Source organism: Streptomyces sp. NPDC047017 (assembly GCF_040644175.1).
GTDB lineage: Bacteria > Actinomycetota > Actinomycetes > Streptomycetales > Streptomycetaceae > Streptomyces.
In genome coordinates, this window is sequence record NZ_JBEYVW010000009.1 from 113571 (window position 1) to 171241 (window position 57671).

47 protein-coding genes (1 of these 47 only partly in view) are annotated in these 57671 nt (G+C 74.5%); 24 read left to right on the forward strand and 23 right to left on the reverse strand.

Annotated elements, in window-relative coordinates:
- Positions 1–1328, reverse strand: the 5' portion of a protein-coding gene (locus tag ABZ858_RS17275) for a ubiquinol-cytochrome c reductase cytochrome b subunit (RefSeq protein WP_361378319.1). The gene continues 316 nt to the left of window position 1, outside the view; the window shows 1328 of its 1644 coding nt (coding positions 1–1328); its start codon is at positions 1326–1328; its stop codon lies beyond the left edge, outside the window.
- 187 nt (positions 1329–1515) lie between these two features.
- Here ABZ858_RS17275 and ABZ858_RS17280 point away from each other — a divergent pair, with 187 nt between their 5' ends.
- From ABZ858_RS17280 to ABZ858_RS17295, 4 genes are all read left to right on the forward strand, one after another.
- A complete protein-coding gene (locus ABZ858_RS17280; RefSeq protein ID WP_361378321.1) occupies positions 1516–2076 on the forward strand; it encodes a hemerythrin domain-containing protein in 561 nt (186 codons plus the stop codon).
- Positions 2077–2249: 173 nt separating this feature from the next.
- Entirely contained in the window at positions 2250–2516 is a 267-nt protein-coding gene (locus tag ABZ858_RS17285) for a DUF3040 domain-containing protein (protein WP_361378324.1), read from the forward strand.
- 90 nt (positions 2517–2606) lie between these two features.
- The gene (locus ABZ858_RS17290; RefSeq protein ID WP_361378837.1) at positions 2607–3410 is read left to right on the forward strand and encodes a ribonuclease BN; all 804 of its coding nucleotides are present in this window, start codon (positions 2607–2609) and stop codon (positions 3408–3410) included.
- 154 nt (positions 3411–3564) lie between these two features.
- The gene (locus ABZ858_RS17295) at positions 3565–4494 is read left to right on the forward strand and encodes a DMT family transporter (RefSeq protein ID WP_361378327.1); all 930 of its coding nucleotides are present in this window, start codon (positions 3565–3567) and stop codon (positions 4492–4494) included.
- On the opposite strand, the gene ABZ858_RS17300 is transcribed toward ABZ858_RS17295, so the two are convergent.
- From ABZ858_RS17300 to ABZ858_RS17310, 3 genes are all read right to left on the reverse strand, one after another.
- Positions 4480–5178: a DUF3566 domain-containing protein gene (locus ABZ858_RS17300; RefSeq protein ID WP_361378330.1), complete on the reverse strand. Its 699-nt coding sequence runs from the start codon at positions 5176–5178 to the stop codon at positions 4480–4482. The genes ABZ858_RS17295 and ABZ858_RS17300 overlap by 15 nt on opposite strands.
- A 12-nt stretch (positions 5179–5190) precedes the next feature.
- The gene (locus tag ABZ858_RS17305) at positions 5191–5733 is read right to left on the reverse strand and encodes a hypothetical protein (protein ID WP_361378333.1); all 543 of its coding nucleotides are present in this window, start codon (positions 5731–5733) and stop codon (positions 5191–5193) included.
- A 154-nt stretch (positions 5734–5887) separates the two neighbouring features.
- Positions 5888–6886 (reverse strand): YihY/virulence factor BrkB family protein, encoded by a 999-nt coding sequence (locus tag ABZ858_RS17310; protein WP_361378336.1) that lies wholly within the window; start codon positions 6884–6886, stop codon positions 5888–5890.
- A gap of 589 nt (positions 6887–7475) precedes the next feature.
- On the opposite strand from ABZ858_RS17310, the gene ABZ858_RS17315 reads away from it, so the two are divergent.
- Positions 7476–8060 (forward strand): sigma-70 family RNA polymerase sigma factor, encoded by a 585-nt coding sequence (locus tag ABZ858_RS17315; protein ID WP_361378339.1) that lies wholly within the window; start codon positions 7476–7478, stop codon positions 8058–8060.
- On the forward strand, positions 8057–8806 hold the full coding sequence (locus ABZ858_RS17320) for an anti-sigma factor (RefSeq protein ID WP_361378342.1): 750 nt from the start codon (positions 8057–8059) through the stop codon (positions 8804–8806). The genes ABZ858_RS17315 and ABZ858_RS17320 overlap by 4 nt, the downstream gene beginning before the upstream one ends.
- 102 nt (positions 8807–8908) lie before the next feature.
- Here ABZ858_RS17320 and ABZ858_RS17325 read toward each other — a convergent pair whose 3' ends face one another.
- The 5 genes from ABZ858_RS17325 to ABZ858_RS17345 all read right to left on the reverse strand — a co-directional run bounded on the left by ABZ858_RS17325 (position 8909) and on the right by ABZ858_RS17345 (position 13733).
- Positions 8909–10651 (reverse strand): molybdopterin-dependent oxidoreductase, encoded by a 1743-nt coding sequence (locus tag ABZ858_RS17325; protein ID WP_361378345.1) that lies wholly within the window; start codon positions 10649–10651, stop codon positions 8909–8911.
- A gap of 91 nt (positions 10652–10742) precedes the next feature.
- Entirely contained in the window at positions 10743–10895 is a 153-nt protein-coding gene (locus ABZ858_RS17330; RefSeq protein ID WP_361378348.1) for a hypothetical protein, read from the reverse strand.
- A gap of 77 nt (positions 10896–10972) precedes the next feature.
- Complete coding sequence (locus ABZ858_RS17335; RefSeq protein WP_361378351.1) at positions 10973–11179, reverse strand: hypothetical protein; 207 nt, start codon at positions 11177–11179, stop codon at positions 10973–10975.
- Between the two features lie 49 nt (positions 11180–11228).
- On the reverse strand, positions 11229–12317 hold the full coding sequence (locus tag ABZ858_RS17340; RefSeq protein ID WP_361378354.1) for a hydrogenase expression protein HypE: 1089 nt from the start codon (positions 12315–12317) through the stop codon (positions 11229–11231).
- Positions 12318–12671: 354 nt separating this feature from the next.
- Positions 12672–13733, reverse strand: a complete 1062-nt coding sequence (locus tag ABZ858_RS17345) for a helix-turn-helix domain-containing protein (RefSeq protein ID WP_361378357.1) — start codon at positions 13731–13733, stop codon at positions 12672–12674.
- A 170-nt stretch (positions 13734–13903) separates the two neighbouring features.
- On the opposite strand from ABZ858_RS17345, the gene ABZ858_RS17350 reads away from it, so the two are divergent.
- The 5 genes from ABZ858_RS17350 (at position 13904) to ABZ858_RS17370 (ending at position 23054) form a co-directional block, all read left to right on the forward strand.
- Positions 13904–15349, forward strand: coding sequence for a glyceraldehyde-3-phosphate dehydrogenase (locus tag ABZ858_RS17350; protein WP_361378360.1), 1446 nt, complete (start codon positions 13904–13906; stop codon positions 15347–15349).
- A 142-nt stretch (positions 15350–15491) separates the two neighbouring features.
- Positions 15492–15968: a GNAT family N-acetyltransferase gene (locus tag ABZ858_RS17355; protein ID WP_361378363.1), complete on the forward strand. Its 477-nt coding sequence runs from the start codon at positions 15492–15494 to the stop codon at positions 15966–15968.
- Between the two features lie 112 nt (positions 15969–16080).
- Positions 16081–18585: a SpoIIE family protein phosphatase gene (locus ABZ858_RS17360; protein WP_361378366.1), complete on the forward strand. Its 2505-nt coding sequence runs from the start codon at positions 16081–16083 to the stop codon at positions 18583–18585.
- Positions 18586–18723: 138 nt separating this feature from the next.
- On the forward strand, positions 18724–21513 hold the full coding sequence (locus ABZ858_RS17365; RefSeq protein ID WP_361378369.1) for a SpoIIE family protein phosphatase: 2790 nt from the start codon (positions 18724–18726) through the stop codon (positions 21511–21513).
- Positions 21514–21728: 215 nt separating this feature from the next.
- Positions 21729–23054, forward strand: a complete 1326-nt coding sequence (locus ABZ858_RS17370) for a lipase family protein (RefSeq protein ID WP_361378372.1) — start codon at positions 21729–21731, stop codon at positions 23052–23054.
- A gap of 79 nt (positions 23055–23133) precedes the next feature.
- On the opposite strand, the gene ABZ858_RS17375 is transcribed toward ABZ858_RS17370, so the two are convergent.
- From ABZ858_RS17375 to ABZ858_RS17385, 3 genes are all read right to left on the reverse strand, one after another.
- Positions 23134–24978 carry an alkaline phosphatase family protein gene (locus tag ABZ858_RS17375; protein WP_361378375.1) on the reverse strand — a complete coding sequence of 615 codons (1845 nt, stop codon included), beginning with the start codon at positions 24976–24978 and terminating at the stop codon, positions 23134–23136.
- Between the two features lie 245 nt (positions 24979–25223).
- A complete protein-coding gene (efeB, locus tag ABZ858_RS17380) occupies positions 25224–26525 on the reverse strand; it encodes an iron uptake transporter deferrochelatase/peroxidase subunit (protein WP_361378378.1) in 1302 nt (433 codons plus the stop codon).
- Complete coding sequence (locus tag ABZ858_RS17385; protein WP_361378381.1) at positions 26522–27727, reverse strand: EfeM/EfeO family lipoprotein; 1206 nt, start codon at positions 27725–27727, stop codon at positions 26522–26524. Before ABZ858_RS17385 ends, efeB begins: the two co-directional genes overlap by 4 nt.
- Positions 27728–28042: 315 nt before the next feature.
- On the opposite strand from ABZ858_RS17385, the gene ABZ858_RS17390 reads away from it, so the two are divergent.
- From ABZ858_RS17390 to ABZ858_RS17430, 9 genes are all read left to right on the forward strand, one after another.
- Positions 28043–29899 (forward strand): ATP-binding protein, encoded by a 1857-nt coding sequence (locus tag ABZ858_RS17390; protein ID WP_361378384.1) that lies wholly within the window; start codon positions 28043–28045, stop codon positions 29897–29899.
- Positions 29896–30303 (forward strand): roadblock/LC7 domain-containing protein, encoded by a 408-nt coding sequence (locus tag ABZ858_RS17395; RefSeq protein WP_361378387.1) that lies wholly within the window; start codon positions 29896–29898, stop codon positions 30301–30303. Before ABZ858_RS17390 ends, ABZ858_RS17395 begins: the two co-directional genes overlap by 4 nt.
- Positions 30300–30647, forward strand: a complete 348-nt coding sequence (locus tag ABZ858_RS17400; protein WP_361378390.1) for a DUF742 domain-containing protein — start codon at positions 30300–30302, stop codon at positions 30645–30647. Before ABZ858_RS17395 ends, ABZ858_RS17400 begins: the two co-directional genes overlap by 4 nt.
- Before the next feature lie 13 nt (positions 30648–30660).
- Entirely contained in the window at positions 30661–31257 is a 597-nt protein-coding gene (locus ABZ858_RS17405; protein ID WP_361378840.1) for an ATP/GTP-binding protein, read from the forward strand.
- Positions 31254–32477, forward strand: coding sequence for a cytochrome P450 (locus tag ABZ858_RS17410; protein ID WP_361378393.1), 1224 nt, complete (start codon positions 31254–31256; stop codon positions 32475–32477). The genes ABZ858_RS17405 and ABZ858_RS17410 overlap by 4 nt, the downstream gene beginning before the upstream one ends.
- Positions 32474–33715, forward strand: a complete 1242-nt coding sequence (locus ABZ858_RS17415) for a cytochrome P450 (protein ID WP_361378396.1) — start codon at positions 32474–32476, stop codon at positions 33713–33715. Before ABZ858_RS17410 ends, ABZ858_RS17415 begins: the two co-directional genes overlap by 4 nt.
- A gap of 62 nt (positions 33716–33777) precedes the next feature.
- Entirely contained in the window at positions 33778–34821 is a 1044-nt protein-coding gene (gene mgrA / locus ABZ858_RS17420; protein WP_361378399.1) for an L-glyceraldehyde 3-phosphate reductase, read from the forward strand.
- 412 nt (positions 34822–35233) lie between these two features.
- Positions 35234–37069, forward strand: coding sequence for an FUSC family protein (locus ABZ858_RS17425; protein WP_361378402.1), 1836 nt, complete (start codon positions 35234–35236; stop codon positions 37067–37069).
- Positions 37066–37977: a LysR family transcriptional regulator gene (locus ABZ858_RS17430; protein WP_361378405.1), complete on the forward strand. Its 912-nt coding sequence runs from the start codon at positions 37066–37068 to the stop codon at positions 37975–37977. Before ABZ858_RS17425 ends, ABZ858_RS17430 begins: the two co-directional genes overlap by 4 nt.
- Here the strand turns inward: ABZ858_RS17430 and ABZ858_RS17435 are convergent.
- Entirely contained in the window at positions 37943–38848 is a 906-nt protein-coding gene (locus tag ABZ858_RS17435) for a restriction endonuclease (RefSeq protein WP_361378843.1), read from the reverse strand. The genes ABZ858_RS17430 and ABZ858_RS17435 overlap by 35 nt on opposite strands.
- Before the next feature lie 306 nt (positions 38849–39154).
- Here ABZ858_RS17435 and ABZ858_RS17440 point away from each other — a divergent pair, with 306 nt between their 5' ends.
- Positions 39155–40324, forward strand: coding sequence for a PP2C family protein-serine/threonine phosphatase (locus tag ABZ858_RS17440; protein ID WP_361378408.1), 1170 nt, complete (start codon positions 39155–39157; stop codon positions 40322–40324).
- Positions 40325–40384: 60 nt separating this feature from the next.
- On the opposite strand, the gene ABZ858_RS17445 is transcribed toward ABZ858_RS17440, so the two are convergent.
- The 3 genes from ABZ858_RS17445 to ABZ858_RS17455 form a co-directional block, all read right to left on the reverse strand.
- Entirely contained in the window at positions 40385–42022 is a 1638-nt protein-coding gene (locus ABZ858_RS17445) for an NAD(P)/FAD-dependent oxidoreductase (protein WP_361378411.1), read from the reverse strand.
- Positions 42015–42527, reverse strand: a complete 513-nt coding sequence (locus tag ABZ858_RS17450) for an SRPBCC family protein (protein WP_361378414.1) — start codon at positions 42525–42527, stop codon at positions 42015–42017. The genes ABZ858_RS17445 and ABZ858_RS17450 overlap by 8 nt, the downstream gene beginning before the upstream one ends.
- A 232-nt stretch (positions 42528–42759) precedes the next feature.
- Positions 42760–43833 carry an NAD(+)/NADH kinase gene (locus tag ABZ858_RS17455; protein WP_361378417.1) on the reverse strand — a complete coding sequence of 358 codons (1074 nt, stop codon included), beginning with the start codon at positions 43831–43833 and terminating at the stop codon, positions 42760–42762.
- A gap of 100 nt (positions 43834–43933) precedes the next feature.
- Between ABZ858_RS17455 and ABZ858_RS17460 the strand changes: the two genes are divergently transcribed.
- Both ABZ858_RS17460 and ABZ858_RS17465 read left to right on the forward strand, forming a co-directional pair.
- On the forward strand, positions 43934–44104 hold the full coding sequence (locus tag ABZ858_RS17460) for a hydrophobic protein (protein WP_361378420.1): 171 nt from the start codon (positions 43934–43936) through the stop codon (positions 44102–44104).
- Between the two features lie 232 nt (positions 44105–44336).
- Entirely contained in the window at positions 44337–45578 is a 1242-nt protein-coding gene (locus ABZ858_RS17465; protein ID WP_361378423.1) for a carbohydrate-binding protein, read from the forward strand.
- Positions 45579–45582: 4 nt separating this feature from the next.
- Here ABZ858_RS17465 and ABZ858_RS17470 read toward each other — a convergent pair whose 3' ends face one another.
- The 7 genes from ABZ858_RS17470 to ABZ858_RS17500 all read right to left on the reverse strand — a co-directional run bounded on the left by ABZ858_RS17470 (position 45583) and on the right by ABZ858_RS17500 (position 55999).
- The gene (locus ABZ858_RS17470; protein WP_361378426.1) at positions 45583–47310 is read right to left on the reverse strand and encodes a RecQ family ATP-dependent DNA helicase; all 1728 of its coding nucleotides are present in this window, start codon (positions 47308–47310) and stop codon (positions 45583–45585) included.
- 96 nt (positions 47311–47406) lie between these two features.
- Positions 47407–48150 carry a respiratory nitrate reductase subunit gamma gene (narI, locus tag ABZ858_RS17475; RefSeq protein ID WP_361378429.1) on the reverse strand — a complete coding sequence of 248 codons (744 nt, stop codon included), beginning with the start codon at positions 48148–48150 and terminating at the stop codon, positions 47407–47409.
- Positions 48147–48824 (reverse strand): nitrate reductase molybdenum cofactor assembly chaperone, encoded by a 678-nt coding sequence (narJ, locus tag ABZ858_RS17480; RefSeq protein WP_361378432.1) that lies wholly within the window; start codon positions 48822–48824, stop codon positions 48147–48149. Before narJ ends, narI begins: the two co-directional genes overlap by 4 nt.
- Positions 48821–50455, reverse strand: a complete 1635-nt coding sequence (gene narH / locus ABZ858_RS17485; RefSeq protein WP_361378435.1) for a nitrate reductase subunit beta — start codon at positions 50453–50455, stop codon at positions 48821–48823. The genes narJ and narH overlap by 4 nt, the downstream gene beginning before the upstream one ends.
- Complete coding sequence (locus ABZ858_RS17490) at positions 50452–54153, reverse strand: nitrate reductase subunit alpha (protein ID WP_361378846.1); 3702 nt, start codon at positions 54151–54153, stop codon at positions 50452–50454. Before ABZ858_RS17490 ends, narH begins: the two co-directional genes overlap by 4 nt.
- A gap of 131 nt (positions 54154–54284) precedes the next feature.
- Positions 54285–55385 carry a YihY/virulence factor BrkB family protein gene (locus tag ABZ858_RS17495; protein WP_361378438.1) on the reverse strand — a complete coding sequence of 367 codons (1101 nt, stop codon included), beginning with the start codon at positions 55383–55385 and terminating at the stop codon, positions 54285–54287.
- Positions 55386–55513: 128 nt separating this feature from the next.
- Positions 55514–55999 (reverse strand): MSMEG_6728 family protein, encoded by a 486-nt coding sequence (locus ABZ858_RS17500; RefSeq protein WP_361378441.1) that lies wholly within the window; start codon positions 55997–55999, stop codon positions 55514–55516.
- 172 nt (positions 56000–56171) lie between these two features.
- On the opposite strand from ABZ858_RS17500, the gene ABZ858_RS17505 reads away from it, so the two are divergent.
- Positions 56172–57671: a hypothetical protein gene (locus ABZ858_RS17505; protein WP_361378444.1), complete on the forward strand. Its 1500-nt coding sequence runs from the start codon at positions 56172–56174 to the stop codon at positions 57669–57671.

Sequence of the window (57671 nt, forward strand, 5' to 3'; positions counted from 1 at the left end):
AGCGCCAGGCAGACGCGCCTGGTGATCAGGTAGGCGAGGACCGGGGCCGCGCACAGGGCCACCCGGAAGATCCAGGTGAGGCCGTTGACGGAGGTCCCGAAGACGTACGCCATCACGTCGTTGCCGCCGGCCAGCAGCAGCACGGCGTAGCCGACGACCGCGCCGACCCCGAGCCCGGTGCGCACCGGCCGGTCGCGGGGCCGGTCGCACAGGTGGTGCTCCACCAGGTCGCCGGTGAGCCAGCGCTCGACGACGGGATAGGCGTAGAGCACCAGGAACAGCAGGGCCGGGAGCACCACCGCCGGGAGCAGCACGTTCCACAGGACGGTGTGTCCGGCGATGTTCCACTCCACCCCGGGCATCAGCCGCAGCGCCCCCTCCAGGAACCCGACGTACCAGTCCGGCTGGGCGTCGGTGGAGACCTGGTCGGGGAGGTAGGGGCCGAAGTTCCAGATGGGGTTGATCTCGGCGATCGCGCCCATGACGGCGAGGACGCCGAAGACGATCAGCGAGAGCCCGGCCGACCTGGCGGCGAACGAGGGGACCATGGGCTGCCCGACCACGTTGCGGTTGGTCCGGCCCGGCTCGGCCCACTGGGTGTGCTTGAGGTACACCACCAGGAACAGGTGCACCGCGAGCAGCGCGATCAGCAGGCCCGGCACGAACAGCACGTGCGCGATGTACAGCCGCCGGACGATCGCCTGGCCGGGGAAGGGGCCGCCCCAGGCGAAGAAGGCCAGGTAGGTGCCGACGACCGGGATGGACTGCACGATCGAGTCGGCGGTGCGCAGCCCGGTGCCGGACAGCAGGTCGTCGGGGAGGGAGTAGCCGCAGAACCCCTCCAGGAGCGAGAGCAGGAACAGGGTCACGCCCACGGTCCAGTTGATCTCGCGCGGCCTGCGGAAGGCGCCCGTGAAGAAGACCCGGAGCAGGTGCGCCCCGACGGCCGACACGAAGACCAGCGCGGCCCAGTGGTGTATCTGGCGCATCAGCAGCCCGCCGCGCACCGCGAAGGACAGGTCGAGGGTGGACTCGTACGCCTTGGAGACGAGCACGCCCCGCAGCGGACCGTACGTCCCGTGGTAGGGCAACTGGGCGAGGCTCGGATCGAAGAAGAGCGTGAGGAAGGACCCGGTGAGCACCAGGACGACCAGGCCGTACAGGGCGATCTCGCCGAGCAGGAACGTCCAGTGGTCGGGGAACGCCTTGCGCAGCACCTGCCCGGCCAGTTCGGAGACCGGTGCGCGCCGGTCGGCGGCGACGTACGCCCGGAACGCGGTCTGCCGGGCCCTGGCCTGCGCCCTCGCCTTGCGCCGCCGCGTCAGCACGCCCGCACCACGCTCCCTCCGCGTCGTCCCCGGCGTCCGCCGCCGGGCCGGTGGCGGACGGCCCGGGGGGCGCCCGGCTGCCGGGTGCTCCAATCTTGGGTGTGCGGCCCGGGCGTGCGGCGCAGGCGTGCCGGGCGCACCCCCATTGCCACAGTGGGCCCGCGCGCGGGCCGGGCGAGGAGCAGCGGTGGACCGTCGCGGCGGCATCGTCGAGGAGCTGACCGGGGACCACCGGCGCGTCCAGGGCCTGTTCGACCGGATCCGGTCGGCCCGCCCGGGCAGCCGGGAGCGGTCGGCCCTGGTGGAGCAGCTGAGCGGGGAACTGGTCCGGCACGCGGTCGCCACGAAGGAGTACCTGTACCCGGCGGTGCGCCGCCGGCTGCCGGACGGCGACCGCTGGGCGGAGCACGCCCTGCGCGGGCACCGCGAGACCGAGGAGCTGCTGGGGGAGCTGGCGGGCGCGGACCCGGCCGGTGCGCGGTTCACCGGGCTGCTGCTGTCGGTGATCACCCGCGCCACCGCACACATGGTCGAGGAGGAGCAGTTGCTCTTCCCCCGGCTGGAGGCGCTGTGCCCGCCGCGGACCCTGCGGGAGCTGGGGGCGAGGGTGCGGGACGCCGAGGGGTCCGCGCCCGCCCGGCCCCGGCCCGCCGCCCCGGAGACGGCACCGCTGGTCAAGGTGACCGCCCAGGTGCGGGGGCCGCTCGACCGGCTGCGGGACCTGGCCGCCCGGCGCGGCCGGCCATGACCGGGGGCGGCCGGTGCGGCCGGTGCGCCGCGGCGCGCGTCGCCGACCGCCGCGCGGGGTACTGCGGTGCTACGGACCGCACCGGCCCCGACCGGGCGGGGCTCCGGCCCTCCCGGCGTACGTACCGGGGGCCGCCGCCTGCCGCCGCAGCGCCGGATCCGAAGGAGCACCCCGTGAACTTCGAACGCGAACTCGCGCAGATCGAGAAGCAGCTGGTGACGCAGGACCCGCTCCTGGCGGAGAAGCTGGAGACGTTCGAACAGATCACCGCGCCCCACCGGCCCCGGGCCGCCCGGCCGCGGCATGTGGTCCTGCTGACCGCCGTCGTCCTCGCCCTGCTCGCCCTGGCCTCCGCACTGGCCGCCGGCACGGCCGCCGAACATCCCCGTCCCGCTCCGCCGGCCCGGCATTCGGCCGGGGTCGGGCCCGGGGCGGGGTAGGGCCAGGTGGCGGTCGGTGCGTTGCGGGTGGACGGGCGCGCGGGCAGAGTGGCGGTCGTGAGGCGCCACGTGCCGCGGGTCCGGCAGGCGGTGCTCGGCCTGGAGCACCGGATCGCCGCGACCGCCCTGGTGCGGCGCGGCCGCGAGCTGGAGCTGATGCACCGGGCGATGGGTTTCGCCACCCTCTCCCTGGTCACACTGGCGCCCCTGCTCATCGTCGTCGCCGCCGTCGATCCGCTCCGCGAGGGCGGCTTCGCGGCATGGCTGGTCGACGGCATGGGCCTGTCGGGCCGCTCCGCGCACGTCGTCACCGACATCATCAGCCCCCCGGTGCGGGTCATCAGCACCACCAGTGTCTGGGGCGGTGTCCTGGTCGCCGTGTTCGGCGTGTCCTTCGCGGGCAGCGTGCAGAACGGCTACGAGCGCGTCTGGGGGCTGCCGCCCGGCCCCTGGCACCGGGTGTGGCGGCAGGCGACCTGGCTGGCGGTGCTGACCGCGTACCTGTACCAGGAGGTGCTGAACGGCCACCAGTTCCACGGCTGGTGGCGGGTCGGGGTGTCCGCGCCCCTCGGGGTGCTCTTCTTCTGGTGGGGCGAGCACTTCCTGCTGGGCGGGCAGTTGCGCCGGCGCACCCTGCTGCCGGGCGCGCTCGCCACCATGGTGGGGCTGGGCGGCCTGCGCGTCTTCTCCGACCTCGTGTTCACTCCGCTGATCGTCGACAACGCGATCAGTTACGGCACGGTCGGTATCGTGCTGGTCGTGGAGTCCTGGCTCACCGGAGTGGGGTTCGTCGTCTACGGCGGCGCCATGTTCGGCCGCTGGTTCTGCGAGCACCACTGGCTCTCCGGATGGCGTACCCGCGTTTCCGGAACCGAGCGGAGGGATACTCCGTGACGGCCCAGCCCGTCCGAACTCCGGGGCGGCCGCGTCCGGCCCGCTCCCCCGGCGTTCCCGTCGCAGCCGAGGTCAGCCGCGTGTCCCACCTCCCCCGCGGGTTCCGCTCAGGCACCGCCGCCGGTGGGCGGCCGCCGCGTCCGGGCGGGTGCCGGTGAGCGCCCTGACCATCGTGCTCGCGCTGCTGGCGGCACTGTCCAACGCGTCGGCGTCGGTGCTCCAGCGGCGGGCCGCGACCGACGAGTCCGACAGCGGTTCCGGGGCGCGGCAGGCGCTGCGCTGGCTGGCCAGGGTGCTGCGGCGGCCGTACTGGCTCGCGGGCTCCGGGCTGCTGGCGCTGTCCACCGTGCTGCAGGCGGCGGCCCTGGCCGTGGGCAGTCTCTCGCTCGTACAGCCGCTGCTCGCCAGTGAGCTGCTGTTCACGCTCGCCGTGGGCAGTGTCGTCTTCCGCCGCCGCCCGGACCGGCGGACCTGGCTGGCGTTCGCCGCGCTGGCGCTGGGGCTGTCCCTGTTCCTCGGGGCGGCCTCGCCCTCCGAGGGCCGCTCCACCGCCGAGCCGGGCCTGTGGCTCGCGGCGGGCGCCGCGGTGGCCGCCGTGGTGATCGCGGCGCTGGCCGCGTCCCGCCTGGTACGGGGCGCTCCGCGGGCCGCTCTGCTGGGCCTGGCGTCCGCGGTGTCGTTCGCCGCGACGGCCGCGCTGCTCAAGGAGGCGATGGGGCGGCTGGAGCAGGGCGTGGGCGTCATGCTGACGCAGTGGCCGCTCTACGCCGTGCTCGGCGTCGGCGGGCTGAGCTTCCTGCTGCTGCAGAGCGCGTTCCGCGCCGGGAGCCTGACCGCGTCGCAGCCCGCGCTGACCCTGGGCGACGCCCTGACCAGCGTGGCGCTGGGCTGGGCGCTGTTCCAGGAGTACATCGGGCTGGGGGTGCGGGTGCTGCCCGAGGCGATCGGTGTCGCGCTCATCGGGGCGGGCAGCATCGGCATCGCCCGGGCCACGGCCGCCGGCGGCGACTGGGACGCCGCCCCGGACGAGCGCGACGGGCCCGGCGGCCCCGGCGCCCAGCGTCCCGCCTCACAGCGGTCCTGAACCCGCGCTCCCGGGCAGCCCCTTGGGCGGGGTCTCCTCGGCCAGGGTCACCTCGACGCCGCCCGCGCAGCGCGCCACCACGTTGTAGAGGAAGGCGCACAGGGTCGCGAACGCGGGCGCCAGCACGACCGTGACGGTCGCGGCGGGCGGCACCCAGCCGGGCGGCGGCCAGGGCCCGCGCCCCAGCAGGACCAGCAGCAGCCACAGGGGTTGCAGGGTGACGGCCAGGCAGAGCAGGAACCCCAGGGTGAACAGGAAGCTCACCAGCAGCACCGTCCACGGTTCGGCGGTGGCCAGCCGCATCCGCGTGCCGTGGGAAGAGGGAGGGGGAGGGGGTACGTCGTCGGCGGTGCGGGGGGACTCGTCCGGGGTGGTGGACGGGGTGGTGGACGGGGTGGTGGACGGGGTGGTGGACGGGGTGGTGGATATGGGGGGTGGGTCGGCGGGGGGAGGGCCGGCCGCGGGGTTACCGGTCTCTCCGGCCGTCCGGTCGGCCGCCTGGTCCCCGGCGCCTCCCGCCGGCCGGTCGGCGGCGGGGCCACCGGGCCGCGCGGTGCTCCGCCGACTCTCGGTCCGCCGGCCCCCGATCCGCCGCCCGGAGCCGCCCGTGCCGCTCGTACGGCCCGTACCGCCCGCAGTGCTTCTGCCCCGGCCCATGTCGGTCTCCTCTTCGGGTTCGGGCACCGCGTCAGGTCCTCAGCCGGTCGGGTGCAGCCCGTGCGCGGCGACGGAGGCGACGTGGTGCCGGGTGACGGTCCCCACCTCGTGCCAGAACGGCTTGGCGGTGAGGTAGGCGCCCAGGGTGGACAGCACGCCCAGCGAGACGTCCACGCTGAGCCGTCCCTGCTTGGCCCAGTAGACGTCCTGGAGGTCGAGGAGCAGCGCGAACTCGTCGCAGATCAGCGCGGTCCCGGAGCCGTAGGCCACGGCCACGGCCGGGTGTCCGATGGCCCGTTCGTCACCGCGTACGGCGACCAGCCCCAGGCCCGCGAGGGTCGCGATGCCGAGGTTGTAGTGGTGCAGGTGCCGGCCGCCCGCCGAGACGTTGCCCCAGGGCAGCCAGCCGCCGCGGATGCCGTGCGTGATGACGCGTACGGTGCCGAAGGTCACGCCGAAGGAGACCCAGGTGACCAGCAGCGACCGCTGCAGTGGCGAGAGATGACGGTCCGCCGCCTCATGCCACCGCTGGACGAGCGGCGAACGGGTGCGGGCGCGGCGGTGCGTAGGGGTGGCTCTCATCGCGGCGTGCCTCCTGGGCCGGACGGGCATCCGCGACGACGTCCGGATCGCCTGGCGAGGTCCCCCACCGGTGTGCGGTTCCGACGCTATGCGGGCCGCCGCCGGACCGCATCCGCGGTTCACCCGAACGGCCGGTGCCGCGGCCCGCGGCCCGTCAAGCCGTGGGTTCGGCGGGCGCCCTGCTCAGTTCGGCGGTGAACTGGGCGCCGGTGAGCAGCGCGAGGTTGGAGAGCCAGAGCCAGACCAGGAAGACCACGGAACCGGCGAGCGAGCCGTAGAGCCGGCTGTAGGCGCCGAGGGCGGAGGCGTACAGCGCGAAGCCCGCCGAGACGGCCAGCCACAGGGTGGCGGCGAGGACACCGCCGGGCAGGCTGTGGCGGCGCCGGCGGGCCGGAGCGGGCCCGGTGTGGAAGACGACGACCACCAGCACGGCCGCCAGGCACAGCAGCACCGGCCAGCGCAGCAGGCTCCAGGCCCAGGCGACGGTGGCGTCGAGGCCGAGGAAGCGGCCCGCGCTCTCGGCGACCGGCCCGGTCAGCAGCAGGACGAGGGCGCTGACGACGAGCAGGGCCAGCACGGCGAGGGCGGTCAGCACGATGCGGTGTGCCCGCCGCCAGGGCGAGCGCGGGTCCTCCGCGTGGTGCATGCGGTGCAGGGCGCGGCGGAAGACGGCCAGGTAACTGGAGGCGGACCACACGGCGCTGCCCGCGCCGGTGGCCAGGAGGGTCCACACCGTCGAGTCGGCGCGCAGCATGCGGGCGAGGACGCCGTGGAGTTCGCTGCCGGACTGGGCGGGGGCGTAGGCGGTGACCTGGGTGATGAACCGTTCCGCGGTGTCCGGGCTGATCAGCGCGAAGGAGATGACCGTGACGAGCAGGGTGGGCAGCACGGTCAGGATGGCGTAGTAGGTCAGGGCGGCGGCGTAGTCGGAGACGTCGTCGCGCCACATGGACACCGGCGTACGCCGCAGGGCCGGCCCCCAGGCGGCGGACGGGTGGCCCGTGCGGTGCGGCGGCCGGGACCGGCCGGGCGGGAGCCGGGCGGGGTCGGGGGTGGCGTGCGTGTGGTCCATCTCGTCGGTGTCGTGCATGTCGTGGGTGGCGTGGGTGTCGTGGGTGTCGTGGGTGTCGTCGGTGTCGTGTTCAGCGGACACGTGGCTCCCGGCGGGGGCGGCCTCCGCCGAGGCGGACGCGGTGGTACGGCGTGTACGGCGCCGCGGCGGCCGGCCGGTCGGCGCCCCCCGTGCCCTTCGCCGGCGTGGCCTGCGGGTTTCCGGCACTGCGGGTGCTCTGCCGCGTCGGGGCGGTCACCGCGGTCTGCGGGGTCATGAGCCAGGTCCTCTCTGCCGTCCGGTGCGCTTCCCGTGGTCCTTCGGACCCGGCCGGGCCTCGGGTGTGACGCGGATTCCCGGGATTCCGCCCGCGATACGTCCTGTGCCCGCATCCGCGGGGACCCGCGCTCGTAGTACCGCATACGGCGTACCGCATACGGCGGACGACGAGGAGAGGAGCGCCCTGTGGTGGAGTCCGCAGGACATCCTCGCCGTAGGGCGTGGCACTCGCGCCGTACGCGGGAGCGCCACGCGGCGCTTGTACCGGGCGCGGCGGATCTCCGCCCCGCCCGGCCGACGCGCACCCCGCGTCGACCAATCCGTATCCCGTGGCGGCCTCGGATCACCCGGGGACGTCCCGGCCCGTCGCGGGGGGCGTCCGGCCCGTCGCGCCACTCTTGGGAGGACCGTTGTGAAGGAAGCCGTGCGGATCGGCAGGCACTCGCCCGCCGGGCCCGATCTGCAGCAGTTGCTGCATCAGACCGCGCTGGGCGACCAGGAGGCGTTCGCCGCGGTCTACGACGCGGTGGCCGGTTCCGTGTTCGGGGTGGTCCGCGCGGTGCTGCGCGACCGGGCCCAGTCCGAGGAGGTGGCGCAGGACGTCCTGGTGGAGGTGTGGCGCACCGCCCCGCGCTACCGGGCCGAACGCGGCACGGCCATCAACTGGATCCTCACCCTCGCCCACCGCCGGGCCGTGGACCGGGTGCGGTCGGTGGAGGCCGCCGCGCTGCGCGACCACAAGGCCGCTCTGCTGGACCGCACCCCCGACTACGACCAGGTGACCGAGCAGGTCGAGACCCGGCTGGAGCAGGAGCAGGTACGGCGCTGTCTGCGCACCCTGACCGAGTTGCAGCGGCAGTCGGTCACCCTGGCGTACTACCGCGGCCTGACCTACCGGCAGGTCGCCGAGGCGCTCGCGCTGCCGCTGGGCACGGTCAAGACCCGGCTGCGCGACGGCCTCATCCGGCTCCGTGACTGCCTGGGGGTGACCGCATGACCACGCTGGACCCGCACAGCCTGACCGGCGCCTACGCACTGCACGCGCTGCCCGACGACGAGCGTGCCGCCTTCGAACGCCATCTGGCCGAGTGCGCCGCCTGCGCGCAGGAGGTCGCCGAGTTCACGGCCACGGCGGCCCGGCTGGCCCTGGCCGCGACCGGGCCGGCCCGTCCGGCGCTGCGGGAGGAGGTGCTGCGCCGGATCAGCACCGTGCGCCAGGTGGCGCCGGACGCCGCGCCGGCGGAGGGAGGGCGCCGGCGAGTGCCGCGCGGGCGGCGGGCGGCCCGCTGGGCGCTGGCCGCCTGTGTCGCCGCGGCGGCCGCCTTCGGGGGCACCGCGGTGTGGCAGTACGAACGCGCCCAGGACGCCCGGCAGGAGGCGGCGCGGGCCCAGCGGCACGCCGAACAGCTGGCGGACGTGCTGATGGCGCCGGACGCGAAGACGCTCTCGGCGCGGGTGGCCGGCGGCGCGGGCACGCTGGTGGTGTCCGACAGCCGGGACCGGGCCGTCTTCATGGCCTCGCGGATGGCCGCACCGCCCCGCGGCAAGGTGTACCAGCTGTGGTTCGACGACGGCGGGACGATGCGCCCGGCCGGCCTGATGGAACCCGGGCGCGCCAGTCAGGCCATGCTGATGGACGGTGCCGTGCACGGGGCCTCCGGGGTCGGCATCACCGTGGAACCGGCGGGCGGGTCGCGGCAGCCGACCGGCGCGCCGGTCGCCGTGCTCGGGATGCCGTCCTGAGCCCGCCCGGGCGGCCCCTCGGCCGCCCGGGCCGCCGTATGAGCGGTTGTGCGAAGGCGCCCGCCGGCTCGTCCTGCGAGCCGGCGGGCGCCTTCGCGTGCGTCAGTCGACGTTCACGACCACGGTGTGCCAGCCCGTCGCGCCGTCGGGGACGACCTGGGCGCGCCGTGCGGTCTGGGTCCGGCCGGTGCGGTCGGTGGCGCGCACGGCGAGGGTGTGGCTGCCCCGGGTGGCCTGCCAGGGGAAGGACCACTGGCGCCAGGTGTCCCGGGTGTCCTCGGCGGCGAGCCGCGCCTGCTGCCAGGGGCCGTCGTCGATGCGGACCTCGACCTTGTCGATGCCGCGGTGCTGGGCCCAGGCCACCCCGGCCACCATCACCGTGCCGGCCTTCGGGCGGGCGAACGGCTTCGGGGTGTCGATACGGGACTCCGTCTTGACGGGAGCCCGCTGGGACCAGCCGCGCTGCACCCAGTAGGGGTCGTAGGAGTCGAAGGTGGTGAGTTCGATGTCCTGAAGCCACTTGCAGGCGGAGACGTACCCGTACAGTCCGGGCACGACCATCCGGACGGGGAAGCCGTGGGCGAAGGGCAGCGGTTCGCCGTTCATGCCGACGGCGAGCATCGCGTCGCGGCCGTCCAGCACGTCCCCGACCGGGGTGCCGATCGTCATCCCGTCCACCGAACGGGACACCATCTGGTCGGCCGGGCCACCCCGGGAAGGGGGCCTGACCCCGCACTCGGTGAGCAGGTCGGCCAGGCGTACGCCGATCCAGCGGGCGTTGCCCGCGTAGGGGCCGCCGACCTCGTTCGAGACGCAGGTCAGGGTGATGTCGCGCTCGATCAGCTCCCGGCGCAGCAGGTCGTCGAAGGAGAGGACGGCCGGGCGGCGCACTCCCTTGCCGTGGATGCGCAGCCGCCAGTCGCCGGCGTCCACCTTGGGCACCACCAGGGCGGTGTCCACCCGGTAGAAGTCGGCGTTCGGGGTGACGAAGGGGCTGAGCCCGCTGATCCGCGGCCCGGTGCGTGGCGACAGCGGCCGGGCCGGTGATCCCGGCCTGGGCAGCACCACCCGCGCACGGGAGGCGACCGCGCCCCGGCCGCTGGACGCGTTGAGCGCCCGGCCGGCCGCGCCGACGACGGCGGAGGCCGCCGCGGCGGCGGTGGCGGCCAGGACGAAGCCCCGGCGGTCCCAGCCCTCGGGGCCCTCGGTGCCTTCGGGGCGCTCGGGGCGCTCGGGTGCCGAGGGGGACGCCGCAGGGGCGGCGACCGGGCCGGCGCCGGGGGTGTCGTCGTCCGGTACGCCCCGGCCGTCGTCGTCCGGCGTGCCCCGGGTGTCCTCTTCCCGCGTGCCCCGGGTGTCCTCGCGCGGTGGTGCGGCGGCCGGGAGGCGGCCGGTGAGGGCGTACAGGAGGAGGGCCCCGGCGACGGCGCCCGCGGCGGAAGGCAGCGCGTCGGGCACTCCGATCGAGTCGGGGCGGCCGGTGGCGGCCGCGGCACCGACGACCCCGAAGAGCAGGACCCCGGCGGAGCCCGTCCGGCGGTATCGCGCGGCCAGGACGCCCAGGGCCAGGGCGAGCAGGGTCAGCACGGCCAGGATGCCGAGTTGCAGCACGAGTTTGTCGTCGGTGCCGAACCGGCGGATCGCCCAGTCCTTCACCGCGGTGGGCGTCCGGTCGATGGCCGCACCGCCGACCGCGACGACCGGGCCGGACTGCGGGCGGACTCCCGCCGCCACCAGTTCGGCCACCGCCAGTGCGGCGCATCCGGCCAGCACTCCGTTCAACGCGCCCAGGGCCGGGCGCAGCACGCCCGGCCCCTTCCGCCGCTTCTTCTCTTCGTCCCTCACGCGGGGAATCCGGTCCCGCCCCGGGAGCGGATTGGTGATCGCCCCGATCGAGTGCCATGGAGAGCGATCGAGTGCGCTGCCCGGAAAGCCGTCAGCGCGGCTGTCGTACGCCGCCGGGGCGGAGGCCGACCATCCGCCAGATCCTGATCTCGCGGACGATCCCCGGCAGCTCCTTGACGAGCAGCGCGAGCGCCAGCCCGCCGACGACGGCTGCCTCCGCCGCCAGCACGTGTTTGGCTGTCATCCCCGTTCCTTCCGTGTCCGTCGCTGTGCCGTCGCTGTGGGTGGGTGCGGTGCCGGTGCGGTGCCGGTGCCCGGGGGTCATCCGGGCGAGATGTTCGGCATGCTCTCCAGGATCGCGTCGTGCTTCTTCCAGTGGATGCCGGTGGACCGGCGGGCGTCGGAGGTGCCGTCCGCGTGGTGCCCCGTCTGGTGCCGGTACGGCCCCTTGTTGCCCTCGTGCAGCCCGGGGACGTGGCCCGGTGTGTCGGGCCGTACGTCGGCCTTGCCGACTCTGATCCTGCCCATGATCGTCCTCCCGGTCGTTCCGGTCGTTCGTTCCGGCGCCCCGGATCGTTCAGGCGCGCCAGTGGGGGTCGTAGCCGCTGGTCAGCTCGGGTTCGTTGTGCCGCCACCTGGGTTCCTTGTTGACGGCCATGCTGGTGATGCCGCGCATCCGCCGGACGAAGGCGCCGTAGGGCCTGATCAGGACGGCGGACAGGCTGCCGCCCGTGGGCTCGTCCATGAAGGGCATGAAGGCGTCGGGGAAGCCGGGCATGGTGCAGCCGATGCAGATGCCGCCGACGTTCGGGCAGCCGCCGATGCCGGCCATCCAGCCGCGCTTGGGCACGTTGCAGTTGACCACCGGACCCCAGCAGCCCACCTTCACCTGGCACTTGGGCGAGTTGTAGTCCTTGGCGAAGTCACCCTGCTCGTAGTAGGCGGCCCGGTCGCAGCCCTCGTGCACCGTGCGGCCGAACAGCCACTGCGGGCGCAGCATGTGGTCCAGCGGCGGGGGCGGCGCCGAACCGGCCGCGTGGTAGAGCACCCAGGTCAGGGTCTCCATGAAGTTCTCGGGCTGGATCGGGCAGCCGGGCACGTTGACCACGGGCAGGCCGCCCTGGGACGTGTAGTCCCAGCCGAGGTAGTCGGCGAGGCCCATCGCGCCGGTGGGGTTGCCGGCCATCGCGTGGATGCCGCCGTAGGTCGCGCAGGTGCCGGCCGCGACGACCGCCCAGGCCTTGGGGGCGAGCTGGTCCAGCCACCAGTTGAGGGTGAGCGGCTCGCCGGTCTCCAGGTCGTTGCCGAAGGACGTCCAGTAGCCGTCGCCCTCGATGATGTTCTGGTTGGGGATCGAGCCCTCGATGACGAGGATGAACGGGCCCAGTTCGCCGCGCGCGGCCGCGCGGAACGGGGCGAGGTAGTCCTCGCCGCCCAGGCTCGGCGAGAGCACCTTGTTGTACAGGTTGACCTTGGGCAGTCCCGGGACGAGGCCCAGCACGATGTCCTCGATGGCGGGCTGGCTCGAAGCGGTCATCGAGACGGTGTCGCCGTCGCAGCTCAGGCCCTCGGAGATCCAGAGAATGTGGATCTCGTCGAAACCGGCCCGCTCGCCGGCCCTCTCGGGCTCCTGGCTGACCTGCGTGGTGCCGCTGGCGGTGGTCATGTGTTCGGCCTCCCTGGAGAGGGTCGCGGAGTCGGTCCGGTCGTGGGCGCCGTCCGTTCCTGTTCCAGGCTCACACCGCTCGCCCGGGAGCGCGCGCTGCGCCGGGGCGAAGGAGTGAATCCTCCGGCATCCGGCCGAGCGGGCACCCCCGCTCCGGGGCCGGTGCGCCCCCTTGTTCCGGTCCGGCCCGCCCCCCGCTCCGGACCGGTACGCGCTCCCACTCCGGTCCGGTCCGCCCCTGCTCCGGTCCGGTACGCGCTCCCACTCCGGTCCGGTCCGCCCCTGCTCCGGTCCGGTACGCGCTCCCACTCCGGTCCGATACGCACCCCCCGCTCCGACCACGAGGTGCGCGCCTCACACCTCGTGGTCGGGCCAGCCGAGCAGGCGTGCGCCGATGACAGCGGTCTGCAGCGTGTAGCGGTGCACGGGGTCGGCCGGATCGGCGCCGGTCAGCTGGTGGATGCGTTCGAGGCGGTAGGTGAACGCGCGCACGCTGAGGCTGAGCCGGCGTGCCGCCTCCGCGGCCGTGCAGCCCGCGTCGAAGTAGGCGGTCAGCGTGTCCAGGAGCGGTTGGGGGCCGCCGCGGGCGCCCCGCAGCGGGCCGAGCGTGTCGCGGACCAGATCGGCCATGGCCTGCCGGTCCCGGGTCAGGACGGGGTAGACGAGGAGGTCCGCGGCGCGCAGCACCGGCTCCTGGAGGTCGAGGCGGTCGGCGAGGTCGAGGGCGTTGAGGGCCTCCTCGTAGGAGTGGACCACTCCCCCGGCGCCGTGGTGCGGGCGGCCCATGGCGACCCGGCCGCCGTCGGTGGCCGCGTGGGCGTGCTTGGCGAAGAACGCGAGGACGTCGGCCTGGTCGCCGGGGGCGACGCAGACGAGCCGGCCGTCCTTGGTGGTGAGCAGGATGCGGCGGTCCCCGAACCGGGCGAGCACCGAGGTCTCGACCCGCCGGGCCGCCGGGTGGGTGTCGTCGACGGGCTCGGCGCCCTGGGCGACGGCCACCGCGTGGGCGCGGGAGAAGAGCAGGCCGTAGCGTTCGGCGCGTTCGGCGAGCCGGCCGAGGTCGCTGCGGCCGTAGAGCAGGTCGTCGATGAACTCGCGGCGGTCGGCGGCCTCCTGCCGCATGGCGGACTTCTGGGCCCGCTCGTGTCCCTCGGCGAACGCGTCGAGGGCCTGTTCCACCACGGTGAGGACGCGCTCCACGCCGGCCGGTGCCAGGGCGGCGGAGAGTGTCCTGGCCGCCGCCAGGTGCCGGCTCACCAGGGTGCGCAGGCCGTGCCCGGCCGCCGCCGCGCGCTCCCCGGCGGCCCGCAGCGACTCCCGTTCGTCCCGGCTCAGCCGGCGGCCGGTCCGGCACGCGTCGGCCAGGATCCGGGTGTAGCCCGCCAGATGGTCCTCGGGCGCCTCCGGCCGCGTCACGAGCCCCTCCCCTGCCTTGATCGGTCCCTGGCGCTTTCTTAACGCACGTCGAACGCCAGTACCAAACCCCTGCGCGGGACCCCCGTGAAACCTCCGCGCGGGACCCCCGTGAAAGCCCGACAGATCATGGGGTTAGCATATGAGCGCCACCTAGCTCGAAAGAGAAACCTGTGACTGTCAACGACGACTCGTTCACCAACTGGAAGCACCGCGAGGAGATCGCGGAGTCGATGATCCCGATGATCGGGAAGCTGCACAGGGAGCGGGACGTCACCGTCCTGCTGCACAGCCGCTCCCTGGTGAACAAGTCGGTGGTGAGCATCCTCAAGACCCACCGGTTCGCCCGGCAGATCGCCGGCGAGGAGCTGTCGGTCACCGAGACGCTGCCGTTCGTGCGGGCGCTCACCACGCTGGACCTCGGTCCGTCGCAGATCGACGTCGGCCTGCTGGCCGAGACGTACCGGGCCGACGACCGGGGCCTGACGGTCGCGGAGTTCACCGCCGAGGCCGTGGCCGGCGCCACCGGCGACGCCAAGGCCGAGCGCCGGGAGGGACGCGACGTCGTCCTGTACGGCTTCGGCCGCATCGGCCGGCTCGTCGCCCGGCTGCTCATCGAGAAGGCCGGCTCGGGCAACGGACTGCGGCTGCGCGCCATCGTGGTGCGCGGGGGCGGCGAGCAGGACATCGTCAAGCGCGCCTCGCTGCTGCGCCGCGACTCCATCCACGGGCAGTTCCAGGGCACGATCACCGTCGACGAGGCGAGCAGCACGATCGTCGCGAACGGCAACGCGATCAAGGTGATCTACGCCGACGACCCCACGTCGGTGGACTACACGGCGCACGGGATCAAGGACGCCATCCTCATCGACAACACCGGCAAGTGGCGGGACCGCGAGGGGCTGTCCAAGCACCTGCGCCCCGGCATCGACAAGGTGGTGCTGACCGCGCCGGGCAAGGGCGACGTCCCCAACATCGTGCACGGCGTCAACCACGACACCGTCAAGCCGGACGAGCGGATCCTGTCCTGCGCCTCCTGCACCACCAACGCGATCGTCCCGCCGCTGAAGGCGATGGACGACGAGTACGGCGTGCTGCGCGGCCACGTGGAGACCGTCCACTCGTTCACCAACGACCAGAACCTGCTGGACAACTACCACAAGTCCGAGCGACGGGGCCGTTCCGCGCCGCTCAACATGGTGATCACCGAGACCGGCGCCGCCTCGGCCGTCACCAAGGCGCTGCCCGAGCTGAAGGCGCGGATCACCGGCAGCTCCATCCGCGTCCCGGTACCGGACGTCTCGATCGCCATCCTCAACCTCCAGCTCGGGCGCGAGGCCGACCGCGAGGAGGTCCTCGACTACCTCCGCAACGTCTCGCTGACCTCGCCGCTCAAGCGCCAGATCGACTTCACCAGCGCGCCCGACGCGGTCTCCAGCGACTTCATCGGCTCGCGCCACGCCTCGATCGTCGACGCCGGCGCCACCAAGGTCGAGGGCGACAACGCGATCCTCTACCTCTGGTACGACAACGAGTTCGGCTACTCCTGCCAGGTCATCCGGGTCGTCCAGTACGTCTCCGGGGTCGAGTACCCGACGTTCCCGGCACCGGCGGTCTGACCGCGTCCACCGGCCCATCACCAGCCGGCCGACCGGCTCACCGCACGCGGCCCGGTCCCCGTCCGACGGGGGCCGGGCCGCCGCCGTCCCGCAGGGCGGACACGGCCCGGACCCGGCGGGGGCGGTGTGTGACACTGCGCCCATGATCCGTACCGCGGTCCTCGCCGACGTGCCCGTCATCCACGCCCTGATCCGTGAACTGGCCGAGTACGAGAAATCGCTCGACGAGGTCCGCACCACCCCGGAGCAGCTGGCCGAGGCACTGTTCGGCGAGCACCCGGCGGCCTTCGCGCACATCGCCGAGGACGCGGACGGCGAGGTCGCGGGCTTCGCGCTGTGGTTCCTCAGCTTCTCCACCTGGCGCGGAGTGCACGGCATCCACCTGGAGGACCTGTACGTCCGTCCCGAGGCCCGCGGCGGCGGCCACGGCAAGGCCCTGCTGACCGAGCTGGCCCGCCTGTGCGTGGCCCGGGGCTACGAGCGCCTGGAGTGGTCGGTGCTGAACTGGAACCGCCCCACCATCGACTTCTACGAGTCCCTGGGCGCCCGGCCGCAGGACGAGTGGTCGGTGTACCGGCTGACCGACGGGGCGCTGGCCGCGCTGGGACGGAAGGCGTAGCCCGCCGCGCCCCGCCCGCCTTCTCTCCCGCCGCTTCCCTCCGGGCGGGCGGGACGCGCCCCCCGATGCGAAAATGTGGCGTGGGGTCCTGCCCATGGATGGGGATGACAGCATGGGGGTCAGCCGCGCGGGGAACAGGGCGCACCGGGACGTCCCGCTCGGCCCCACGACCGTCACGTCCGCGGCCGTGGCGGTCGTCGACGCCGGGGGACTCGTGGCGCGCTGGAGCAGCGGCGCCCAGGACCTGACCGGGCACCCCGCCTCCGAGGTGCTGCGACGGCCGGTGGCGGCCCTGCTGCCGGACGGCGACCCGGCCGCCGTGCTCCGCCGCCTGCGCCAGATCCACCACGACCGGGACACGGTGGTCACCGTCCGCCACCGCGCGGGCCACACCCTGCGGCTGGCCGTCCGGATCTGCCCGCTCACCTCCGCCTCCGGCGCGCCCGAGTGGCTCCTGACCGGGTGCGACGCGGCGGACCTGCGCCGGCGGGAGACGTACCGCGAGGTCGCGCGCGGCCTGCTGGAGGAGTCCTCGATCGGTGTCGCGCTGCTGGACACGCGGTTGCGGTACCGGTGGACGAACCGGGCGCTGAGCGCCATGCGGGAGGACTCCTTGTCCTCCTCGGCCTCCTCCTCGGCGCACCCGCGGACCGGCGGCCCGCCCTCCGCGCGCCCGCGGTCCGGTGGCGACGGCGCGAGCACGCCCGACGGCGCCGGCGGTGTGCCGCCCGTGGTGACCAGGGCGGCCCGGCAGGCACTGGCCTCCGGGCGGTGCGGGGTCACCCTGGAACCCCTGCCCGCCCGGCCGGGCCCGGCCGGCGGTCCGCCCGCGGGCCGGGCCCGGCTGCGTGCCTTCACCCCGCTGCGGGACGGTTCCGGCCGGCCGCTGGGCGTCTGCTACGCAGCCCTCGACCTCCCCGGCCAGGACCCGGCACGGGAACGCCTCGCGCTGCTGAACGCCGCCTCCGAGCACATCGGGACCACGCTGGACCTGGACCGTACCGTGTGCGAGCTGGCGGAGGTGGTCGTCCCGCAGGTCGCCGACTTCGTGGCGGTGGACCTCCTGGACGTGGTCCAGGAGGCCGGGGCCCGGGGCCCGGCGGCGCGCCGCCCGCCCACGCTGCGCCGGGCGGTCCATCAGTCGGTCCGCAAGAGCGGGCCCGAGGTGATCGTCGAACCCGGCGAGCCCACCCGGTACCCGGCGCGCTCGCCCCAGCGGCGCTGCCTGGCCACCGGCAGGCCGCTGCGCGAGCCGGTGAGCGCCACGACGCCCTGGCTGGCCGACGACCCGGACCGCTGGCGGAAGATGATCCGGCTCGGCGTGCACACCCATCTGGTGGTCCCGCTGCGGGCGCGCGGCATCACCATGGGCGTGGTCACCCTGCTGCGCTGGAGGAATCCCGTCCCGTTCGACGAGGACGACCAGCTGCTGGTCGAGGAGCTGGTGGCGCGGGCCGCCGTGTGCGTGGACAACGCCCGGCGCTTCACCCGGGAGCACCAGGCGGCGCTGACCCTCCAGACCAGCCTGCTGCCGCCGGCGCTGCCCGAGCACAGTGCCGTCGAGGTCGCCTTCCGGTATCTGCCGGCCGACGCCGAGGCGGGGGTGGGCGGCGACTGGTTCGACGTCATCCCGCTCTCCGGCGCCCGGGTGGCGCTCGTGGTGGGCGACGTGGTCGGCCACGGGCTCCACGCGGCGGCCAGCATGGGGCGGCTGCGGGCGGCCGTGCAGACCCTGGCGGACCTGGACCTGGCCCCGGACGAGCTGCTGGCCCGCGTCGACGATCTGGTGGTGCGCCTGTCGGACGAGGCGGAGGCGGCCGACGGGGACACCACCGTGATCGGCGCGACCTGCGTGTACGCCGTCTACGATCCCGTCGCCCGCAGGATCACCGTGGCCCGCGCCGGGCATCCCAGCCCGCTCATCGCGCATCTGAGCGAACCCGTGGAGTTCCCCGACATCCCCGCCGGTCCGCCGCTCGGGCTCGGCGGCCTGCCGTTCGAGTCGGCCGAGGTGGCCGTGGAGGAGGGCAGTGTCATCGCCCTCTACACGGACGGCCTGATCGAGGCGTCGGACCGGGACGTCGACACGGGCATGGAACGCCTGTGCTTCACCCTGGCCCATCCGGACCGGCCGCTGGAGGAGATCTGCGACGTCATGGTCCGCACGCTGCTGCCCGACCGCCCCCGCGACGACGTGGCGTTCCTGATCGCCCGCACCCATGTCCTCGCCGCCGACCGTGTGGCCTCCTGGGAGGTGCCCGCCGATCCGGCGGCCGTGCGCGGGGCGCGCGAGCACGTCGCCGGGCAGCTGGCGCGGTGGGGCCTTGAGCCGCTGGCCTTCACCACCGAACTGATCGTCAGCGAGCTGCTCACCAACGCCCTGCGGCACGCCTGCGGCCCGATCGGGCTGCGCCTGATCCTGGAGAGCAGCCTCATCTGCGAGGTGTCCGACGGCGCCAGCACCGCCCCGCACCTGCGCCGCGCCCGCACCACGGACGAGGGCGGACGGGGCCTGTTCCTGGTCGCCCAGGTCGCCCAGCGCTGGGGCACCCGCTACGGCGGCCTCGGCAAGACCATCTGGGCGGAACAGCAGATTCCCGGCAGGGGCGCCGGGTGACGGGGCGGGGCCGTACGGCACCGGGCAGGGGGCGGAGTCCTGCGCGGCGCGGCGCTGCGCCGTCCGGCTGCCCGCCGAAGGGACAGAACCGGGCACACCGGTCGCCCGGCGGGCGAGCGCAGTGTTAGAACTGGGAGCATGATCGGACGTTCCCGCCGGTCCCGGTCGGAGGCGGCGGCGCCGGCCGGCGGCCGGCGGTCAGCTGATCCGTCCTCCCGTCCGAGGCCGCGGCGTTCCCCCGGACGCCGCTTCCCGTCGTCCTGGAGTCTCGGCACGCTGGCCGCGCAGGTGTTCCTGCTCCAGGTCATCGTCGTCCTGGTGCTCATCGCCGCGGCGGCCGCCGCGCTGGTCCTGCAAGGGCGCTACGACGGCGAGAACAGCGCCCGGCAGCGCTCGCTGGCCGCGGCCGAGTCCTTCGCGCACGCCCCCGGCACCGCCCTCGCCCTCCAGTCGCCGGACGCGACGAAACTGCTGCAGACGCCCACCACGCAGGCGGCGGCCGGTTCCGGCGTCGACTTCATCTCCGTGCTCGACACGAAGGGCGTCCGCGTCTCCGACACCCAGCCGCAGCTGATCGGCACCAAGGCGATGGACGTCAGCCGGGCGGTCGCGGGCGAGACGTTCACCGACACCTTCCACGGCAAGCCGGCCGACGCGGTCCGTGCCGTGGTGCCCGTCCTGGACGGGAGCCGACGGGTGGTCGGCGTGGTCACCGCCGGCATCCAGGTGGAGAACCTGGGGCACCTGCTGGACCAGCAGGTGCCCATGGTCCTCGGGTCGGCCGGGCTGGCCCTCACGCTCGCGACCGCGGGCAGCGCGCTCGTCAGCCGGCGGCTGCGCCGGCAGACCCACGGTCTCGGCCCGGCCGAGATGACCCGGATGTACGAACACCACGACGCGGTGCTGCACGCGGTGCGCGAGGGCGTGCTGATCGTCGGCGCCGACGGCCGGCTGCTGCTCGCCAACGACGAGGCGCGCCGCCTCCTGGATCTGCCGCCGGACGCCGACCAGCGGCACGTCACCGAGCTGGGCCTGGAACCGGGGCTGACCCGGATGCTGGTGGCGGGCGAGATCGTCTCCGACGAGGTGCGCCCGGCCGGGGACCGGCTGCTCGCGGTCAACACCCGGCGCACCAAGCCCTACGGCGACGCGCCGGGCCTGGTGGCCAGCTTCCGGGACACCACCGAGCTGCGCGCGCTGTCGGGGCGGGCCGAGATGGCCCGGGGCCGGCTGACCCTGCTGTACGAGGCCGGGGTGCGGATCGGCACCACGCTGGACGTCCGGCGCACCGCGCGGGAGCTGGCCGAGGTGGCGGTGCCGCGGCTGGCGGACGTGGTCACCGTGGAACTCCTGGAGGCGGTGCTCCAGGGCGAGGAGCCGACCGGCGCGGTGCACCGGATGCGCCGCACCGCGCTGCTCGGGTCGCGCACCGCCCACCCCCTGCAACCGGTGGGCGACCTGATCCAGTTCGTGGTGGCCGACACCCCGATGGTGGCGGCGCTGCGGCGCGGCAAGGCCGTGCTGGTGCCGGACCTGCGCCTGGCCGCGGACTGGCGGGCCCAGGACCCGGAGGGTTCGCAGCGGGTGCTGGAGTCGGGCATCCATTCGCTGATCACCGTGCCGCTCCGGGCCCGGGGCGTGGTGCTCGGCATGGTCAACTTCTGGCGGGGTGCCGGTACGCCGCGCTTCGAGGAGGAGGACGTCGCGGTCGCGGAGGAGCTGGGCGCCCGGGCGGCCGTGGCGATCGACAACGCGCGCCGCTACTCCCGTGAGCACGCGATGGCCGTCACCCTGCAGCGCAGCCTGCTGCCCCGGGACCTGCCCGAGCAGGACGCGCTGGAGGTGGCGTGGCGCTATCTGCCGGCCCAGTCCGGGGTGGGCGGCGACTGGTTCGACGTGATACCGCTGCCCGGTTTCCGGGTGGCGCTGGTGGTCGGGGACGTGGTGGGGCACGGGCTGCACGCGGCGGTGACGATGGGCCGGCTGCGCACGGCGGTGCTCAACTTCTCCTCCCTCGACCTGCCGCCGGAGGAACTCCTCGGCCACCTGGACGAGATGGTGATGCGCCTGGACACCCAGAGCGAGGGAGCGGACGGCGAGGGCGCGCAGGTCACCGGGGCGACCTGCCTGTACGCCATCTACGATCCGGTGGGCGGGCGCTGCACCTTCTCGCGCGCCGGGCATGTCTCGCCGGCCGTGGTGGACCCGCTGGGCCGGGTGACCTTCCCCGACCTGCCCCTGTCTCCCCCGCTGGGCGTGGGCGGGCACCCCTTCGAGGCGGGGGAACTGGACCTGCCCGAGGGCAGCCGGCTGGTGCTGTTCACCGACGGTCTGGTCGAGGACCGCCGGCGTGACATCGACGAGGGCCTCGCGCTGCTCGGTGCGGCCGTGGCCCACCCGGACCAGACGCCGGAGGAGACCTGCCGGGCCCTGATGGAGACCATGCTGCCGCAGCACCCGAGCGACGACGTGGCCCTGCTGGTCGCCCGCACCCGGCTGCTGGACCCGTCCCGGGTGGCGGTCTGGGACGTGCCCTTCGACGCCAGCGCGGTCTCCCGGCTCCGCACCGACGTGAGCCGCCGGCTGCGCGACTGGGAGCTGGAGGACTCCGCCTTCGCCACCGAGCTGATCCTCAGCGAACTGCTCACCAACGCGATCCGCTACGGCGCTCCGCCGGTGCGGGTCAGGATCCTGCTGGGCAGCACCACCCTGGTGTGCGAGGTGTCGGACGGCAGCAACACCTCGCCGCGGCTGCGCCGCGCGGCCACGACCGACGAAGGGGGCCGCGGGCTGTTCCTGGTCTCGCAGTTCGCGGACCGGTGGGGGACGCGCTACGTGGCGAACGGCAAGGTGATCTGGGCGGAGCAGACCCTGGGCGGCGCGCCCGAGCTGGACGCGGCGCTGCTGCTCGACGAGATGGCCTGGTGAGTTCCGGGGGCGGGCCCGGGACGGACGGACCGGGGGCGGAGGGCAGGACGGCCGGGGGGGCTGACGCCCGGTGACGGGCAGCGGCGGCTTATTAGACGCTGAGTCAAATTACTGAACCGTAACCTACCGCCTGCTACCCGGGGTAACCCCTGGTGAGTACGGTCGCGTCAGTCACTCCCAGCCACGTGCCCGGCCTCACCCCAGGAGGTTCCCCCATGCCCGCGCGCAGACGTCTGCTCGCCGCGGCGGTCCTCGCCGCCTCATGTCTCGGCGTCCAGGCTCTCCCCGCCACTGCCACCGCGGCCACCGGCTCCGTGGTGTCCCGGGGCGTCACCATCCCCGAGTTCTACAACCCGCCCGCCGACCTGCCGGCCGCGGACGGCACCCTGATCCGCAGCGAGCCGCTGCCCCTCGCCCTCAGCCTGCCCAGCCTGAACGGGCCGCTGCCCGGCCGGGCCACCCGGCTGATGTACAAGTCGACCGACGCGAACGGCGGCCCGGTGGCCGTCACCGGCGCCTACATCGAGCCCACCGCCCGCTGGCAGGGCTCCGGGCCGCGTCCCTTGGTCGTCGTCGCGCCGGGCACCATGGGCCAGGGCGACCAGTGCGCGGCCTCCCTCGGCCTGGAGCACCCGCTGTCGCTCAACGGCCAGACGGTGTCCGTCGGTTACGAGGACCTGTCCATCTACCGGCTGCTGGCCGAGGGCACCGCGGTCGTGGTCACCGACTACGTGGGCCTGGGCGCCACCGACCGGCTGCACACCTACGTCAACCGCGTCGACGAGGCCCACGCCGTCCTGGACGCCGCCCGCGCCGCCCGCACCGTCACCGGCGCGACGGTCACCGCGGCCTCGCGCGTCGGGCTGTTCGGCTACAGCCAGGGCGGCGGCGCCACCGCGGCCGCCGCCGAACTCCAGCCCTCCTACGCGCCAGACGTCACCCTGGCCGGCACCTACTCCGGCGCACCGCCCGCCGACCTGGCCGAGGTCACCAAGGGCATCGACGGCAGCGAACTGGCCGGTGCCCTCGGCTGGTCGCTCAACGGCTTCCTGCAGACCGACCCGGAGCTGAGGCCGATCGCCGAGGCCCACCTCAACCCGGCCGGCAAGGCCGCGCTGGCCGATCTGTCCACCATGTGCGTGGGCGACGCGATCCTCCACTACGGGTACGCCAAGAGCGCCAAGTGGACGACCGACGGGCAGAGCCTCGGCGCCATCATCGCCGCCGATCCCACCCTGCGGGCCTTCCTCGACACCCAGCGCATCGGCAGGCTCAAGCCGGCCGGACCGGTCCGCGTGGCCACCGGGGTCAACGACAACCTCGTCCCGCACGGCCAGGCGCGGCAGCTCGCCGTCGACTGGTGCCGCAAGGGCGCCGACGTCACCTACGCGCCGGTCGTCCTGCCGAACGTCGTCAGCCCCCTGCTCAACCACTTCGGCCCGCTGCTCACCGACCAGGGCGCGGCCGTCTCCTGGCTGACCGACCGCCTGTCGGGCAGGCCGGCCCCGTCCAACTGCCTGACGATGCCGCTCCAGCCCTGACCGCACACCGAGGCGCACGACGAGGGCCGCCCCGCCGGCAGCGGGGCGGCCCTGGTGCGCCGGGCTCGGGGCTACTGGCCTAGGAGAGGCCGCGCGACCTGCGGCGCAGTACGAGGAAGGTGCCGGTGGCCCCGGCCGCCAGCAGCGCGCCCGCACCGATGCCCACCGGGAGGACCGGGAAGGCGGTGGTGTCGGTGGCCGCCGCCGCGTTCTCGAAGGCCGGGCCGGGCGTGATCCCGGTGGCCACCGGTGCCACGGCGCGGATCGGGCCTAGGGACTTGACCGAGCCGTCGGTGTTCAGCAGCAGTTGCCTGCCGTTGGGGTGGCGGAAGTCGAACATGCCGGTGAGCGGTCCGGCGGTGGCGTCGAAGGAGTGGTCGCCGATCCGCCCGGTGTGCCAGTTGTCCTCGATGAAGCGGATGACCGACGCCTGGTCGGTCTGGGTGTGGTCGACCTTGTTGACCTTGCTGTACGGCGAGATGACCAGCAGTGGCTGGCGGGTGCCGGGGCCGCAGCGGTCCTGGTAGCCGCCGGCCGCCTTCGGCCCGGCCTGGCAGGCGGGAGCGTCGGTGGCCTTGCCGTTGGAGCCGGGCGCGGTGTCCGCCGAGCCGTTGCGCACCCGGGCGTAGGCGTGGTCGTACCAGCCGTCGGAGTCGTCGTAGGCGATGACGATCGCGGTGGACCTCCACTGCGGCGCACTCTGGATCGCGTTGATCTGGCCGACCAGGAAGTGCTGTTCGTCGACCGGGTCGGAGTACCCGGCGTGCCCGTCCTGGTAGGAGGGCGCCTTGACGAAGCTGACGGCCGGCAGCCGGCCCGCCTTGAGCGCGGCGGTCAGGTCGGTCAGGTCGTAGTTGTGGTTGGCCCGCCCGGCGTGGCCGATCTCGGCGACGTCGCGGGGCGGCAGGTGGTGCGGGTTGGCCGTCGACGCGTAGTAGGCGAACGGGTCGTGGTGCGGGCTGTAGTCGACGGACCGGGCGCCGCCCACGTTGGCGTGCGCGGCGTCGCACTTCGCGTACTCGCCCTGCTCGCCGCTCCACGCGGTGGTCGGCCGGAAGCCGCCCTGGAACCAGCCCCAGCTGACGCCCTTCGCGTCGAGCAGATCGCCGATGTTGCGGCCCTTCATCACGGCGAGCGCGTCGGAGCTGGTGTGGTTCTTGCCCGCGCAGTCGTCGAAGGCCGGGTCCGGGTCGTTGATCATCGTGCCCACGCCGTGCGCGTCGGGCGACTTGACGACCGACGGGTCGGGCGTGGCGGTCTGGCGGGGGTGCTCGGTGCCGGAGGCCGGGTCCACCGAGATGATCCCGTGGGTCTGGCCGGAGGCCAGGTTGACGGCGCCGGGGGTGGACGGGCCGTAGCTGGAGCCGAAGGAACGGTCGCTCAGGGCGTAGTGCTGGGCGTAGTTCCACATCGCGGTGACGGTGTTGCCGTCGTAGTAGTCCATGACCAGGCCCGGTTCGCCGAACAGGCCGCCGCTGCACTTGTCGACCTCGGTGTTCTGCACGAACCGGTCGGCCCGGCCGCCGTTGTAGGCGTACTGCTCGGGCCCGTAGGAGTGGTTCTGGTCGCAGGTCACCGCCTGGCCGGGGGTGAGCCGCTTGGGCGTGTACTGGTTGGGGTTGTGCTCAAGGAGTCCGGCGTGCGCGAGGGTGTCGATGTCCCGGGGGGTGTTCCTGGCCGCGGTGAACTTCGTGCCGTCGGTGTTGGCGGCCTTGGGATAGGTGGCGAAGTAGTGGTCGAAGGAGATGTTCTCGTCGAAGAGGACGACCACGTGCTGGATGGGTGTCGCCGTGGCCGGGTGTCCGCCGTGGCCGCCGGATCCGGCGGCCCGGCCGGGCGTGGCGCCGCCCAGGACGGTGAGCGCCGCGGCGCCGGCCAGCGCCCCGAGACTCCGTAGCGTCGCTCGTCTTCCCCTGCTGGCCATCTGGGTCCACCTTCCGGGCAGGACCGGGTCCGCGGCGTACGGCCCGGGACGCGCCGCGGGTCGGGCGGCGCTGTGGCGCAGCGGCCATGATGACCCGTGCGGGAAGACCGGGTCAGGGAAGGCGAGCTATGTTTTGACTGTCTATTGACCGAACGGAGGAGCAAACCGCTCGTACACGATCAAGTCGCCTCCGGGGCACCACCGGTGGACCGGTCGGCCGGTGGACCGGTCGGTCCGCGGACCGGTCAGCCGAGGAGGGCCCGGCCGTACCAGTCCGCCGTGTCCCGCACCCCGGGCAGGGCGAAGAAGTAGCCGCCGCCGAACGGCTTGACGTAGTCGGTGAGCGGTTCGCCCGCCAGGCGCCGCTGCACGGCCTCGAACTGACGGGCGAGGTCCTGCTGGTAGCAGCAGAACAGCAGACCCATGTCGAGGTTGCCGTTGTCGTCCGTGCCCCGGTCGTAGTTGTAGGCGCGGCGCAGGACGCGCTCGCCGTCGGTGGCGGCGGTACGCGGGTTGGCCAGGCGGATGTGGGCGTCCAGCGGGATGACGTCGCCCTTGGGGTCCTGGGCGTAGTCCGGGGTGTCCTGTTCGGTGTCGCCGTCCAGGGGCGCGCCCGACTCCCGGGCCCGGCCGATCATGCGTTCCTGTTCACCGAGCGAGACCCGGTCCCAGAACTCCACCAGCATGCGGATCAGCCGGACGACCTGATAGCTGCCGCCGACCGCCCAGTCCGGTTCGCCGGCGCCCGGCCCGACCCACACCAGGCGGTCCGTCTCCCGGGCGTCGCCGGGGTCCGGGTTGGCCGTGCCGTCCTTGAAGCCCAGCAGGTTGCGCGGGGTGCCGGACGGGCGCGGCGGGCCGGTGAAGCCGTCCAGGCGCCAGCGGACCTGGAGCGCGCCGCGGGTGTGCCGGGCGATGTCGCGCAGCGCGTGCAGGACCGTGTCCGGGGCGTCGGCGTGCAGGTGCAGGCTGAGGTCGCCGTGGCACCACTCGGGCCGCAGGTCGTCGTCGGGGAAGGACGGCATGGCCCGGAGCCGGCGCGGGCGCCGGGTGCCGAGTCCGAACCGGTCGTCGAAGAGCGCGGCGCCGACGCCCACGGTCACCGCCAGCGCGCCCGGGGGCAGGATGGCGCCGAGGAGGCCGGAGTCGGCGGGCGGCCCGGTGATGCCCACCGGCTCGGGGGTGCCGCCGGAGGTCAGGAACCGGGCCCGGTCGGTCACCGTGCGCAGTACGTCGGCCAGTTCGGCGCGGTCGGCCGCGGTGACGTCGAAGGCGACGAACGCGGCGGACCGGCGCGGGGCGGCGAGCACCGACTGCTGGTGGCGGCCGTGGAACGGGGCGAGCGTCGGGGTCGCGGGGCCGTATCCGGTGAGGCCCGCGCCGGCGGCCCCGACCGCCGGACTCGCCGCGGGCGGTGCCGCCGGGCGGACGTCACCGGCGGCGCCGCCCGCGGCGAGTCCGGCGCCGGTGAGCGCCGCGCCCCGCAGGAAGCGGCGCCGGCCCAGCGCCCCGGCCGGAGCGCGCCGCCCGCTGTCGCCCTCGCTCACGCCGTCCTCCGCGGGTCGCACAGGGTGGCCACCGAGGCCAGCCGCTCCACCAGGTCGCCCAGTGCCGCGTCGGCCCGCTCCCGCTGGGTGCGGCTCAGCCGGGCCGGCGCCGTCCAGCGGTCCCCGTCGCGGAGGCCGTCGAAGAGGGCCTGGGCGCGGTCCATCCCGCGGTCCAGGCCGGGGAGTCCGGCGTACCGGCCGGTGAGCAGCGGGCGCAGCCGGGCCAGCACGGCGCGGGTGCCGTCGAGGTTGGCACGGGCGGTGGCGAGGTTGCTGCCGCTGCCGTAGTCGGTCCGGCCGGTCAGCTCGAACTGCACGGTGTTCTCCAGGATCTCGTGGGCGCGCAGGCCGAGCTGGGCCGGGTCCATCCGGGCCTGCGCCCAGGTGTCGCGCAGCGCGGTGAGGGCGTGCGCGAGGGCGGCGGCCGGGGCGCGCAGGGTGCGGGCGGACTCGCCGTGCCACAGCCCGTACTCGATCCGGTGGAAGCCGGTGAACGCGGGGTCGTGGACGCCGCCGGGCAGCCCGGCGTCGGTGCCGTTGATCTGCGCGTCGGCGTCCCCGAAGGCGTCGTACGCCGCTCCGAGCCGCTCGTACTGCAGATGCGCGGGCAGCCAGGCCGTACGGGCCCCGGCGAGGTCGCCGCGGCCGACGGCGTCCCCCAGCTCCCCGGCCAGGCGTACCGCCCGCTCCAGGCCGCCGGCCACCCACTTCTGGTAGTCGAGCGCCGGGGGGATCAGGTCGTGCTGGGTGACCGGGGCCGCGGCCGGGCCGCCGCGGCCCCGGTCGAGGCGGACCGTGGGTCCCATGACCGCGTCGGCGTCCTCGGGCACGCAGCGGAAGGCGTACGCGCCCTTGCCCAGGCGTACGGTCAGCGGCCGGGTGGTGCCGGGGCCGATGTCCTCGACCTCCCCGTAGACGGCGTGGCCGGCCGGGTCCTCCAGGTAGACCTCGGCGGCGGCGCCGGAGGTGTTGTGCAGGTCGAAGACCTGGACGCCGGGCACCGGATCGTCCCAGCCGCGGCCGCAGCGGCCCGCTGACACCTCGACGGTGGTGCGCGGGGGGCCGGCCGCCGCCGGGGCCGGGTCGTGCCCGGTACGGGTGAGGGCGACCGCGCCCGCCACGGCGAGCACCACCGCCAGGGCCGGCCCGGCCACGACCCACGGTCCGGGCCGGCGCAGACCACCGGAGCCGGGCACCCGCATGCCGTCCTCCCCAGGTCGAGCGGAGCGTGACGGACCACATGCTAGGCAATGATCCCCACCCGGACAGGCGGCCGGGGAAATCCGGTGCCGGGGAGTTACCGCCGGGCACTCCGCCCCCGGCCCGGCACGCCCGGCACCGCGAAGTAGGCTCCAGGGCCGGGAGATATAACCGAGACCTTTTCAATTTGATCAGTAAGGCTCGTATAGTGACCGGCAATTGAGCACCACACGACACCTGCCACTTGTCAGGGCCTGCCCGAGGACCCGACCGATGGCCGCTCTCGACGGAGCCGCGGCCGCCCGAGGACCCGATTGATGACCGCGCCCACGCCTTCCGGCGAGCGACCCACCGTCCGCACACTCGTCCCGCTCCCCGCCCTCACCACCGTCGTGTCTGTCGCCGCGGTCGCGGGAGCGGTGGCGGCGGCACCCGCCCCGGTACGCACCCCGCTGGCCTGGGGGGCCGGCCTGGCGGCCGCCGTCCTGGTCGTCGTGGTGTTCCTGGCCGTACGCGCCACGCAGACGGCCCGGCTCCTGCGGCACCGGCTGCACACGGTGACCCAGGACGCCGAACGCCTGGCCCAGGAACGCCACCGGACAGCCGAGGAGGCGCAGCGCGAACGGCAGCGCCTGACCGGCGAACTCGCCCGTCAGCACGCCGAGTTCTCGCAGTCCTTCGCACACGAGCGGGCCCGCGTCGAAGAAGCCGCCGCGCACGGACTCGACCAGGTCCGGCAGGAGAACGCCCGTCTCGCCGGTGAACTGGAGCGCGCCACCCGGGCCCGCGACGCGGCGGTCTCCGCCACCTCCAACGCGGCCGGGCGCATGCAGGCCCTGACCACCGCCATGCTCGCCGACCTGCGCGCCATGGAGGAACGCCACACCGACGAGGAGGTCCTCGCCGACCTGCTCCACCTGGACCACCGCACGGCGCAGGCCGGCCGGCTCGCCGACTCGGTCGCCGTGCTCACCGGCGCGCGCTCGGGCCGCCGCTGGGCCCGGCCCATCCCGGTGGAGTCGATCCTGCGCGGCGCGATGGGCCGGATCAGCGCCTACCGCCGGGTGCGCGTCCACGCCGCCGGCGAGACCGCCGTCGCCGGGCACGCCGCCGAGGGCGTGATGCACGCGCTGGCCGAACTGCTCGACAACGCGGCCAACTTCTCGCCGCCCACCTCCGAGGTGCACGTCTACGTCGAGGAGGTGCCCGCCGGGCTCATCGTGTCCGTGGAGGACAGCGGGCTCGTCATGGGCGAGGTGCAACTGAACCGCGCCGAGCGGGCGGTGTCCGGCGACGTCACCGAACTCGGCGGCCTCACCGGCACCCGGCTCGGCCTGGCCGTCGTCGGGCGGCTGGCCCGCAAGTACGGCCTGAAGGTGTCCTTCCGGCCGTCCGCGCGGGGCGGCACCGGAGTGCTGGTGCTCGTCCCGCAGGACATCCTGACCAGCCCCGCCCCCGCCGGTCCCCGGCCCGCGGACGCGCCGCCGAAGGACCGGGCCGAGAGGGGCGGGGACGGCCCCCGTGCGCTGCCCGCCGCCCCCGGCGCCGGCACCGCCCCGCCGGCCACCGGACCGGCACCCACCGGCCCGGCGCCCGCGTACGGGACACCCGCCGACGCCACGGCCCCCGCGTACGGGACCGCCGGCGCGGACACCCCGGCCCCCGGACACGACGACGCTTCCGCCGCCACCCCGGCCGGCGCGTACGGAACCACCCCTTCCGCCACCACGGCTTCTCCGTACGGAACCACGCCGGCCCCCGCGTACGGGGCCACCCCCGCCGACACCCCGCCCGGCGCGTACGGAACCACTCCTTCCGCCACCCCGTCCCCCGAGCACGGCCTCTCCCCCGACGGGACGGACGGTGACACGGCCGAGCGGCCCGGCGGGCTGCCCAGGCGGCGCCGGGGCCGTACCCTCGCCGCCGCGGAGCGGGCCCGTTCCGCCACCCGCACGCCGGCCCCGCGCGGCACCTCGGGCGACGACGTCAAGGCCCGCGCCGCCCGGTTCGGCAGCTTCCGCCAGGCCGTGCGCGCCACCACCTCCGAGCCCACGGCCCCGCCCGAGGCCGCCGCCCCCCGGCCGGACACCGATGGCGACGCCGCCTCCCCGGCCGCACCGGCCGGCCCCCCGTCACACCCGCACGCGCACCCGGAAGGCGACCCCACTTCATGACCGGCCAGACCACCGCCGACGACCAGCTCACCTGGCTCCTGGAGGGCCTGTTGGAGCGGACTCCGGGCGCGCGGCACGCGCTCGTGCTGTCCCGTGACGGACTGAAGCTGTGCCGCACCCCGGAACTGACGGTCGACCAGGCCGACCAGCTCGCCGCGATCGCCGCCGGCATCCAGTCGCTGTCCCACGGCGCGTCCGCCGAGTTCGGCGACGGCAGCGGCGGGGTGCGCTCGGCGATGACCGAGTTCTACGGCGGCGTGCTGTTCATCGTCGAGGCCGGTGAGGGCGCCCACCTCGCCGTCGTCACCACCGAGGACGCCGACGCCGGGCTCGTCGGGCACACCATGAGCGAGCTGGTGGAACAGCTCGGCGAGTACCTGACGGCCCAGCCTCGTACGTCATGAGCCGGCCCGGCAGGGACGACGCCCCGGACCGTCTGTACACCATCACCGGCGGCCGCACCGGCACCGGCCCCGACAGCCCCTTCGACCTGGTCACCCTGGTCGTGGCGGAGTCGGCGCCGGCGCCCGGCATGCAGTCCGAGCACGCCGCGATCCTCCGGCTGGCCGAGTCCCCCACGGCCGTGGTGGAGCTGGCCGCCGAGCTGCGGCTGCCCGTGAGCATCATCAAGGTGCTGCTGTGCGACCTGCTGGCGGCGGGCCGGGTCAGCGCCCGCCATCCGCGCAAGGCAGCCGTTTACGACCCCGACATCCTGGAGCAGGTGCTCGTTGGACTCCGCAACCTCTGACGCGCGCACCCCGTTGGGTGCCTCCGCCGACAACGGTCTGAAGATCGTCGTCGTGGGCGGTTTCGGCGTCGGCAAGACCACGCTGGTCCGTTCGGTCAGCGAGATACGTCCCCTCAACACCGAGGAGACCATGACCCAGGCCGGCGAGTCCGTCGACGACGTCAGCCGGGTGCGCGGCAAGACCGCCACCACCGTCGCCTTCGACTTCGGCCGCATCACGCTGGATGCGCGCAACGTGCTGTACCTGTTCGGCGCGCCCGGCCAGGAGCGGTTCTGGTTCCTGTGGGACCGGCTGTTCTCGGGCACACTGGGCGCGGTCGTCCTCGTCGACACCCGCCGCATCGGTGACTCCTGGTACGCCATCGACCGCCTGGAGCACCACGGCACGCCGTTCATCGTGGCCTGCAACGACTTCGGTGGCCCGCGCCACCCGCACGCCGAGATCCGCGACGCGCTCGACCTCGACCCGCGAGTGCCGCTGGTGGACTGCGACGCCCGCTCGCGGGAGTCCGCCAAGCAGGTGCTGATCAGCCTCGTGCAGCACCTGAAGAACGAGTACGCCGGGCAGGCCGCCGCGCAGACGGCCGCGCCCCGACAGGAGTTCGTGTGATCCCCGACGCCGTCCCGCTCAGCGGCCCCCGGTTCCAGACCGAACCCGCCGTCCTGTACCGGGAGATGCGGCGCGACCACGGAGCCGTCACCCCGGTCCTGCTCGACGGCGACGTCCCGGCCTGGCTGGTCCTCGGCTACCGGGAACTGCACCAGGTCACCGGTGACCCGGCGCTGTTCAGCCGCGATTCCGACCTGTGGAACCAGTGGGCGGACATCCCCGAGGACTGGCCGCTGCTGCCCATGATCGGCCGCAAGCAGCCGTCCATCCTGTACACGGTCGGGGAACGGCACCGCGAGCGCGCCGCGATGATCAGTAACGCGCTGGAGGCGGTGGAGCCCGCCGAACTGCGCCGCCACGCCGAGCGGTTCGCGGACGAGCTGATCGACGCGGTGTGCGCGGAGGGCGCGGCCGATCTGGTCTCCGACTACGCGATGCTGCTGCCGGTACGGGTCCTCGCGCGGCTCTACGGCTTCGCCGACGAGGACGGCCCGGCCCTGGTCACCTCGCTGAACGACATGATCGACGGCCGGGAGCGGGCGATCGCGGGGCAGCAGCACCTGGCCTCCTCCATGGGGCGGTTGCTGGCCGACCGGGCGGCGCGTCCGGCCGACGACGTGGTTTCGCGGATGCTCGCGGACACCGGCGGCTTCACCGGCGAGGAGGTCGCCCAGGACCTGATGGTGATGCTGGCGGCCGGCCACCAGCCGACCGCCGACTGGATCGGCAACTCGCTGCGGCTGATGCTGACCGACGCCCGGTTCGCCGCGTCCCTGTTCGGCGGGCGCAACAGCGTGGCCGAGGCCATGAACGAGGTGCTGTGGGAGGACACGCCCACGCAGAACGTGGCGGGGCGCTGGGCGACGCGCGACACCCAGCTCGGCGGGCGCCGGATCCGCGCCGGCGACCTGCTGCTGCTCGGGCTGCAGGGCGCCAACTCCGATCCGCAGGTCCGCACCGACGGTTCGGCCCTGACCGGCGGCAACAACGCCCACTTCTCCTTCGGGCACGGCGAGCACCGCTGCCCCTTCCCCGCGCAGGAGGTCGCCGAGGTGATCGCGCGTACCGGCATCGAGGTGGTGCTCGACCGGCTGCCGGACATCGACCTGGCGGTGCCCGCCGAGTCCCTCACCCGCCGCCCGTCGCCCTGGCTGCGGGGGCTGACCGAACTGCCCGTGCGCTTCACTCCGACCCCTGCCCTGGGAGACACGTCAAGATGACGAGCGGCACAGCGACGACCGGCCCGGAGTCCACGCGGATACCCCTCGACCCCTTCGTCACGGACCTGGACGGCGAGAGCGCCCGGCTGCGCGCGGCCGGTCCGCTGGCGGCCGTCGAGCTGCCGGGCGGTGTGCCCGTGTGGGCCGTCACCCACCACGCCGAGGCCAGGGCCCTGCTCACCGATCCGCGCCTGGTGAAGGACATCGAGGTGTGGGGGGCCTGGCGGCGCGGTGAGATCCCGGCCGACTGGCCGCTGATCGGTCTCGCCAACCCGGGCCGTTCGATGCTCACCGTGGACGGCGCCGACCACCGCCGGCTGCGCACGCTGGTCGCGCAGGCGCTCACCCCGCGCCGGGTGGAGCGGATGCGCGGGCGCATCGAGAAACTCACCCAGGACCTGCTGGACGCGCTCCCCGCCGACGGCGGTGCCGTCGACCTGAAGGCGGCCTTCGCCTATCCGCTGCCGATGTACGTCATCGCCGACCTCATGGGCATCGCCGAGGACCGGCTGCCCCGGCTGAAGGTGCTGTTCGAGAAGTTCTTCTCCACCCAGACCCCGCCCGCCGAGGTCGTCGCCACGCTGACGGAACTGGCGCGGATCATGGGCGAGACGGTGGCCGCCAAGCGCGCCGCGCCGGGCGACGACCTGACCAGCGCGCTGATCCTGGCGTCCGAGGACGGCGACCACCTGACCGACGCGGAGATCGTCTCCACGCTGCAGCTGATGGTGGCCGCCGGTCACGAGACGACGATCTCGCTGATCGTCAACGCCGTGGTCAACCTGTCCACCCACCCCGACCAGCGGGCGCTGGTGCTGTCCGGCCAGGCCGACTGGCCGGCGGTGGTCGAGGAGACGCTGCGGTTCTCCACGCCCACCTCGCACGTCCTGATCCGGTTCGCGACCGAGGACGTCCCGGTCGGCGACAAGGTGATCCCGGCGGGCGACGCGCTGATCGTGTCGTACGGGGCGATCGGCCGCGACGAGCGGGCGCACGGGCCGGGCGCGGGCGACTTCGACCTCACCCGCGCCTCCGGGACCCGGCACATCTCCTTCGGGCACGGCCCGCACGTCTGCCCGGGCGCGGCCCTGTCCCGGCTGGAGGCGGGGGTGGCGCTGCCCGCGCTCTACGCCCGCTTCCCGCGCCTGGACCTCGCCGTCCCGGCGGCCGGGCTGCGCAACAAGCCGGTGGTCACCCAGAACGACCTGTTCGAACTGCCGGTCCGGCTGGAGCCGTAGGGTGAGGGCTGTCCCGCCGCACCGGCGGGACAGCCCGGCTCGCACCACCCGGAGTACACCCGATGACCTATGCCGCAGACCCCGAGCGCTACGACGGCACGATGCGCTACCGGCGCACCGGACGTTCCGGGCTCGACCTGCCCGTCCTGTCCCTGGGCTACTGGCACAACTTCGGCGACGACCACTCGTTCCGGTCCCAGCGCGAGATCGCGCTGCGCGCCTTCGACCTCGGCATCACCCACCACGACCTGGCGAACAACTACGGCCCGCCCTACGGCTCGGCGGAGACCACCTTCGGCCGCCTGCTCAAGCAGGACCTGGCGCCGTACCGGGACGAGCTGGTGATCTCCACCAAGGCCGGCTGGGACATGTGGCCCGGCCCCTACGGCCAGGGCGGCGGCTCCCGCAAGTACCTGCTCGCCTCGCTCGACCAGTCGCTGCACCGCATGGGCCTGGAGTACGTGGACATCTTCTACTCCCACCGGCTGGACGCGAGTACGCCGCTGGAGGAGACGATGGGCGCCCTGGACACGGCCGTCCGCCAGGGCAAGGCCCTGTACGTCGGCATCTCCTCCTACGACACCGAGCGCACCCGCCGGGCCGTCGCCATCCTGCGCGACCTGGGCACCCCGCTGCTGATCCACCAGCCGTCGTACAGCATGGTGAACCGCTGGATCGAGACCGACGGACTGCTGGACGCGGCCCAGGAGGAGGGCTTCGGGGTCATCGGCTTCACCGCGCTGGCCCAGGGTCTGCTGACCGGCCGTTACCTCTACGGCATCCCGCAGGACTCGCGGGCCGCGCAGGGCACCTCCTTCGACCAGGAGTGGCTGTCGGACGACATGCTGCGCCGGCTGCGCGCCCTGAACGACATCGCGGCACGGCGCGGGCAGACCCTCGCGCAAATGGCGCTCGCCTGGGCGCTGCGCGACGAGCGCGTCACCTCGCTGGTCATCGGCGCCTCGCGCGTGGAGCAGCTCGAACAGAACGTGGCCGCGCTGGAGAACGCCGACTTCACCGCCGAGGAACTCGCCGAGATCGACCAGTACGCCACCGACAGCGGCGTCGACCTGTGGCGCGAGGCGCGCACCGGCGCCCTCGGCTGAGCGCGCCCGCGTATGCGAGAGTCCCCCTGTCCGGCGCCGGACAGGGGGACTCTCGCATACGAGCGTTGGGCAGGGCTTGCACCTGCATCTCCCCACGGGAAGCGGGGTGTCTTGCCTTGGACCACCAACGCGCGGCCGGCTGCCGGAGGTTCCGGCGCTCTGCTCGTGACCGAGCCTAGCCCGCGTCCGCCGGGGGCGCCCGGCCGGACGCGCGCCCTCTCACCCGGTTGCCGGTCGGCCGCTGCTCACGGCACCCGCCTCCCATACCCGTGGCGCATGTGTTCCTTGCCGATCAGACATTGGACGCATGCGTCTTCTTGTTCAACCCTTGAAGCAGCGCCCTGAAGCATCACCCCGTCCCCCAGTGACCTGAAGCACCACCCCGTCCCCCAGTGAAGGAGCAGCTCACCGGATGAAGGCAGTGCGTGGCCTCCCGCTCACCCCGGTGCCGCTGGCTGCGGCGGCGCGGGGAGCCGCCGCGCTCGCGGTGCCGCTGCTGGTCGGCGTGGGCACCGGGCACGTGCTCCCGGCCGTGCTCGCGGGGATCGGCGCCCTGTGGGGGGTCAGCCAGGACGGCGGCGACCCCTACCGGCCGCGGGTGGGGCGGCTGGCCGTCCTGGGGCTGTCCGCCGCCCTCGGGCTGCTCGCCGGTGAACTCGCGCTGCGCAGCGGGCACCCGGCCGCGGTGACCGTCGCCCTGGTCGCCGCCGCCCTGCTCGCGGGCGCCGTCAGCCTGCGCGGGCGCCTCGCCTCCGTGGCCGGCCTGCACCTCCTGCTGGGTGTCACCGTGGGCAGCGGCATCCCGGTGCCGGGGCCGTGGTGGCACGCGCCGCTCGCCCTGCTCGCCGGAGTGGCCCTGGTCGCCGTGGTCTCCGCCGCGCCGTGGCCGTGGCGGCGGCACACCATCGAACGGGCCGCCGTCCTCGCCGTGTACCGGGCCGCCGCCGAGGCGCTGGCCGCGGCCGGGACCGACGCGGCCGAACCCGCGCGCCGGCAGCTCACCGCCGCTCTCGACCACGCCCACCGGGCGATGGGCCGCCACCTGGCCCGCCCCCTGGACCCGGGCACGGAACCGGCCGCGCTGCGCGCCGCCTTCGACACGGCCCTGCGGCTCGGCGAGATCACCTCGGCCCTGGTCTGGGAGGGCCGCCCGCTCCCCCGCCACGTGACGGACACCCCCCTGCGGATGGCCGCCCGGCTGCTGCCGGGGACGGACGCCGCGAACACCACCGCCACCAGCGCCCCGGACCCGATCGCACCGCACGCCGACGCCACCGGCGCCCCGATCGCACCGCACGCCGACGCCACCGGCGCCCCGGACCGGACGGCGCCGCACGCCGACGCCACCGGCGCCCCCGACCCGACCGCGCCGCACGCCGCCGCCGGCTCCCCCGGTCTGCGCGCCCTCGCCGCGCTGTACGCGGAGTCGGACCGCCCGCGTCCGGACGCCTCGGCGGCGCGCCTGCCGGTGCGGCCCTGGCACGGGCGGGCGGCCCAGGTCCGGTACGCCGTGCTGCTGGGCGCCTGTGTGCTCGGCGCCCAGCTGTGCGCCGGGCTGCTGCACGGGCCGCGCGGCTACTGGCTCCCCATGACGGTGGCCTTCGTCTACAAGCCCGACCTCGGCCCGGTGCTCCGCCGGGCCCTGCACCGCTGCGCCGGTACGGTCGCCGGGGTGGCCGCCATCGGCGCGGTGACGCTGCTGACGACCGACACGTACGTCCTGATCGGCGCCGTGGCGGCCTTCGGCGCGCTGATGGCGGTCGGGGTGCGCCACCACTACGCGCTCGCCACCACCGGCCTGACCGCCGTGGTGTTCGTCCTCGTCGACCTGCTCGGCGACCACCGGGCGCTGTACGCGGCGCGCATCCTCGACACCGCGCTGGCCGCCGCGATCGTGCTCGTCGCGCACTTCGCGCTGTGGCCGGACTCCGCCGCCCGCCGGGCCACCGCGCACACGCGGGCCGCCGTGGCCGCCGCCCGCCGCTACCGGGACCTGCCCGCAGGCGCCCCGCCGGCCGAGCGGCACGCGCTGCGCCGCACCGCCTACCACCGGCTCGCCGAGGCCCGGCGGGCCGCCGCGCACGCCCACGGCGAGCCGGGACGGCCCGGCCGGCGGCTGCCCGACTGGGAGGCGGAGATCGCGTCGGCGGAGCGGCTCTGCGACGCGGTCAGCGCCCGCAACCTGGGCGCCGCACCGGCCACGCTCCCGGCCGTCCGGTGCGCCGCGGCGGGCGCGATGGGAGGATGAGCCCGATGGACCTCCAGGTGCTGCGTTCCTTCCGGGCGGTGGCCGGGGGGCTGACCGTGACGGAGGCCGCCGCCGAGGCCCGGATCACCCAGCCCGCTCTGTCGCGGGCGCTGCGCCGCCTGGAGGAGGAGGTGGGCGCCGAACTCCTCCAGCGGGTCGGCCGCGGGCTGCGGCCCACCCCCGCCGGGCGGGTCTTCAAGGAGCACGTCGACACCGTCCTGGACGGTTACGACCGGGGGCTGCGGGCCGTGGCCGAGGTCGTCGACCCGGAGGCGGGCGTGGTGTCGCTGGCCTTCCTGCACACGCTCGGCACCTGGCTGGTGCCCAGGCTCGTCACCGGGTTCCGGGAGACCTTCCCGCAGGTCCGCTTCGAACTGCACCAGCACGAGGAGAACGGCCTCCTGCAGCACCTGCTGGACGCCACCGCGGATCTGGTGATCACCAGCGGTGACCCCGGTCATCCGCTGGTCACCTGGCGGCGGCTGCTGGTCGAGCCGCTGTGGCTCGCCGTGCCCACCGGGCACCGCCTGGCCGGGCGGGGCCGGGTCCCGCTGGCGGAGGTGGCCGGGGAGCCCTTCATCCTGCTCAAGCCGGGTTACGGGCTGCGCGGTGTGACCGAGGAGCTGTGCCGGCAGGCGGGTTTCACCCCGCTCGTCGGGTTCGAGGGCGAGGAGGTGCACACGCTGCGCGGCCTGGTCGCGGCGGGTCTCGGCGTGTCGATCGTGCCGTCCTCACCGGACGCGGCGGCGACGGGGGACGTCCCGGTCCGCTACCTGGAGCTGACCGATGTGCACGGCGCCCGCGACATCGGCGTCGCCCGCCTCACCGCGCGGACGCTGCCCCCGGTGTCCCGGCGGTTCCTGGACCACGCGCTCAGGGTCGCGGGGTCGTCGGCGGGAGGCCGGTGATGAGCGGGCTCCAGGGCTCGGGCCCGGTTCCCTCGCTCCACGCCCGCAGGGCCTGCCCGTCCACGCAGACGATCCCGCACTGCGCGGCGTACTCGGCGGCCGGCGCGGTGAATTCGCTGGTGGTCACGACGGCCGCGACCTCGGCGTCGTGAACGGTGTAGCAGGTGCCGCCGAAGCGCTGGAGGTCCTGCGAGCCGACGCGGTTGGTGTCGCAGTAGCGCTTGCACTGGATGACCACGCGCCGCCCGTCCGGGGCGACGGCCAGCACATCGGCGCCGAGGTCCCCGGCCCCGCCGACCACCTCGACGGACGAGCAGCCGTCCCGCTCGCACAGCGCGGCCACCGCCTGCTCGAACTCGTCGGCGTCGAGGGCGTCGTAGTCGACCGGCGCCCCGTACGCGGTGGGCAGGGGCTCCGTCACCAGATCGCCGGCCGGCACCTCGGCGGCCGGCATGCCGTACGCCGGCATGTCGTACGCCGGTACCGGCTCGGGCATGAGGTCCCGGGGAGCCGGGGCGGCGGCCGGGACCGGGCCGGCGAAGGCGAGAGGAGCCTCTTCCACCGGTGTCTCCAGGGCGTCGAGGGCCGAGCGGGTCGCCTCCCGGAGTGCGGCGGCGGCCTGGTGCGCGGCCCTTCTGGTGAGGTGCCGGCGGCGGTGTCGGCGTACGGTGAGCACCACGGCGGAGGTGCCCACCAGGCACAGGACCGCGGTCCAGGCCGGGCGGCGCTCGGCGGCGGCGGCCGCCGCGCGGACGGTGAACGCGAGGACGATCAGGACGATCGCGAGGAGGGTGAAGAACAGGGCGGTGGCACGCAGGTCGAAGGTGCGCAGGCGTCTGCCGGTGCGTATGCGGCGGGTGGGCATGGTCACGGCGGGCGGGTCCCCCTCCTCCATGGCTGTCTCCACGGCTGTGAAGATCACTTACGCCGTCTGCCCGCGATCGTCCGCTTCACCGCTCGGCCGTCGCTGACATGCCCTTGCCTGGAGCAATGGTGCGCTCGGGGCGGGGTGCCGCAGCACGCTGGTGTTCTGATCAAGTCCGCCGGGAGTTCCTGTGAACAGGCCGCGTGAGTGTTTCCGTGAGGGCCGCCGTCCGGAGGCGGGGCGCACGCCGGTGCGCCCGTCCGGTGCTCCCGCGTCCCTCGCGCCGGCGCCCGGGCCCGTCCGGAGCCCCCGGTGAGGGCGCCGGGGCGATGCGGACCGCGCGAGGCCCGCGCCGCGCGGGTGCGGGCCGCGCGGCCGCGGGTGCCCGCCCCGCCCCTGTGGCTGCGCTGGCTGCCGGTCGGCTACGTCGGGGCCGTCCTCGCCATCGAACCGCTCACCCCGGTGGACTGGCCGGTCAGCTTCCTGCTCATCGCGCTGCCGCTGGTCGCGGCGTACGCCTACGGCCCCGTCGCGGTGGCCGCCGTCACCGTGTTCGCCATCGTGTTCGAGGGAGTGCTGGCCGGCACCCCGTGCTGCGCGGGCCGTTCGGTGGGTTATCTGTGGGACCGCCACTATGTGGCCAACTACCTGTGCACGGTCCTCGTCGGCATTCTCGGCGCGATCCTGGCGGTGCACCGGATCCGCCGGGAACGCACCCTGGCCACCGTGCGCTCCGTGGCGGAGACCGCCCAGCGCGTGCTGCTGCGGCCGGTGCCCCGCCGGCTGGGCCAGGTCTCGGTGGAGACCCTGTACCTGTCCGCGGCCGCGGAGGCGCGGATCGGCGGCGACCTGTACGAGGCGGTGCCGACCGCGTTCGGGGTGCGCCTGCTCATCGGGGACGTGCGCGGCAAGGGCCTGGTCGCCGTCGAGACGGCCGCCACCATACTGGGGGCCTTCCGGGAGGCCGCCCACGACGAGGCCGACCTGACGGGGGTGGCCCGGCGGATGGAGCGGAGCATGAGCCGGCACGCCGCGCTGCTGCCCGGCGGCGAGACGGCGGAACGGTTCGTCACCGCGGTGTTCGCGGAGGTCCCCGACCACGAGCCGGTGATCCGCATCGTCAACTGCGGCCACCCGCCGCCGCTGCTCATCCGCGAGGACGGCGTCGCCGAACTGCACGCCAGCGACCCCTCGCCGCCCATCAACCTGGGCGTGCTGATCGGGGACGGCTACCACGTGGACAGCGTGCCGTTCCGCCCCGGCGACCAGCTCCTCCTGTACACCGACGGGGTCACCGAGACCCGGGACGCGGAGGGAGTCTTCTATCCGCTGGCCGAGCGGGTCGGCCCATGGGCCGGCCTCGCCCCGCGCGATCTCCTGGACCGTCTGCACGGGGATCTGCTCGCCTACAGCGGCGGGCACCTCGACGACGACATCGCGGCGCTCGCCGCCTACCGCCTGTCCGGCGAGAACCGCCGCTGAGGCGGCCGGCCGGGTACCGCTGCGGCAGCCGGCCGGGGACCGGTGCGGCGGGCCGCCCGGTCAGCGGGCCGGGTTTCTCCCGTACGGCCGTCCCGCCCGGTCGCGGCGGGCCAGCGCCCGCTGGGCCAGGGCCAGGCCCGGGGGCAGCCGGCGGCGCAGCACGGCACGGGCGGCGTTGGCTCCCGGCGCGCCGTGGACGCCGCCGCCGGGATGGGCTCCGGCGGAGGCGAGGAAGAGGCCGGGCACGGGGGTCTCCGGGCGCCCGGTCCCGGGCACCGGGCGGAACACGAGCTGCTGGTGGATCGCGGTGGTGCCGCCGTTGATGGAGCCCGTGTCGAGGTTGGCGTCGAGCGACTGGAGGGTGGGCGGGGCGAGGACCCGGCGGGCCCGCACGAGCCGGCGGAAGCCGGGCGCGAACCGTTCGACCTGCCGTTCCATCCGGTCGGCCATGATCTCCTGCTCCCGGGCGTCCCAGGCGCCGGTCAGTCCCTCGTCGGCCGCGTCGCCCGTGATCTCGCGGGGCACATGGGTGTAGGCCCAGGCGGACTCGGTGCCGCGCGGGGAGCGGGTGGGGTCGGCGGTCGTCATCTGGCCGAACAGCGCGAACGGCCGGTCGGGGACCTGCCGCATGGCGATCTGGGCGGCGAACCGGGTGAGTTCGTCCATTCCGTCGGCGAGATGCACGGTGCCCGCGCCCACGCTCTGCTCGGTCCGCCACGGCACGGGCCCGTCCAGCGCCCAGTCCACCTTGAAAGTGGCGAAGTCCCACTGGAAGCGCCGCAGGTCGGCGAGGAGCTGGGCGGGCAGGTGCTCGGGGGCGACGAGCCCGCCGTACAGGGCGGGCACGGACACGTCGGCGAGCACCGCGCGCCGGGCGGCGACCGTCTCGCCGCCCGCGGTGCGTACGCCCACGGCGCGTCCGCCGCGCACCACGACCTGCTCGACGCGCTCGCCGCAGCGCAGGACGCCGCCGTGCGCCCGCAGCCGCTGGGTGAGGGCCGCGGTCAGGGCGCCGGAGCCGCCGACCGGCACGGGGAAGCCGTCGGTCTGCCCGAGCATGGACATCAGCCAGCCGAATCCGCCGCTGCCCGCGGACTCCGGCGCGAGGTCGGCGTGCAGCGCGTTGCCGGCCAGCAGCAGCCGGCCGCCCTCGCCCGCGAACTCCTCCTCGCCCATCCGGCGTACCGGCAGCAGCATGGTGCGGGCCAGGCGCAGGCCGCCCGCGCCGCGCAGCCGGGCGGCCAGCCGGGCACCGGCCCGCACCGGCGGGAACGGGGCGAACAGGGCGTCCATCAGGTCGGGCCCGAGCCGCAGCCACATCTCGTGCAGCCGGCGCCAGGCGGTGCCGTCCCCGGCGGCGAAGGAGTCCAGGGAGGCGGCGGTGATGTCCACGGAGCGGTCCAGGACCGCGCACCGGCCGTCGGTCAGCGGGTGGGCCAGGACGTGCGGGGCGTGGCTCCAGCGCAGTCCGTGGTCCTGGAGGCGCAGCCGGGCCAGCACCGGGGAGGCCACCGCGAGCGGGTAGAAGGAGCTGAAGAGGTCGTTGACGAAGGCGGGGTCGACGCCCCGGTCGTGGCGTACCGCTCCGCCGGGTTCGGGCTGTTCCTCCAGGACCAGTACGGTCCAGCCCGCGTCGGCCAGCAGGTTCGCGGCCACCAGCCCGTTGGGTCCGGCCCCGATCACCACGGCGTCAGGCACGGCCGCCTCCTCGCTGCGGGGCGGCGCCGGGCCGTGCGGCGGGACGCGGCGCCCGCTGTTCGCGGGCGTGGTCGGCGTCGGACTCGCAGACCTTGGCGAGCCGGGCGAGCATCGCGCGGTGCCGGATCTGGAGCAGTGCCTCCACGCCCACGTTGTGCACCATCCCGCCCGCGCCTTGGAGCGGGTGCTCGTCCACGACCACCAGGCAGTGCTCGCCCCAGGGGCGCAGTTCGACGGCGATCCGCGCGGTGCCGAGGAAGCCGGCCTGCGCCTCCAGTTCGAGCAGGGTCCCCTCTTCGCGGTTGCGGACGATCGTCTGATTGGTGAGCCGCAGCGGCCCCAGCCGGACCTCGTACTCGATGGCCGAGCCCAGCTCGGGCCAGCGGCCGCGCACCGGCTTGGACGCCGCCGTGCCCACCACCCATTCGGCGTACCGGGTGCCGTCCGCGAGCAGGTCCCACACCGTCCCGGGACTGGTCTTGATCAGTCGGTGCCGTACGGCCACGCGAGCCTCCGGGAGTCGCTGTCGAGCGGGTCGGTCACGGCCGGGTGCCCTGCCGCGCCCCGGTCGGCCGGCGGGCCGCCGGGCCGTGCGCGAGGTGACCGCTACCAGCGTCTCCGGCCCCGGCGGCCCCGGCAATTCGTACGGTTCCGCCGCTGGTACCGCCCCTGGTTCCGCCGCGACCGCACCGGCCGGCCCGCGGCCGCCGCGCGCCCGCTCCGGCCGCGGTGACCCCTTACGCCGGTCGCGGCCTGCCGTCGGGGCCGGGCGGCAGCGCCAGGTGGGTGAGGTCGCCGGGCGGCGGGGTGGTCACCGGCCACAGCGGCGCCGGGGTCCCGTCGGCCACGGCGGCCGGGGCGTCGGTGAGGTTCATGCGCTCGCGCAGGCGGCCGTAGAAGTCCATCGGGCCCAGCCGTACGGCCCGCAGCCTGCGCGGTGCGGCGTACACGCCGATCCAGTCGCCGGGGTCGAGCACGCCGCGCATCTGGCCGTCGACGGTCACGGCGGCCTGGCCGGACCGTTCCAGCACGCGCAGGGCGACGGGCTCGTCCGGCGCGGCCACCACCGAGCGGTTGAAGGCCATGTGCGGTGCCACGGGGGTGAAGACGAGGGCCTCGGCGCGCGGCGAGACCACCGGGCCGCCGGCGGCGAAGCTGTAGGCCGTCGAGCCGGTCGGGGTGGCGACCAGCAGGGCGTCCGCGGAGTACGAGGCCAGCAGCCGCCCCGCGAGGTAGACGCCCACGGACACCTGCCGGTCCCGGGCCAGTTTCTCCACGACGATGTCGTTGAGCGCGGTGACGTTCAGGGCGACGCCCCAGTCGTCGCCGGCCTCGCAGTCGGTGCGCACCCGGGGCGGGGGCAGCGGCGGGCGGCGGCCGTAGCGCATCAGTTCCGCGATGTCGGCGGGCACCTCCAGGCGGCGCGAGGCGCGCAGCGTGAGCAGCATGCGGTGCTCGACGGTGAGCCGGTCCTCGACGACGGCGTCCAGGGCGGAGCGGACGAACGGGGCGGGCACCTCGGTGAGGAAGCCGACCCGGCCGAGGTCGACACCGAGGACCAGGGCGTCGTGCTCGGCGGCGAAGCGGGCACCGCGCAGGAAGGTGCCGTCGCCGCCCAGGGTGACGATGAGATCGGGGTCGCCCGCGGCCTCGACCTCGGAACCGGCGTCGCGCCGCCCGCCGTCGTGCCACACGTCGATGTCGTGGCAGAGCACGGAGTGCTCCGCGCACCAGTCGTGCACGGTCTGCTCGGCGGCCCTGGCCTCCGGGCGCCCGCCGTGCACGACCAGGCCGATACGACGTACCGTCACAGTCCTCCAGAGTTCCCTCCCCAGCATCTTGGAAACATCGGAATTCGCCGGGAGTTTTCCTGGGAATGCAGGGCAGAAGCCGGTCAGGAGGTTGATAACTATGGTTCCTTTGCTGCTTGTTCTACTGCTCGCCCTGATTCTCTTCGGCGCCGGCTTCGCCCTGAAGGCCCTGTGGTGGATCGCGGTGATCGTGCTGGTGGTGTGGCTGCTCGGCTTCATCGTGCGGCCGGCCGGCGGTGGCGGCCGCCGCGGTCGCTGGTACCGCTGGTGACGGCGGTACCCCACCGCACCCGTCACACCCCTCGCCCGTGCGCCCGGCTTCCACGCCGGGCGCACGGGCGTTTTCGCGAGTGCCCCCCGATCGCCTCACCTGCCCCCGGCCAGTAAAGAGATCGCATGGTCTAGTCCAAAGACTCATCTGGTCCAGACCAATCTATTGACGTGCCCGCAACAGGCTCAGGAGAGTGGGCCCACTTCCCCACCCCCTCCCCTGGAGGCACGCAATGAGACGCCTTCGCGCATGTCTGGGCGCCACCGCCGCCGTCGGTCTCGCCGCCCTCGGCACCACCGCGCTGCTCGCCGGCAACGCCGCGGGCGCGCCGAGTTCCCCGGCCGCGTCGAGCGCGCTGAGCAACCGCTGGTACGCCGCGGCCCCGTACCTGATGCCGCTGGACAACGACCCGCCGGACGCGGGCGCCATCATGGACGCCACCGGCCTCAAGGCGTTCCAGCTCGCCTTCGTCCTGGCGCCCAACGGTGGTGGCTGCTCCCCCACCTGGGGCGGCACCGCCGCGGTCTCCTCGGACACCGCGGTGAAGTCGGTGATCGACACCATCCGCGGCAAGGGCGGTGACGTCTCCGTCTCCATCGGCGGCTACGGCGGCACCAAGCTCGGCCAGGCGTGTGCGGACGCGGCGTCCACGGCGGCGGCGTACCAGCAGGTCATCACCAAGTACGGGCTGCACGCCATCGACTTCGACCTGGAGGAGCCGGAGTACGAGAACACGGCGGCCATCAAGAACGAGATCGGCGCCGCGAAGATCCTCCAGCAGAACAACCCGGGCCTGTACGTCTCCGTCACCACGGCGGGCACCGCGGACGGCACCGGCTGGTTCGGCAAGCAGATGCTGCTTGAAGCGAAGTCGCAGGGGTTCACGCCGAACAACTTCTCCATCATGCCGTTCGACGGCGGCTTCAACGGCGCGGCGTCCCAGACCAGCGCGCTGACCAACTTCAACAAGATCCTCCAGTCCACCTTCGGCTGGGACGAGGCCACCGCCTACGCCCACGAGGGCTTCTCCGGCATGAACGGCCGCAGCGACAGCGGCGAGATCTTCTCGCAGGCCGACTTCCAGACCGTGCTGGACTACGCCACCAGCCACCACATGGACCGCTTCACGTTCTGGTCCCTCAACCGCGACCGCCAGTGCTCCCCGCCCGACAACGGCGGCCGCACCTCCGGCACCTGCTCCAGCGTCGCGCAGAACTCCTGGGACTTCGCCAAGTACTCGGTGAAGTTCGCCGGCGTCACCCCGCCCACCACACCGCCGACCAGTCCGCCGCCCACCTCCCCGACCCCGCCGCCGAGCACCGGCTGCAAGACGGCCTGGAACGCGGGCACGGCGTACACGGGCGGCAGCGAGGTCTCCTACAACCAGCACAACTGGAAGGCCAAGTGGTGGACCCAGAACGAGATCCCCGGGGCCTCGCAGTGGGGGCCGTGGCAGGACGAGGGGGCCTGCTGACGGCCTAGTCGGACGGCCCTTCCCGGCCGGGGCGGCGCACCACGGTGAGCAGGTCGTCGTCCCGGCCGGCCAGTACGTCCAGGGAGAGGGTGCGGTAGCCGGTCCGGTCGAACAGGACGGTGATGCGGTCCCCGTCCTCGCTCAGCACCGTGCCCTCGCCCCACCGCCCGTGCCGCACCTGGGTGCCGGCCGGGTAGCGGGTGGCGGCGGGGTGGGCGGTCCCGCGTCCGGCGGCGCCGGGGTCCTCGCCCGGTCCGGCCGCCGCGCACCGGTCGCAGTTCCCGCACGGCGGCTCGTAGGCCTCCCCGAAGTAGCCGAGCAGGAAGTGCCGCCGGCAGCCGGTGGTCTCGGCGTACGTCCGGGCCATCTCGACCCGGGAGCGGTCGGCCAGGCGGTGTTCCCCGGCCGTGCGCGCCGCCGCGTCGGCCGCCTCCTGGGGCGGGGTGCCGGGGTCGGGGCGCACCTCGCCCGCCGCGCCGGTGGTGACGGCGCCGGCCTCCTCCAGGAGGTTGACGGCCGCGGTCACCCGGGGCCGGGACAGGCCGGTGTCCTCGCGCAGTTCCGCCAGGTCCGCCGGGTCGTCCCGGTGGTCGTGCACGGCGTCGGCGACCTCGCCCAGCGTGTCCCGGCCGGCCGTGCGGGCGGCGAACCAGGCCTGCATGCCGGTGTCCTCGGGGCGGTAGTGCAGCACGGCGAGGGCGGGCCGTCCGTCCCGGCCGCAGCGGCCGATCTCCTGGTAGTAGGCGTCGAGCGAGCCGGGCAGCGCGGCGTGCAGCACGAACCGCACGTCCTCCTTGTCGATGCCCATGCCGAAGGCGGAGGTGGCCACGACGACGTCGGCCCGGCCGTCGCGGAACGCCTCGTGGATGCGGGCGCGTTCGCAGGCGCGCAGCCCGGCGTGGTAGAACTCGGCGGCGAGGCCGAGCCGGGCCAGTTCCCCGGCGTAGTGCTCGGTGTCCTTGCGGGTCGCCGCGTAGACGAGGCCCGGTTTCGGTTCGGCGGCGGCCCGCTCCACCAGGGCGCGGCGCCGCTCGTCCTCGTCGGGGAAGCGGCGGACCTCCAGGGTGATCTCGGGCCGGTCGAAGCCGGTCACCAGCACCCGGGGCCGGTCCATGCCGAGCCGTTCGGTGATGTCCCGGCGCACCGGCGGGGCCGCGGTGGCGGTCAGCGCCAGCAGCGGCGGGCGCCCCACCCGCCGTACCGCCTGTGCCAGGCGCAGGTAGTCGGGGCGGAAGTCGTGGCCCCAGGAGGAGACGCACTGCGCCTCGTCGACCACGAACAGGGCGGGCCGGGCCGCGGCCAGCCGCCGTACGGTCTCGTCCTTGGCCAGTTGCTCCGGCGCGAGATAGACGAGCCGCACGGCGCCCGCGTCCACCGCCTCCCAGGCCGCTTTCTCCCCGGCCGCCGTCAGGTCGGAGTTGAGCGCGACGGCGCCCGGCCCGCGCTCGCCTCCGGGCAGGCTCTCGATCTGGTCCCGTTGCAGGGCCAGCAGCGGCGAGACGACCACGACCGGCCCGGACAGCAGCAGCGCCGGCACCTGGAAGACGGCGGACTTGCCGGAACCGGTCGGCATGACCGCGAGGACGTCGGCGCCGTCCAGCACGCCTTCCATGGCCGTCAGCTGCTCGGGGCGCAGCGTGTCCCAGCCGTAGACGTCGGCGGCCGCCGCGCGCAGCCGGGCGGCCCGGCCGTCGTCGCGTCCGTCCCGGGACGGGTCCGCCGTGCTGTGCATGCCGGGCTCCTCACGGTTCCTCCGGGCGGGCCCGGCGGCCCGCGCGCCGCTCCCGTGTACCCGGGGCGGGCGGCCGCCAGTCGCCCGGGGAACGCGTCAGTAGCGGACGCCGATACGGCGCCAGCGGCGGCCTCCGGTGCCCGGCTCGGCGGGGTGGGTGGGCACGCGGCGGCGGTAGAGGACGTACGGCCGCCACAGGTACCACAGGGGGATGCTCCAGGCGTGCACCAGCCGGGTGAACGGCCACACCGCGAGGATCGCCCAGGCGGCGGTGGCGTGCACCCGGTAGATCAGCGGGGCGTGCGCGATCGCCGCCACGTCGGGGTTCCCGGCGAACAGGCCGCGGAACCACAGGGCGACGGACTGCCGGTAGTCGTAGCCCGCGCCGAACAGGTTGATGCCCAGGGTCGGGATGACACCGAGCACGATGACGACCGCCAGCAGGACCAGGGCCAGCCAGTCGACGGGGCTGGTGGTGGCGCGCACCCGGGGCACGGCGGTGCGGCGGACGGCGAGGACGGCGACCCCGGCGAGCACGGCGAGCGCCGCGACGGTGCCGCCGATGGAGGAGAACCAGCGGTAGACGTCCTCGGGGACGCCGAGCAGGCGGGTGAACGACTCGGGTACCAGGATGCCCAGCACATGGCCCGCGACGGCCGCGAACGTGCCGTAGTGGAACAGCGGTCCGCCCCATCTGAGCAGCCGGCTCTCCTGGAGCTGGGTGGAGCGGCTGGTCCAGCCGAACTGGTCGTAGCGCCAGCGCCAGACGTGGCCCACGACGAAGGTCACGAGGGCGAGGTAGGGCAGGATGACCCACCACCACAGGTCCCAGGAGTTCATGCGTCCCTTCCGGTCGAGGTCGAGGTCGAGGCGGTGGCGGTGGCCGGGTGCGCGGGCGGGGCGAAGGGCTCCAGGCCCACCCCTTCCTCCGGTGGGCCGTCGGCGGCCAGCCGCCGCCAGGTGTCGCGTTCGCGGCGGCCCGGCCGGGGCAGCCGTCCGCACACCGCCTCCAGTACGGGCAGGTAGGGGTCGGGCCGCTCGGCCAGTGCCCGCCGCAGCAGTTCGAGTCCGGCCCGGCACCGCACCAGGACGCGGTGGCCCGCTTCCGGGGCGAGCGCGGCGAACTCCAGGACCAGCGGCAGGAAGTCCGGCAGTTCCGCCTCGGGCGGTTCCAGGCCGGCCTGCCGGTAGGTGTGCTTGAGGGCGAGCAGGGCCATGCCGCGGGCCCGGGTGTCGCCGTGCCGGTAGTAGGTCAGGTGCAGGGAGCGGCGGCGGGTGTGGTCGAAGGCGGCGACATAGCGCTGGGCGGCCTCGGTCGGGGCGAGCGAGCGGAGGTGAGCGGTGACGGCGGCGAGCCGGGCCCGGTCGGCGGCGTCGGTGACGGCCGGCAGCGCGGCGCTGACGTCGTCGAGGCAGGCCAGCGTCGCCGCGTCGGGGTAGCGCAGCAGTACGGCGGCGAGGTGGTGCACGAGGGGCGTGTCGGGGGCGCGGCGGACGGCGCGGCGCACCGTCACGGGGTCTCGCCCGCCGTGCCGAACAGGCCCGGGGCCGGGCCGTCGCCGCTCCAGCCGAGCAGGTTGAAGCGGACCTTTCCGTCGCTGTCGCGGAAGTGACCGCCGCCGCCGGGCGCCGACAGCCCGGGCAGCGCGGGCGGCACCGCGCCGAGCTGGTCCTCGTCGCGGTCCGCGAGGTCCCCGACGCCGCCGGGGTAGTCCAGGGAGCAGTGCTGCGCCAGCAGCGCGCCGGAGTCCTCGGCGTGCGCCTTGGGGATCACATAGCGCTCGTCGTACTTGGCGACGGCGAGCAGCCGGTACAGGTCCTCGATGCCGGCCGCGGTGGTGCCGGTCCGGTCCAGCAGTTCCTGGTCGGGCGGCTCACCGAGCTGCTTGGCCCGCATGTGGGCGCGCATCGTGGTGAGGGTGCGCAGGACGCGCTCGACGACGGCGGTGTCCCCGGCGGTGAAGAGCCGGGCGAGGTACTCCACGGGGATGCGCAGCGCGTCGATGGCGGCGAAGATCCGGTCGGGGTCGTCGTCGTGGTACCCGCCGGCGTGCACGGCGTCGGCGACCGGGGAGAGCGGGGGCACGTACCAGACCATGGGCATGGTGCGGTACTCCGGATGCAGGGGCAGCGCCACCCGGTGCCGTTTGACCAGGGCGTACACGGGTGAGCGCCGGGCGGCCTCGATCCAGTCGCGGGCGACGCCGTCGCGTTCGGCCGCCTCGCGCACCCACTCCTCGTCCGGGTCGAGGAAGAGCGACAGCTGGGCCTCGTACAGTTCCTTGTCGTCCTGGACGGAGGCGGCGTCCAGGACGGCGTCGGCGTCGTAGAGCAGGACGCCGAGGTGGCGAAGCCGGCCGACGCAGGTCTCGGCGCACACGGTGGGCTGCCCGGCCTCGACGCGCGGGTAGCAGAAGGTGCACTTCTCGGCCTTGCCGGTGCGGTGGTTGAAGTACACCTTCTTGTAGGGGCAGCCGGAGACGCAGAACCGCCAGCCGCGGCAGCGGTCCTCGTCGACCAGGACGATGCCGTCCTCCGCGCGCTTGTACATCGCGCCGGACGGGCAGGAGGCGACGCAGGACGGGTTGAGGCAGTGCTCGCAGATGCGCGGCAGGTAGAACATGAAGGTGTGTTCGAACTCCAGCCGGACCCGTTCGGCCAGTCCCTCCAGGTTGGGGTCGGCGGCGGCGTGGACGGCGGCCCCGGCGAGGTCGTCGTCCCAGTTCGGGCCGTGCGCCGGGCGCATGTCCCGGCCGGTCAGCTGGGACTTGGGGCGGGCGCTGGTGAAGGAGTCGGACAGCGGCGCGGTGGTCAGGCTGCGGTAGTCGTACGTCCAGGGCTCGTAGAAGTCGTCGAGCGTGGGCAGGTCGGGGTTGTGGAAGAGGGTGAGCAGCTTGCGCACCCGGCCCCCGGCCCGCAGCCGGAGCCGGCCGCGCCGGTCGAGACGCCAGCCGCCCTTCCACTTGTCCTGGTCCTCGTAGCGGCGCGGATACCCCGAACCGGGTTTGGTCTCGACGTTGTTGAACCAGACGTACTCGGTGCCCGGCCGGTTGGTCCAGGTCTGCTTGCAGGTCACCGAGCAGGTGTGGCAGCCGATGCACTTGTCGAGGTTCATCACCATGGCCACCTGGGCCATCACCTTCATCGGAAGTCGACCTCCTGTGCGCGGCGGCGGATGACGGTGATCTCGTCCCGCTGGTTGCCGGTGGGACCGATGTAGTTGAAGCCGTAGGTGAACTGGGCGTAGCCGCCGATCAGATGGGTGGGCTTGATCAGCATCCGGGTCAGGGAGTTGTCGCCGCCGCCGTGCCGTCCGGAGGTCTCGGTGCGCGGCACGTTCAGGTGCCGGTCCATGGTGTGGTACATGAACACGGTGCCCTCGGGCATGCGGTGGCTGACCACGGCCCGGCAGGCGACCACGCCGTTGCGGTTGTACGCCTCGATCCAGTCGTTGTCGGCGGCCCCGATCCGCTCGGCATCCGGCGGGCTCATCCAGATCACCGGGCCGCCGCGGAAGAGCGTGAGCATGTGCAGGTTCTCCTGGAACTCGGAGTGGATGGACCACTTCGAGTGCGGGGTCAGGTAGCGCACCACGAGTTCGGGGTGTCCCGCCGGGGCGCGGCGCGGGTCGCCGGCGTGCGCGAGCATGTTCAAGGGGGGCCGGTAGACGGGCAGTTGCTCGCCGAACTCGGCCAGCCAGTCGTGGTCGAGGAAGAAGTGCTGGCGGCCGGTGAGGGTGTGCCAGGGCTTGAGGCGTTCGACGTTGACGGTGAAGGGCGAGTAGCGGCGGCCGCCGGACTCGGTGCCGGACCATTCCGCCGAGGTGATGACCGCGCGCGGCTGGGTGCGGGTGTCCTCGAAGGTGATCCGGTCGCCGGAGCGTTCCTCGGCGAGATCGGCGAGCGCGACGCCGGTGCGTTTCTCCAGGGCGCGCAGCGACTCCACCGCGAGCCGTCCGTTGGTGGTGCCGGACAGGGCGAGGACCGCCTCGCAGAACTGGTGGTCGAGGGCGATGGAGGGCCGTCCGTCGGCGATCCCGCCCCGGACGGTGCCGTTGCGGGCCCGCAGGTCGGCGATCTCCGCGTCGGGTGTCCAGGTGAGGCCCTTGGTGGAGGTGCCCAGGGTGTCCAGGAGCGGTCCGACGGCGGCCATCTTCTCGGCGACCTTGGTGTAGTCGCGCTCGATCACGGTCAGCCTGGGCAGGGTGCGGCCGGGCACGGGCTCGCACTCGCCGGCCTTCCAGTCGCGTACGACGCCGTGCGGCTGGGCGAGTTCGTCGGGGGTGTCGTGGGCGAGCGGGGCGGCGATCACGTCCCGGCGCACCCCGAGGTGGCCGGCGGCGAGGCGGGAGAACTCGGCGGCCATGGTGTGGAAGATGTCGAAGTCGCTGCGGGTCTGCCAGGGCGGGGCGATCGCCGGGCTGAAGGAGTGCACGAAGGGGTGCATGTCGGTGGAGGACAGGTCGTGCTTCTCGTACCAGGTGGCGGCGGGCAGCACCACGTCGGAGAACAGGCAGGTGCTGGTCATCCGGAAGTCGACGGCCACCGACAGGTCGAGCTTGCCGACCGGGGCCTGCTCGCGCCAGGTGACCTCCCGGGGGCGCAGCGCGGGCGGGGTCTCGGCGGCGGTGACCGCGTCGTCGGTGCCGAGCAGGTGGCGCAGCATGTACTCGTGGCCCTTCATCGACGACGCGAACAGGTTCGCGCGCCAGACGAGCAGGACGCGGGGGAAGTTGGCCGGGTCGTCGGGGTCCTCGGCGGCGAAGCGCAGCCGGCCCGCCTTGAGTTCGTCCACGATGTGGTCGGCGACCTCCTTCCCGGCCGCCCGCGCCTCGTCGCACAGGTCCAGCGGGTTGCGGTCGAAGGCGGGGTGGGAGGGCATCCAGCCCAGGCGGGCGGCGAGCGCGTTGCAGTCGGGCAGGGTGCGGCCGGCGAGCCGTCCCGGGCCGAGCGGGCTGGTGAGGGTGTCGGCGGGGAACATCTCGTAGCGCCACTGGCCGGTGGCGAGCCAGAACAGCGGGGTGCCCACCATGTGCCGGGTGGGCCGCTGCCAGTCCAGGCCGAAGGCGAGGTGGAACCAGCCGGTGAGCGGGCGCACCTTCTCCTGCCCGACGTAGTGCGCCCAGCCGCCGCCGTTGACGCCCTGGCTGCCGGTGAGCATCAGCAGGGCCAGGAAGGCGCGGTAGATCTGGTCGGAGTGGAACCAGTGGTTGGTGCCCGCCCCCATGGCGATCATGGAGCGGCCGCCGGTGCGCTCGGCGTTGCGCGCGAACTCGCGGGCCACCCGGGCCGCCGCGCGGGCCGGTACCGAGGTGATGGCCTCCTGCCAGGCGGGGGTGCAGGGCACGCTCGCGTCGTCGTACCCGGTGGGCCACTGGCCGGGCAGGCCCTCGCGGGCCACCGCGTACTGGGCGAGGACCAGGTCGAAGACGGTGGTGACCAGGTGGCCGCCGATCCGGGTGGCGGGCACCCCGCGCCGCAGTACGCCGCCGGACTCGCCCGGTCCGGTGTCGAAGCGCGGCAGGTCCACCGCGACCGCTTCGGCGTCCGGCCGCCCGTACAGGGTGAGCAGCGGATCGGTGCCCTCCAGGCGCAGGTTCCAGCGGGGGCCGTCCTCGGGCGTGGTCCAGCGGAAGCCCAGCGAGCCGTTGGGGACCACCGGCTCTCCGGTGCGCGCGTCCAGCAGCACGGTCTTGAACGCGGCCGCCTCCTCCTCGTCGCGGCCCGGCAGGTCGGCGGCGGTGAGGAACTTGTCCGGCACGTACGCGCCCGGCACGCCCTCGCGTTCCCGCAGCCGGACCAGGAACGGCAGGTCGGTGTAGGTCTTGGCGTACTCGGTGAAGCGGGGCACCCGCCGGTCGCGGTGGAACTCGGTGAGAATGACGTGCCCCATGGCCATGGCCAGCGCGCCGTCGGTGCCGGGGGCCGCCGCCAGCCAGTCGTCGGCGAACTTGGTGTGGTCGCCGTAGTCCGGGGAGACCACCACGACCTTCTGCCCCCGGTAGCGCGCCTCCGTCATGAAGTGCGCGTCCGGGGTGCGGGTGATCGGCAGGTTGGTGCCCCACACGATCAGGTAGCCGGCGTTCCACCAGTCGCCGGACTCCGGTACGTCCGTCTGGTCGCCGAAGACCTGCGGCGAGGCCATCGGCAGGTCGGCGTACCAGTCGTAGAACGAGGAGATCGTCCCGCCGATCATCGACAGGTAGCGGGTGCCGGCCGCGTACGAGGCCATCGACATGGCGGGGATCGGTGAGAAGCCCACGATGCGGTCGGGGCCATACCGCTCGACCGTGTGCACCTGGGCCGCCGCGACCAGTTCGGTGACCTCCTCCCAGGTTCCGCGCACGAAGCCGCCCTTGCCGCGCACCCTTTTGTAGGCGGCGCGGCGCTCCGGGTCGGCGGTCAGCCACTCCCAGGCCGCCACCGGGTCGGCGGTGCGGGCCCGGGCCTGCCGCCACAGGTCCAGCAGCGGGCCGCGCACGTACGGGTACCGGATGCGGGTGGGCGAGTAGGTGTACCAGGAGAAGGAGGCGCCGCGCGGGCAGCCCCGCGGCTCGTACTCGGGCGAGTCGGGTCCGGTGGAGGGATAGTCGGTCGCCTGGGTCTCCCAGGTGATGATCCCGTCCTTGACGAACACCCGCCAGGAGCAGGAGCCCGTGCAGTTCACGCCGTGGGTGGAGCGCACCTCCCGGTCGTGCCGCCAGCGCTCCCGGTAGAACTCGTCCGCCGCCCGGCCCCCGTCCCGGTACAGGACGTGCCGGTCGGGCGACTGCTCTCCGGGGAAGAAGTACTGGGCCGTGCGTCTCAGGCGTTCCAGTGCCTCAGCAGAGCGGTTGGTGCCCACACCCTCGCCTCTCTCGCCCGCGACGCCGCCGGACGCGTCCTGGCGCACGTCGGGAACCGGCCCCGCCAGTCTTTGCGCTGCCCGAAATGCCCGCAATCAGCCAATCGTGCGAATCGGTGGGCGGAGGGTGTTCAGGAGGGGCGGCCGGGGCCCGGGGCACCTGGGCCCGGCCGGTCGCCGCCAGGGGCCGACCGCTCGCCGGGGCCCGGCTTGTCGTCGCCCGGGTCCGGCTTGTCGTCGCCGGAGTGGGCGTGCGGGGGCGGGTCGAAGTGCACGGTGATCTTCTCGAAGCCCTTGAACGCCTCGGTCGTCGCGTAGGAGCGGTAGGCGCGCTGGTCGCCGGCGCTGAGGTGGACGCGCTCGGTGAACGGGCTGAGCAGGCTGCGCGGCCACAGCCGCATGCACCGCACCGCGCTGATCTCCGCGGTCAGCACGTACACCAGCGCGCCCAGGTAGATCCAGGCCAGCAGGCCGAGCACGATGCCGAACAGTCCGTAGGTGGCGGTGGTGCCCCGCAGCACGTGGCCGACGTAGTAGGTGCCGCCCCACAGCAGCAGTTGCCAGGCGCACGCGGCGCCCAGCGCCGGGCCGTACATCACGCGCAGCGGCAGCCTGCGCCGGGTCAGCAGGCGGTAGCTGCCGATCAGCAGCGCGGCGTACAGCAGGACGGCCAGAAGCCCGGCGGCGACGCGGACGCCGACGGCCAGCCGGGCGCCGAACAGGCCGGACACCGACTCGGCGGCGGTGGACAGGGCGGTGGTGACGCACAGGCCGGCGGCGAGCAGCGAGAGGAACTTCAGGCCCTTGAGGCGGGAGTGCAGCGGGTCGGGGCGGGCGTGCCGGGGCACCGCGAAGATCTTGTTCAGCGCGTGCTGGACGGCCTGGGCCACGTTCAGCGCCCCGTAGAGGCTGCCGGCCACACCGACCGTGACGGCGACGGTGCTGCCGTGGAAGGAGTGGATGTTGCCGCCTATCTGGTCCCCGATCACCGGGAACTCGCTCAGGGCCGAGTTCAGCACCGCGTGCTGGAGGTGCGGGCTGCTGCTGAGGACGGCGCTGAGCACGGCGACCAGGAAGAGCAGCAGCGGGAAGAGCGAGAGGAACCCGTAGTACGTGATCAGCGCGGCGAGGTAGGCGGCCTGGTCGTCGTAGAACTTGTAGATCACGGCCAGCGGGAGGCCCGCCCAGCGGTGCCGTCGCTGGTAGGAGTCGAGCCGGGCCAGCACTTCCATGCGCGCTCTCCCACACGGTCGGCCGCGGGTCCGCGGGCGCCGGGCGCCCCCGCTCCGACGTCACCCGTTCCAGGTGCCCTGGCCAGGCGGTTCCATGCGCGGGGCGGCCGGGGGGCGCGGTGGTGCCCTCAGCTCCGGTCCGCGGCCGGTCCCGGGCGGTCCGAGGCGGGCCACACGTACGGCAGGTCGTCGGGGACACCGGGGAACAGTCCGGCGTAGTGGCCGGGGTCCTTGCGCACCAGCGCGGAGCGGTGGCTGCGGTGCAGGGCCTCGTCGCCGAGCCAGGGCGGCAGCTCGCCGGCGGCGGCCAGCTCCGGCTGCTCGCGCACCCGGGCGCCGGGGCGGTGCACGGCCAGGTCGGCGACGAGGGTGGCCGCGCAGCTGTCCTGGTGGCCCTGGTCCCGCCAGACCCGGCAGACGTCCAGGCCGTAGCGGACCAGCGCCTCCTCGTAGCCGGCCCACATGCGCACGGCCGGGTGGTGGCGCCACCCGTAGCCGGGCACGGTGAGGCCGCGCAGCACCTGGAGCGCCTCGACCCGCTGCTTGCCGAGGCGGCGGCGGTCGAGCGCCAGCGCCGAGTCGGTGAAGCCGGGATACGGCAGGAAGGTCTGCATGGGCCGTCCGCGGGGCGAGGAGAGTCGTCGGGGAAGTCTGCCGCGCTCGCCGCCCCCGCGCCCGCGGTATTGCGCCGCCCGGCCCAACGCAGGGGGACTTGGGGGGCGGTCGCGCGTGAGCGGCGGCCCGGCGGTGGAAGACATGGCGCACACGCGAACCCGAGGAGGCCGGATGCCCGAGACCGTGGCCGAGGCCGGTGCCGCCCGCACCGGCGACGACGGCGGTGCCGCCCCGCCCGGCGGCAAACCGGGTCTCGAAGCGCTGGGCGCGGTGGCCGACGCCGTCCTGTACGAGGGCTATCTGCTGTACCCCTACCGCCGCTCGTCGCCCAAGAACCGGGTCCGCTGGCAGTTCGGGGTGCTGCTGCCGCGCGACTGGGTGGAGCGCGACGGCCCGGTGGTGCCGGGGCTGTCCGGCTCCGCCGACTCCTGGTACCAGCAGACCGAGTGCCTGGTGCGCGTCCGGCGGCCCGGCGCGGTGCTGCGGGTGCGGGTGCGCTGCCTGCAGGCGCAGCACAAGCAGGTGGAGGCGGCCGGCCCGGACGGGCGGTACCGCCCGGTCGAGTCGCTGCGCACGGACGACGGCACCGTGCACCTGAGCTTCGACGAGGCGGTGCCGCGCGAGAACGAGGTCACCGTCGCCCTGGACGAGCTGCTGCGCCGCGCGCACACCGCGCCGCTGGGGGCGCCGGCCGGCCAGGAGACCGTGCCGCTGCCCGCGGGCGCCGGGCGGCTGGTGCGCCGGCGCGCGGAGGTCTCGGCGAGCACCGCGCTCTCGGCCGAACGGCTCGGCCCGGACCTCGTCCGGCTGCGGGTGCGCACCGAGAACACGGGACGGGCCGGGGACCCGGGCACCGGCCGCGAGGCGGTGCTGCGCCGGGCCCTGATCGCCACGCACACCCTGCTGGGCGGCGACGGCCTGGAGTTCGTGTCGCTGACCGACCCGCCCGCCGCCGTGGCCGGGCACGCGCGGGGCTGCCGCAACGCGTTCACCTTCCCGGTGCTCGGCGGCGCGCCGGCGCCCGGCCGCGAGGGCACCGGGGACCTGCTGCTCTCCGCCCCGATCATCCTGTCCGACCATCCGCAGGTGGCGCCCGAGAGCCCGGGGGATCTGCACGACGCCGCCGAGATCGACGAGATCCTGACGCTGCGCACGATGCTTTTGACCGACGCGGAGAAGGCCGAGGCGCGCGCCACCGACCCGCGGGCCGCCGAGATCCTCGACCGGGTCGACACCATGCCCCCGGAGGTCTTCTCCCGGCTGCACGGCGCCATCCGCTCGCTGACCCCGGCCGGGCCCCCGGCGCCCCGGGACGCGGGGCGGCCCGCCTGGTGGCAGGAGGGCGGCGACGAGGGCCTGTCCCCCACGACCGACACGGTCCTGGTGGCCGGGGTGCGCGTGGGGGCGGGCAGCCGGGTGCTGCTGCGCCCGCGCGTCCGGGGCGCCGACGCGCAGGACATGTTCCTGGCCGGGCGCACCGCGCGCGTCGCCGGCGTGTTCCACGACGTGGACGGCAGCACGCACCTCGCCGTCACCGTCGACGGCGACCCCGCGGCCGAACTGCACAGCTGGTACGGCCGCTTCCACTACTTCCGCCCGGACGAGCTGGAACCGCTGCCCGACCGGCCCACCGACACAGAACCGCGCACCACGGACAACGAGGGGCAGTGA

Excerpts from the sequence above, each read along its gene's own strand:
- ABZ858_RS17305 (WP_361378333.1), bottom strand. The coding sequence starts at position 5,733 with ATGAGAGCCACCCCTACGCACCGCCGCGCCCGCACCCGTTCGCCGCTC.
- ABZ858_RS17320 (WP_361378342.1), top strand. The coding sequence starts at position 8,057 with ATGACCACGCTGGACCCGCACAGCCTGACCGGCGCCTACGCACTGCAC.
- ABZ858_RS17330 (WP_361378348.1), bottom strand. The coding sequence starts at position 10,895 with ATGACAGCCAAACACGTGCTGGCGGCGGAGGCAGCCGTCGTCGGCGGG.
- ABZ858_RS17335 (WP_361378351.1), bottom strand. The coding sequence starts at position 11,179 with ATGGGCAGGATCAGAGTCGGCAAGGCCGACGTACGGCCCGACACACCG.
- ABZ858_RS17340 (WP_361378354.1), bottom strand. The coding sequence starts at position 12,317 with ATGACCACCGCCAGCGGCACCACGCAGGTCAGCCAGGAGCCCGAGAGG.
- ABZ858_RS17355 (WP_361378363.1), top strand. The coding sequence starts at position 15,492 with ATGATCCGTACCGCGGTCCTCGCCGACGTGCCCGTCATCCACGCCCTG.
- ABZ858_RS17360 (WP_361378366.1), top strand. The coding sequence starts at position 16,081 with ATGGGGGTCAGCCGCGCGGGGAACAGGGCGCACCGGGACGTCCCGCTC.
- ABZ858_RS17365 (WP_361378369.1), top strand. The coding sequence starts at position 18,724 with ATGATCGGACGTTCCCGCCGGTCCCGGTCGGAGGCGGCGGCGCCGGCC.
- ABZ858_RS17370 (WP_361378372.1), top strand. The coding sequence starts at position 21,729 with ATGCCCGCGCGCAGACGTCTGCTCGCCGCGGCGGTCCTCGCCGCCTCA.
- ABZ858_RS17375 (WP_361378375.1), bottom strand. The coding sequence starts at position 24,978 with ATGGCCAGCAGGGGAAGACGAGCGACGCTACGGAGTCTCGGGGCGCTG.
- ABZ858_RS17385 (WP_361378381.1), bottom strand. The coding sequence starts at position 27,727 with ATGCGGGTGCCCGGCTCCGGTGGTCTGCGCCGGCCCGGACCGTGGGTC.
- ABZ858_RS17390 (WP_361378384.1), top strand. The coding sequence starts at position 28,043 with ATGACCGCGCCCACGCCTTCCGGCGAGCGACCCACCGTCCGCACACTC.
- ABZ858_RS17395 (WP_361378387.1), top strand. The coding sequence starts at position 29,896 with ATGACCGGCCAGACCACCGCCGACGACCAGCTCACCTGGCTCCTGGAG.
- ABZ858_RS17400 (WP_361378390.1), top strand. The coding sequence starts at position 30,300 with ATGAGCCGGCCCGGCAGGGACGACGCCCCGGACCGTCTGTACACCATC.
- ABZ858_RS17415 (WP_361378396.1), top strand. The coding sequence starts at position 32,474 with ATGACGAGCGGCACAGCGACGACCGGCCCGGAGTCCACGCGGATACCC.
- mgrA (WP_361378399.1), top strand. The coding sequence starts at position 33,778 with ATGACCTATGCCGCAGACCCCGAGCGCTACGACGGCACGATGCGCTAC.
- ABZ858_RS17425 (WP_361378402.1), top strand. The coding sequence starts at position 35,234 with ATGAAGGCAGTGCGTGGCCTCCCGCTCACCCCGGTGCCGCTGGCTGCG.
- ABZ858_RS17430 (WP_361378405.1), top strand. The coding sequence starts at position 37,066 with ATGAGCCCGATGGACCTCCAGGTGCTGCGTTCCTTCCGGGCGGTGGCC.
- ABZ858_RS17460 (WP_361378420.1), top strand. The coding sequence starts at position 43,934 with ATGGTTCCTTTGCTGCTTGTTCTACTGCTCGCCCTGATTCTCTTCGGC.
- ABZ858_RS17465 (WP_361378423.1), top strand. The coding sequence starts at position 44,337 with ATGAGACGCCTTCGCGCATGTCTGGGCGCCACCGCCGCCGTCGGTCTC.
- ABZ858_RS17470 (WP_361378426.1), bottom strand. The coding sequence starts at position 47,310 with ATGCACAGCACGGCGGACCCGTCCCGGGACGGACGCGACGACGGCCGG.
- narI (WP_361378429.1), bottom strand. The coding sequence starts at position 48,150 with ATGAACTCCTGGGACCTGTGGTGGTGGGTCATCCTGCCCTACCTCGCC.
- narH (WP_361378435.1), bottom strand. The coding sequence starts at position 50,455 with ATGAAGGTGATGGCCCAGGTGGCCATGGTGATGAACCTCGACAAGTGC.
- ABZ858_RS17495 (WP_361378438.1), bottom strand. The coding sequence starts at position 55,385 with ATGGAAGTGCTGGCCCGGCTCGACTCCTACCAGCGACGGCACCGCTGG.
- ABZ858_RS17500 (WP_361378441.1), bottom strand. The coding sequence starts at position 55,999 with ATGCAGACCTTCCTGCCGTATCCCGGCTTCACCGACTCGGCGCTGGCG.
- ABZ858_RS17505 (WP_361378444.1), top strand. The coding sequence starts at position 56,172 with ATGCCCGAGACCGTGGCCGAGGCCGGTGCCGCCCGCACCGGCGACGAC.